Below are 56,775 nucleotides of genomic sequence, written 5' to 3'. Positions count from 1 at the left end.
CCGCGCGTGAGGTGGAACTGTTATTTACCCAGATCGACCGCCTGCGCGCGCGCGGGGTGGCCATCGTCTACATCTCGCACCGCTTGGAAGAACTGCAGCGCGTGGCCCAGCGGATCGTCGTACTGCGCGACGGCAGGCAGGTGTGTGACGAGCCCATCCAGCGCTACAGCAGCGCCGAACTGGTCAACCTCATGGTGGGCCGCGAACTGGGCGAACACATCGACCTGGGCCGGCGGCAGCTTGGCGCACCCTTGCTCAAGGTCGAGCGGCTTACCCGCAGCGACAAGGTGCGCGAGGTATCTTTCGAGGTCAGGGCGGGGGAGATATTCGGCATCTCCGGCCTGATCGGCGCGGGCCGCACCGAGTTGTTGCGCCTGATCTACGGCGCCGACCGTGCTGACAGCGGCAGCATCGCATTGGGCCAGCCACCGCAGCCGGTGACCATCGATTCGCCCAAGGCGGCCGTGCGCGCAGGCATAGCCTTGATCACCGAAGACCGCAAAGGCGAGGGCCTGCTGCTGAGCCAGTCGATCAGCGCCAACATTGCCTTGGGCAACCTTGGCGCCGTGTCACGGGCCGGCGTGCTCGACGGCGAGGCGGAAAGGGCTTTGGCCGAGCGCCAGATCCAGGCCATGCGTATTCGCAGCGCCGGTGCGCACCAGGTGGTGGGCGAGCTGTCGGGTGGCAACCAGCAGAAGGTCGTGATCGGCCGTTGGCTGGAGCGCAACTGCCAGGTGCTGCTGTTCGACGAGCCCACCCGGGGCATCGATGTCGGTGCCAAGTTCGACATTTACGGCCTGCTGGCCGAGCTGGCACGCCAAGGCAAGGCCCTGGTGGTGGTGTCCAGCGACCTGCGCGAGTTGATGTTGATCTGCGACCGCATCGCCGTGCTGTCTGCCGGCCGCCTGATCGACACCTTCGACCGTGAGCACTGGACGCAGGATCAACTGTTGGCGGCAGCCTTTGCCGGTTATCAGAAACGTGACGCTCTGCTGCATGAGGCAGCCCCCAGGATGGACGTATGAAAACCACACCGCTCGACAGCCAAGGCGCCGCCGTGCGCCGCAACGGTTCCTATTATGGCCTGGGTACCTACCTGGGCCTGGCCGGCGCCTTGCTGGCGATGATCGTGCTGTTCTCGTTCCTCAGCAGCCACTTCTGGTCGTACAACACTTTCAGCACATTGGCCAACCAGATCCCGGACCTGATGGTACTGGCGGTCGGCATGACCTTCGTGCTGATCATCGGCGGTATCGACCTGTCGGTGGGGTCGGTGCTGGCCCTGGCCGCGTCTACGGTGAGCGTGGCGATGCTCGGTTGGGGCTGGGGCGTGCTACCCGCCGCGCTGCTGGGCATGGCCGTGGCTGCGCTGGCCGGTAGCATCACTGGCAGCGTGACCGTGGCCTGGCGCATCCCGTCGTTCATCGTCTCGCTCGGCGTGCTGGAAATGGCCCGTGGCCTGGCCTACCAGTTCACCGACTCGCGCACCGCCTATATCGGCGATGCCTATGCCTGGTTCTCCGACCCGGTCGCGTTTGGCATCTCGCCAGCGTTCATCATCGGCTTGCTGGTGATCGTGCTGGCCCACCTGGTACTGACCCGCACGGTGTTCGGCCGCTACCTGATCGGCATCGGCACCAATGAAGAGGCCGTGCGCCTGGCAGGTATCGACCCACGGCCCTACAAAGTGCTGGTGTTCGCGCTGATGGGCCTGCTGGCCGGGCTGGCTGCGCTGTTCCAGATTTCCCGGTTGGAAGCGGCCGACCCGAATGCCGGCTCTGGCCTGGAACTGCAGGTCATTGCCGCCGTGGTGATCGGCGGCACCAGCCTGATGGGCGGGCGTGGCTCGGTCATCAGCACCTTCTTCGGCGTGCTGATCATTTCCGTGCTGGCCGCGGGGCTGGCGCAGATCGGTGCCAGCGAACCGACCAAGCGCATCATCACCGGGGCGGTGATCGTCATTGCCGTGGTGCTCGACACTTACCGTAGCCGGCGTGCAGGCCGGCGGAACTGACAACATGGCAACCATCAAAGATGTCGCGGCATTGGCGGGTATTTCCTACACCACGGTGTCCCATGTATTGAACAAGACCCGACCGGTCAGCGAGCAGGTGCGGCAGAAAGTGGAGGCCGCGATTGTCGAACTCGACTACGTGCCCAGTGCCGTGGCGCGTTCGTTGAAGGCTCGTAGCACGGCGACCATCGGCCTGCTGGTGCCCAGCAGCGTGAACCCTTACTTTGCCGAGCTGGCGCGGGGCATCGAGGATGCCTGTGAGCGTAACGGCTATTGCGTGATTCTGTGCAACTCCGATGACAACCCGCAAAAGCAGCGCAGTTACCTGCGCGTGTTGCTGGAAAAGCGTATTGACGGGCTGGTGGTGGCGTCGGTGGGCGAGGACAGCGACCTGCTGCAGAGCCTGGCCGGCGTACGTACGCCCATGGTGATCGTCGACCGCGAGCTGGAAGGGGTGGACGCTGACCTGGTGCGCATTGACCATGAGCACGGCGCTTACTTGGCGACCCAGCACCTGCTGGCCCTGGGGCACCGCGACATCGCCTATATCGGCGGCCCCGCCGATACCGGGGTAACCCAGCTGCGCCTGCGCGGCTTTCATCGGGCCATGGCCGAGGCGCAGGCGCCGGTGCACAGTGACCGTGTGCTGCACTGCGACTTCACCAGCCCGGGCGGCCATGCCGCCGCTGCGCAAGTGTTGCAGGGGCGGCGACCTACGGCCATTTTTGCGGGCAACGACATGATCGGTTTCGGCGTGCTGCGCGCTGCCGCCGAACGCAATATCAACGTGCCCGGCGAATTGTCGGTGATCGGCTTCGACGACATCGAGCTCAGCCGCTACGTGTACCCGCCGTTGACCACCGTGGGCCAGTCGATCCGCGAACTAGGCGAGAGCGCTGCCTCGCTGTTGCTGGCGCGCATCGGCACACCCCGGCAAGGCGTGGCGGAGCAGCGCATCGTCGCCCCGCGCATTGTCTTGCGCGAATCCACCGGGCCGCGCCCGGACCTGTTCAACGATTACCGCTAACGCTAAGGAACTGTCATGAATGCCAAGGTTGTGGTGGTCGGCAGCCTCAACATGGACCTGGTGGTCCGCGCCCAGCGCTTGCCTCGCGCCGGCGAAACCCTGCCCGGTGAGCGTTTTTTCACGGTGCCGGGCGGCAAGGGGGCCAACCAGGCCGTAGCGGCTGCGCGCCTGGGCGCCAGCGTGGCGATGATTGGCAATGTCGGCGATGACGATTATGGCCGCCAGTTGCACCAGGCATTGTCCGCAGAAGGCATTGACTGCCAGGGCGTCAGTACCTGCCCGGGCGTGTCCAGCGGTGTAGCCCTGATCACCGTGGATGCCGCCAGCCAGAATTGCATTGTCGTCATCCCCGGCGGCAATGGCCTGCTGACGCCGCAGTCGGTGCAGCACTTCGAGGCGTTGTTGCAGGCTGCGCAGGTGGTCATCTGCCAGTTGGAGGTGCCGGTCGAGACAGTGGCCTGGACGCTGAAGCGGGCGCACGATCTGGGCAAGCAGGTGATCCTCAACCCGGCGCCTGCCACCGGCCCGCTGCCTGCGCAATGGTTTGCGTTCATCGATTACCTTACCCCCAATGAAAGCGAGGCCGAAGCGCTGACCGGCATTGCGGTGACCGACCAGGCGAGCGCGCAGCTTGCCGCAGAGCGCTTGCTGCAGGCGGGGGCGGGCAAGGTGATCGTCACGCTGGGCGCGCAAGGGGCGTTGCTGGTAACGCCCGAGGGGCACCAGCATTACCCCGCACCGGTGGTGCAGCCGCTGGACACCACTGCTGCTGGCGACACCTTCATTGGCGGCTTCGCTGCGGGCCTGGTGCGTGGTTTGGAGGAGGGCGAGGCCATCGCCTTCGGCCAGCGTGCTGCGGCGCTGTCGGTGACACGCGCTGGCGCGCAGCCATCAATCCCTTACCTGGCGGAGCTGGTGCCATGAAGAAAACCCCGCTGCTGAACGTTGCCCTTTCGCGCACCATCGCCGGCATGGGCCATGGCGATATCCTGGTGATCGGCGATGCCGGCCTGCCGGTGCCGCCAGGCGTGGAAATGATCGACCTGGCGATCACCCCTGGCTTGCCGGACTTCGCCAGTGTGTTGCGGGCCGTGCTGAGCGAGCTTCAGGTGGAGCGGCATGTGCTGGCCGAGGAAATGCAGAAAGTGGTGCCGCCAGCGCTGGTCGAGCTCGAGCGCCTGAAGGGCAAGCTGGGCAAGCGCGAATGGCTTAGCCATGAAGCATTCAAGGTGCTGTCGCGCAGTGCCCGGGCGGTGGTGCGTACCGGTGAGTGCCAGCCCTACAGCAATATCGCGCTGGTTTCCGGCGTCACGTTCTGAGCCGTTGACCAGCCGCCGGTGCCACCCGGCGCGTCGGCCGTTATTCACCAAAGGCAACAGGAGTGCCATTCCATGCTCAAGCCCTGGCTTCAAGGACTCGCTTTCATGCTCACTGCCACCAGCTTGCAGGCTGCCCCCATCGACCTGATCATCGACACCGACCCCGGTGCTGACGACGTGGTCGCCTTGTTCCTGGCCCTGGCCTCGCCAGAAGAACTCAATGTTCGCGCCATCACCACCGTGGCCGGCAATGTGCGCCTGGATAAAACCTCCCGCAACGCGCGCCTGGCGCGCGAATGGGCTGGCCGCGAAGACATCCCGGTTTACGCGGGGGCCGGCCGCCCGCTGGTGCGCGCCCCTGTCTATGCCGCAGAAGTGCACGGCGAAGAAGGCCTGGCCGGCGTTCAAGTGCATGAGCCGAAGGCCCCGCTGGCCGCCGGCAACGCCGTGCAGTACCTGGTAGACACCTTGGCGGCCGCCAAGCCGCACAGCATCACCGTGGCCATGCTCGGCCCACAGACCAACCTGGCCCTGGCGCTGATCCAGCGCCCGGAGATTGCCAAGGGCATCAAGGAGGTGGTGGTCATGGGCGGCGCCCACTTCAACGGCGGCAACATCACCCCGGCGGCAGAATTCAACCTCTACGCCGACCCCCATGCAGCCCAGGTGGTTCTGGCCAGCGGGGTGCAATTGACCTATCTACCGCTGGACGTCACCCACAAGCTGCTGACCAGCGACGCCCGGCTGCAGCAGTTGGCCGCGGTGAATACACAAGCCAGCAAGCGGGTGGTGGACATTCTCAACGTGTACATCAAGCACGACATGGCGTTGTACGGCATGCCCGGCGGTCCGGTGCATGACGCCAGCGTCATTGCCTACTTGCTCAAGCCCGAACTGTTCAGCGGCCGGCGCATTCACCTGAGCATCGACAGCCGCGAAGGCCCGACCTTTGGTCAGACCGTCGCTGACTGGTACGGCGTGCTCAAGCAGCCGGCCAATGTGCTGTGGGTGGAGCAGGGTGACGCCCAAGGCCTGTTCGACCTGCTTAGCGCCCGGTTGGCGCGGCTGCAATAGCTGCGTGCGGGGCGTAGCGCTCCAGCACCTGCTCGATGAAGCTGCGTGCTGCTTCGGGGCCGCGGTCGCGCACCAGCAGGTCGATGCCGATCAACAGCAACTCCTCTGGTGTGCCAGGGCTGTACGCACTCTGGCCCTCGGCCCACTTGACCTTGATATCGGCATCGATGGTGTGGCTGCTCATGAAAAGCTCTCGCTAGGGGCCCGGAACGAAGGGGTGAACACCTGACCCTGGTGTTCGATGGAGGCGGGATGCACTCCACTTCTTGCAGCAAATCATGGCTTTGCGCCAGTGACCGTGCGCGCTAAGCATATGGCAAACGCAGCGGGTTGTGCAAAATCCGGTCACGATTGCTTTTCCCCCTCGCTGATCGAGTTCAGGCAGACTTGGCCGGTTTTGCAACAAATGATGAGCGGAACTGTCGGATCAGACATTCCCATACCGATTTAGGAGGCTTCATGTTCCGTACCCGTGCTTACCTGGCAACCCTGGCGATGGCTGCTGTCCTGGCTGGTTGCAGCACTGGTGGCGATGCTGGTGGTAATGCCGGTGGGGCTGCACCGGCTGCGCCGGCCGGCAACGACGGCCGCTGCGATGCCAGCGGCGCAGACTTTGCCATGGGCAAGCAGGCCAGTGCCGAGTTGCTGGAGCAGGCGCGCAAGGCCAGTGGTTCGCAAATAGCGCGTATTCTCAAGCCGCACGACGTGGTAACCCTGGAGTACCGGTCCGAGCGCCTGAACCTTAACGTCAATGAGCAGGGTGTGGTCAACCGCGTCAACTGCGGTTGATTCAGCTACCCCCGGCCCCTGGGGCGCGCCCAAAAAAAACCCGCCACAAGGGCGGGTTTTTTTACAGCTATCCGAATTACTCCGGACGAACCTGTGCAGCCTGCATGCCTTTCTGGCCGCGCTCGGCGACGAAGGAAACAGTCTGGCCTTCTTTCAGGCTCTTGAAGCCGTCAGATTCGATGGCTTTGAAGTGAACGAACAGGTCGTCGCCGCCGCCTGCTGGGGTGATGAAGCCGTAGCCTTTCTCATCATTGAACCATTTGACGGTGCCTTGTTGGCGATTGGACATGGGTGAATCTCCAGAACATTTAGTTTTTTCGGTGGTGCAATGCGGCCGAGGCTACGGAGCACGGGACGTATCATAGTCCATTTCTGCGCATCTAGCGCCTTTTACCTTCGCCGGATATTGATCCAGCTCAAAGATTTACCAGCCGACTTTGGCTTTAAGGTTTCAGCCCTTTGGTGCGCAGGCCTGTTTCACAACCGTTTGCGCTTTCTGCATCAGCTTGGCGTCCACGCCATCCTTGCTGTCCAGGTCAGCAATTTCGGCATCGGTGAAGTTCTTCTTGATGGCTTGGGCGCCACAGTCGCAGTGTTTCTTCGCAGTTGCAGCATCAACGCCCTGGCCGCTGGCCACCTGCGTGCACTGGGCCATGTAGCCGGCCTCTTTCCCCGGTGGGAAGTTGCCAGCGTTCGCGGCTACCGGCAGCAGCAGGGCAGCAGTGGCCGCCAGGGCCAGAAGAGACGGAACTCGCATAACCAGTTACTCCTTGGGTTAAGGTCTCATCAAGAGTAGGTTGCTTCCCAAAGTCTGATAGGGCTTTTTCCGGGTTAGTTCACCCCGACCCTGTAATTTCCAAATATTTCTGCCTGCGGTGCAACCCGCGTGCTAGCATGCTCGGCTTGTGTTCGCGCCTTTGCCTGGCGCAGCCATTTTTCTTTCCAGTCACTCTGGTTCGTCCCTCGCAAGCCGAAAGGCTTCTGCCACTGTGAGGCAGGCTTCCTTTGCAGGAAGGCAGGTCGGATCTTGTACTGGCTCATCCCAACCCACGTGACCTTTGGTAGGGGTCACCACTAGGAGAGGAGGCGCCATGCCCGTTATTACTCTTCCCGATGGCAGTCAGCGTTCGTTTGATCACGCCGTATCCGTAGCCGATGTCGCCGCATCCATTGGTGCAGGCCTCGCCAAGGCCACCGTGGCCGGTAAGGTCGACGGCAAGCTGGTCGACGCCTGCGACCTGATCAGCCACGACGCCACCCTGCAGATCATCACCCCTAAAGATGCAGAGGGACTGGAGATCATCCGCCACTCGTGCGCCCACCTGGTTGGCCACGCGGTGAAGCAGCTGTACCCGACCGCCAAGATGGTGATCGGCCCGGTGATCGACGAAGGCTTCTATTACGACATCGCCTACGAGCGCCCCTTCACCCCTGAAGACCTGGCCGCCATCGAAAAGCGCATGATGGAGCTGATCGACAAAGACTACGACGTGGTCAAGAAGGTCACCCCGCGCGCCGAAGTCATCGATGTTTTCACCGCCCGTGGTGAAGACTACAAGCTGCGCCTGGTCGAAGACATGCCGGACGAACAGGCCATGGGCCTGTACTACCACGAAGAATACGTCGACATGTGCCGTGGCCCGCACGTGCCCAACACCCGCTTCCTCAAGGCTTTCAAGCTGACCAAGCTGTCCGGCGCCTACTGGCGTGGCGATGCCAAGAACGAGCAGTTGCAGCGCGTGTACGGCACCGCCTGGGCGGACAAGAAGCAGCTGGCAGCCTACATCCAGCGCATCGAAGAAGCCGAAAAACGCGACCACCGCAAGATCGGCAAGCAGCTCGACCTGTTCCACCTGCAGGAAGAAGCCCCGGGCATGGTGTTCTGGCACGCCAACGGCTGGACCGTCTACCAGGTGCTCGAGCAGTACATGCGTGGCGTGCAGCGCGAAAACGGCTACCAGGAAATCAAGACCCCGCAGGTTGTCGACCGTATTCTGTGGGAGCGTTCCGGCCACTGGTCCAACTACGCCGAGAACATGTTCACCACCTCGTCGGAAAGCCGCGACTACGCGGTAAAACCGATGAACTGCCCGTGCCACGTGCAGGTGTTCAACCAGGGCCTGAAAAGCTACCGCGACCTGCCGCTGCGCCTGGCCGAGTTCGGTGCCTGCCACCGTAACGAGCCATCCGGCGCCCTGCACGGCATCATGCGCGTACGTGGCTTCGTACAGGACGACGCACACATCTTCTGCACCGAAGAGCAGGTGAAGAAAGAAGCAGCCGACTTCATCAAGCTGACCCTGGACGTGTACAAGGACTTCGGCTTCAGCGACATTGCCATGAAGCTGTCCACCCGCCCGGCCAAGCGTGTCGGTTCCGAAGAGCTGTGGGACCGTGCCGAAGGTGCACTGGCCGACGCCCTCAACGAATCCGGCCTGGAGTGGGAATACCAGCCAGGCGAAGGTGCCTTCTACGGTCCGAAGATCGAGTTCACCCTGCGTGACTGCCTTGGCCGTAACTGGCAGTGCGGTACCCTGCAGTACGATCCGAACCTGCCAGAGCGCCTGGATGCCAGCTATATCGCCGAAGACAACAGCCGCGTGCGCCCGGTAATGCTGCACCGTGCCATCCTCGGCTCGTTCGAGCGCTTCATCGGCATGCTGATCGAGCACTACGCTGGCGTGTTCCCGGCCTGGCTCGCACCGACCCAGGCGGTGATCATGAACATCACCGACAAACAGGCCGATTTCGCCCTTCAGGTGGAGAAATCTCTGAACGGTAGCGGTTTCCGTGCCAAGTCGGACTTGAGAAATGAGAAGATCGGCTTTAAAATCCGCGAGCATACTTTGCTCAAGGTCCCGTACCTTTTGGTTATAGGGGACCGCGAAGTCGAAACGCAAACCGTCGCTGTGCGCACTCGCGAAGGTGCTGACCTGGGCTCCATGCCCGTCGCCCAGTTCGTTGAGCTGCTGAATCAAGCGGTTTCCCGGCGTGGTCGCCAAGAATCGGAGTAATGACTATTAAGCGTGAAATGAGAAACGATAAGCGTGCTGTACCGAAGGCCCCGATCAACGAGAATATCTCGGCCCGCGAGGTTCGGTTAATTGGCGCAGACGGCGAGCAAGTTGGCATCGTCTCGATTGATGAAGCGCTGCGTATCGCTGATGAAGCGAAGCTGGACCTGGTAGAAATCTCTGCAGACGCAGTACCACCTGTCTGCAAGGTGATGGACTACGGCAAGCACCTCTTCGAGAAGAAGAAGCAGGCTAACGAAGCCAAGAAAAACCAGAAACAGATCCAGATCAAAGAAATCAAGTTTCGTCCAGGGACGGAGGATGGGGATTACCAGGTAAAACTACGCAACCTGGTACGTTTCCTTACCGATGGGGACAAGGCCAAGATCTCTCTGAGATTCCGCGGCCGTGAGATGGCCCACCAGGAGCTGGGCATGGAGCTGTTGAAGCGGGTCGAAGCCGACCTCGCCGAATACGGCACCGTTGAGCAGCATCCTAAGATGGAAGGACGCCAGCTTATGATGGTCATCGCCCCCAAGAAAAAGAAATAATCTCCCGGGCACGGCAGGCCTGATGATTATGTGTAATTTTATCGAATGCGGAGTTCCAACATGCCAAAAATGAAAACCAAGAGCGGTGCTGCGAAGCGCTTCCTGAAGACTGCTTCGGGCTTCAAGCACAAGCACGCTTTCAAGAGCCACATCCTGACCAAAATGTCGACCAAGCGTAAGCGTCAACTGCGCGGTGCCAGCTTGCTGCACCCGTCCGACGTGGCGAAAGTCGAGCGCATGCTGCGCGTACGTTAATTCTGGTTAAGATAGAGGAAGTTACTCATGGCTCGTGTTAAGCGCGGCGTTATCGCTCGTAAGCGTCACAAAAAAATTCTGAAGCTGGCTAAAGGTTACTACGGTGCACGTTCGCGCGTATTCCGTGTAGCCAAGCAAGCGGTCATCAAGGCTGGCCAATACGCCTACCGCGACCGTCGCCAGAAGAAGCGTCAGTTCCGCGCACTGTGGATCGCTCGTATCAACGCCGGTGCCCGCACCAACGGTCTGTCCTACAGCCGTCTGATTGCTGGCCTGAAAAAGGCTTCGATCGAAATCGACCGTAAGGTTCTGGCCGATCTGGCAGTGAACGAAAAAGCGGCGTTTGCTGCGATTGTCGAGAAAGCTAAAGCCGTTCTGGCTTAAGTACCCGCGACAATCACCCGGCGGCGCTCGCGGCGCCGGGCATTGAACGTCATCGATAGGGGAAGAGCCTTCAAAGCTCTTCCCCTATTTTCGTATCTGGAGTCTGTACATGGAAAACCTGGATGCGCTGGTCTCCCAAGCCCTAGAGGCCGTGGAGCGCGCTGAAGACATCACTACCCTGGAACAGATCCGGGTTAACTATCTCGGCAAGAAAGGCGAGCTGACCCAGGTGATGAAGACCCTGGGCAACCTGCCAGCCGAAGAGCGGCCGAAAGTCGGCGCGCTGATCAACGACGCCAAAGAGCGCGTTACCGTTGTACTCAATGCCCGCAAGGCTGCCTTTGAAGAAGCCGAGCTCAGCGCTCGCCTGGCTGCCGAATGCATTGACGTCACCCTGCCAGGCCGTGGCCAGGCCACCGGTGGCCTGCACCCGATCACCCGTACCCTCGAGCGCATCGAGCAGTTCTTCACCCACATTGGCTACGGCATTGCCGAAGGCCCTGAGGTGGAAGACGACTACCACAACTTCGAAGCGCTCAACATCCCCGGCCACCACCCGGCGCGGGCGATGCACGACACCTTCTACTTCAATGCCAACATGCTGCTGCGTACCCACACCTCGCCGGTGCAGGTGCGGACCATGGAGTCCACCCAGCCGCCCATCCGCATTGTCTGCCCGGGCCGCGTTTACCGCTGCGACTCGGATATCACCCACTCGCCGATGTTCCACCAGGTCGAAGGCCTGCTGATCGACCGCGATATCAACTTCGCCGACCTCAAGGGCACCATCGAAGAGTTCCTGCGCGTGTTCTTCGAGAAAGAACTGGCGGTGCGTTTCCGCCCATCGTTCTTCCCCTTCACCGAGCCGTCCGCCGAAGTCGATATCCAGTGCGTGATGTGCTCCGGCAACGGCTGCCGGGTGTGCAAGCAAACCGGCTGGCTGGAAGTGATGGGTTGCGGCATGGTGCACCCGAACGTGCTGCGCATGTCTGGCATCGACCCGGAAGAGTTCCAGGGCTTCGCCTTTGGCATGGGGGCCGAGCGCCTGGCCATGCTGCGCTATGGCGTCAACGATTTGCGTCTGTTCTTCGACAACGACCTGCGGTTCCTGGCGCAATTCCGCTAGGCCCAATCGACGCAACTTTCAGGAGAACAGCATGAAATTCAGTGAACAGTGGCTGCGCGGTTGGGTAAACCCGCAAGTCTCTCGTGACGAACTGGTTGCCCGCCTGTCCATGGCCGGCCTTGAAGTCGACAGCGTTACCCCCGCTGCCGGCCAGTTCAGCGGCATCGTGGTAGGCGAGATCCTGGCCACCGAACAACACCCGGACGCCGACAAGCTGCGCGTGTGCCAGGTAACCAACGGCCAGGAAACCTTCCAGGTCGTGTGCGGCGCCCCTAACGCCCGCCCAGGCATCAAGGTGCCATTCGCCATGATCGGCGCCGAGCTGTCTGGCGACTTCAAGATCAAGAAGGCCAAGCTGCGTGGCGTCGAGTCCTTCGGCATGCTGTGCTCGGCTGCCGAGCTGGAAATCAGCGAAGAAAACGACGGCCTGCTGGAACTGGCAGCCGATGCCCCGGTAGGCGAGAACATTCGTACCTACCTGAGCCTGGACGACGCCAGCATCGAAATCGGCCTTACGCCGAACCGCGGTGACTGCCTGTCCATCGCCGGCCTGGCGCGTGACGTCAGCGCCCTGTACGACACCCCGGTGACCCGCCCGGTAGTGCCGGCCGTACCACCGGCCCACGACGAAGTGCGCCCGGTTGAAGTCAGCGCCCCGGCTGCATGCCCGCGCTACCTGGGCCGCGTTATCCGTAACGTCGACCTGAGCAAGCCAACCCCGTTGTGGATGGTCGAGCGCCTGCGCCGCAGCGACGTGCGCAGCATCGACGCCGCCGTAGACGTCACCAACTACGTGATGCTCGAACTCGGCCAGCCGATGCACGCCTTCGACCTGGCAGAAATCAACGGCGGTATTCGCGTACGCATGGCCGAAGAGGGCGAAAAGCTCGTTCTGCTCGACGGCCAGGAAGTGGCCCTGCGCGCCGACACCCTGGTGATCGCCGACCACACCCGTGCCTTGGCCATCGCCGGCGTCATGGGGGGGGAGCACAGCGGTGTAAACACCGAAACAACCCGCGACCTGTTCCTGGAAAGTGCCTTCTTCGAGCCGATTTCGGTTGCCGGTAAAGCCCGTTCCTACGGCCTGCACACCGATGCCTCGCACCGCTACGAGCGCGGCGTCGACTCGCACCTGGCCCGCGAAGCCATGGAACGCGCCACCCAGCTGCTGCTGGACATTGTCGGCGGCGAAGCCGGCCCGGTCGTCGAAGCCGTCAGCGAGCAGCACCTGCCGCAGGTGGCCCCGGTTACCCTGCGCGCCGAACGCATCACCCAGATGCTTGGCATGGAAATGGACCCAGCCCAGGTCGAGCAACTGCTCAACGCCCTGGAACTGACCACCAGCAAGGCAGCCGAAGGGGAGTGGACCGTCACCGTGCCAAGCCACCGCTTCGACATCAGCCTGGAAGTGGACCTGATCGAAGAACTGGCCCGCCTGTACGGCTACAACAACCTGCCGGTCCGCTACCCGCAAGCGCGCCTGGCGCCACAGGGCAAGCCGGAAACCCGCGGTGACCTACCGACCCTGCGCCGCCTGCTGGTTGCCCGCGGTTACCAGGAAGCCATCACCTACAGCTTCATCGACCCGAAACTGTTCGAACTGTTCAGCCCGGGCGTAGAGCCGCTGCTGCTGGCCAACCCCATTTCCAGCGACATGGCCGCCATGCGTGCCTCGCTGTGGCCGGGCCTGGTCAAAGCCCTGCAGCACAACCTGAACCGCCAGCAAGACCGCGTGCGCCTGTTCGAAAGCGGCCTGCGTTTCGTCGGCCAGCTGGGTGACCTGCAACAGCAGCCCATGATCGCTGGCGTGGTCACCGGCAGCCGCCTGCCAGAAGGCTGGGCCAACGGCCGCGACGGCGTCGATTTCTTCGACGTTAAAGCCGACGTGGAAGCCTTGCTGGGTTATTCCGGTGCCCTGAGCGACTTCACCTTCAGCGCCGGCAAGCACCCAGCCCTGCACCCAGGCCAGACCGCCGCCATCGAGCGCGACGGCAAACTGGTCGGTTACCTCGGCGCCATCCACCCAGAGCTGGCCAAAGCCCTGGACCTGGACCGCCCGGTGTTCCTGTTCGAGCTGGTGCTGGGCGACGTGGTCGAAGGCCGCCTGCCGAAATTCAGCGAACTGTCCAAGTTCCCGGAAACCCGTCGTGACCTGGCCTTGATCGCCGGCCGTGACGTAGCAGCCAGCGCGGTGCTTGAATTAATTCGTGACAATGCAGGCGAATGGCTCACAGACCTCAGGCTGTTTGATGTCTACCAGGGTAAAGGTATTGATCCTGATAGAAAAAGCCTGGCCGTCGGCTTGACCTGGCAGCATCCATCGCGCACTCTTAACGACGATGAGGTGAACACTACCCTGCAAAACATCCTCACCTCGCTCGAACAAAGGTTGAACACCACGTTAAGGAAATAACGGCATGGGTGCTCTGACGAAAGCTGAGATGGCCGAAAGGCTGTACGAGGAGCTGGGGCTTAACAAGCGTGAGGCCAAGGAGCTGGTCGAGCTGTTTTTCGAAGAAATTCGGCACGCACTTGAAGAGAACGAGCAGGTCAAGCTGTCTGGTTTCGGCAACTTCGACCTTCGCGACAAACGCCAGCGGCCGGGCCGCAACCCCAAGACAGGGGAAGAAATTCCGATCACCGCACGGCGCGTCGTCACCTTTCGTCCAGGGCAGAAGTTGAAGGCCCGGGTTGAGGCCTATGCTGGAACCAAGCCATAACGACGAACTGCCCCCCATACCGGGCAAACGCTACTTCACCATTGGCGAAGTGAGCGAGTTGTGTGCCGTAAAGCCACACGTGCTGCGGTATTGGGAGCAGGAGTTTGACCAGCTCAACCCTGTGAAGCGGCGGGGGAACCGGCGGTATTATCAGCGGCAAGACGTGCTGATGATCCGGCAGATTCGCGCGCTGCTGTATGAGCAGGGGTTCACCATTGGCGGGGCGCGGTTGCGGCTCTCCAGTGATGAGGCTAAAGATGATTCGAGCCAGTACAAGCAGCTGATCCGGCAGATGATTGTCGAATTGGAGGATGTGCTGGTGGTGTTGAAGAAGTGAGCTGTGGCTTTTCGGGTGAGTGAAAAATTTTTTGAGAAAAAGCTTTCATTTATCAGAGGGTTAGGGTACATTCTTCAACGTTCTCGGCAGTATTGAGAACATGCTTCAAGCCCAGTCGGGGCGTAGCGCAGCCCGGTAGCGCACTTGCATGGGGTGCAAGGGGTCGAGTGTTCGAATCACTCCGTCCCGACCAAAAAACCCTAGAAAATCCAGTCACTTAACGGTGACTGGATTTTTTTATGCCTGATGGTTTTCAGCTGCCGTCCAGAATTCTGCGTTTTGGTCACCGTTGGGTCACCGTTAGCCCTAATCTGATTTTTTCACGTCAGCCTCGTCACCGCTTAGGCCATCTTGCGGCTCTGCTAAGCCGGTGCACCACTCAGCTAACTCTCCCAAAGCTCAATCCAGAATTTCTCTCGACAGGCCAAGCAATGTTGCTCCCCGTTGCCTGGCCTGATCGGGAGGAGCGGAGGTAGGCATGGCTGCATCTATTGATATAGCTAATAGCTATTAACTACCAACTCTTACTAACCATCACTACCCATCACCACTGACTACACCAGAGGGAAAGAAGACCAGTAAAAAGAAAAAAACCACTTACCTGATATGCACCATCAACCAATCAGGTACTGAACCATGACCAACCGCAAGCACAACACCCACCTCTCACAATCCGACATAGCCCTGCAGATCGAATCACTCGTCCAGGCTATCGAGCGCAGCGATACACCCGCATTCCGGATTACGCACAAACGGTCAGGCTATGAGCAGGTCGAGCAGACCAGACTCTCCCGGTACTTCACCAACGTCCAGCAGATGTACAACCTGTTCGATGACCGAGTGCCATACGACTACAGCGAACACCTGTTAGCGTTCCGGGAGGCCTGTGACGACATTGGCCTTCAGCGTTCACCCAATGGCCCTGTCTGCATGAGCGAGACGGGTACGTACTGGCTCAGCCATGAGCAGAGCATGAACGTACTCACAGAACGGATCCGTGAGCTGACACGAGAGCAGTGGTATCGGCGTAGGAAGTGGGACCGACAGGGGTTAGCCAAGCAGCAGGATAGGGACATTACCGAGTACACGGATGCGATGATGAGTCGATACTCGCGTACGACGATCATCAGGCTGAACCTGTACTACTGGTCTGAGGCTCAAGCCAGGCTGCGTATCGAGCAAGTGTTCGATCACTTGGATGCCCTGATTACCAAGCACCACCGCCATCCGATCTTCAAGCACCTTATCGGCTACATCTACGCCGTGGAGCAGGGGGATCGAAATGACAGTAGGGGTTACCACATCCATGCAGCCTACTTCTTCAATGGCAACATAGTGTGCCGGGATGTCTGTAAGGCGATTGAGATCAGTGAGCTATGGGAGGAGGTCACTCGCCGTCAGGGCTATGCCCATAGCTGCAATCACGACAAGGATCAGTACGGCGACAAGCTAGGCATTGGCCAGATCCAGAGGGACGATCAGTCGAGACGGCCCCATACGCACTACGCCATGAAATACCTAGTCAAGGACGATCAGCACCTGCGCTTGAAGCCTGCGGGAGCACGCTGCCTGCGTAAGGGGACTCTGAGCCGTGCTCGTCGCGGATAAGTGAATGGCAAGGCTACTTGGCCTTCGCAACCATCAGCTCAGACCAGCGAGTGGTGTATGCGGGGGAGAGCAATTCTCTTCGCATAGCCCACTCGACTGGCTTAGCGATGCGTCCAGGCTGCAGGGTACCTCGCCCCCAACGATTGTTGATCGCGTCCAGAGTGCTCATCAGTCTCTCGGTTTTCACGGGCTGCTCGGGGGCGAACAGATCCGGCGTGTACTCATTCTTGCGACACAGATCCAACAGCATCACCTGAGCCTTGGCATAGCTGAAACCCTCTCTGAAGACCTGCTGCAATCCAGCCTGGACGGCCTTGATGATCAGTCGGCTGTCGTCGGTTGGGTAGGGCAGTTGGCAGAGGACGCCGTTGGCGTATTTAGCCTCGGTTGGGTTGAACATCCCGGTGCGCAGACTGACCCGCACCTGTCTGCAGAGCGACTCCTGCTTGCGGAGCTTTTCAGCAGCGCGCGTCGCATAGCTGGTGACGGCCTCTTGGATAGGCGCTAACTCTCGCAGGCGCTTGCCGAATGAGCGGCTACTACAGATCTCTTGCTTGGGTTCGATTTCGTTCTCGATCTCCAGGCACGCTACACCGCGCAGTTCGCGCACAGTTTTCTCGACCACGACATTGAATCGCTTGCGTAGTGTCCAGGCATCCATCTGTGCCAAGTCCCAAGCTGTCTTGATTTGCATGCCTTCCAAGTGAGCACGCATTCGGGGACCAACGCCCCAGACTTCCTCGACAGGCATGGCCTTGAGCAGCTTGTCGCGCCGAACCGGATCGCGGATGTCAACGACGCCACCAGTTTGCTTCTGCCAGCGCTTCGCGGCGTTATTGGCGAGCTTGGCCAGTGTCTTGGTGGTGGCGATACCAATTCCAACGGGTATGCCGGTCTTCTGCCTGATCTCTGCTTGTACCTGACGGCCTATCGACTCCAGCGGTTCGGGTAGACCGGTCATATCGGCAAAGGCCTCGTCGATGTAAAGGAAAGAAGAACAGCCATGGACATGACTTCAGCTCAGACATTCCGCTACTCAATCTCTGATGTCGGATGTCCATAGAAAGAACCTCTTTTCCAGGAAATTGGGGCTTGAAGTCCATACCTGCGCAATTGCACCCATTTGACCAGTCAATTGCATTGGTACTGACCACCGCGTGCATCCGACTTGGCCAGTGGGCAGCAGAGACGCAACAGGCAGAAACCGGCCAGAAGCAGTCAGTCAATCATGCGTTACAGTGATTTTTTGCAGCTCTTTATAGAGCCGTTAGCTGCTGCCACCAATAATCCATAGGCCTGCCAGTCGTCAGACAGTCTTATTCTCGATCAGACGATTGCCCCGTCGATGACCAGTAGCTCACCGGTGATGGAGCCAGAGTCCGGTCTTCGGATGCAGGACTCCTGGCTTTGCTCACTCAGCGCCGATCCCGGCCATCGGTTCAGTTTGGCCCCAGCCACCGCCCAGAGACCTGAACAGGTCAACCAGCGCAATCTGCCGTTCCGTGCTGATTTGAATTAGTGTGGTCTGGTTGCTAAAGGTGCTGCGCTGGGCGTCAAGATAACGCAGGTAGTCGTCCACGCCGCCCTCGTAACGCGCCTTAGCCAGGGCCATCGCAGCCTCGCTGGAACCGGCCAGAGCCTGGCGGGCAGCCTCCTCGCGGCGCAGGGTGTCGGTGGCGGCCAGGGCATCGGCCACTTCGCGGAAGGCGGTCTGGATGGTGCCTTCGTAGTCGGCCACCGCCGCGTCCTGGCGCACTTCGGCGAGGTCCAGGTTGGCGCGGTTGCGGCCACCGGCGAAGATCGGCAGCGACAGCGTCGGGGCAAAGCTCCAGGCCCGCGAGCCGCCATCGAACAATCCGGACAACTCGGCACTGGAGCTGCCCACCGAACCGGTCAGGCTGATCCGGGGAAAGAACGCGGCGCGAGCTGCACCGATATCGGCATTGCGCGCCTTGAGGCGGTGCTCGCTGGCGAGAATGTCCGGGCGCCGTTCGATCAGTTCCGAGCTGGTGCCGGGGGCGATGTCCTGCAGCACCATCAGGTCGTCGCGGGGCGTCGCGGGCAGCAGGCGAGCGGCATCTGGCGTGCCGAGCAACAGGACCAGGGCGTTGTCCGCCTGGCGTAACTGGCGTTCGGTGCTCTCGCGCTCGGCCCTAGCCTGTTCGGCAAGGCCGACCGCTTCCTGGTAATCCAGGGCGGTGGCGGCCCCCGCTGCACGGCGCTGGCTGACCAGCTCCAGCGAGGCCATGCGGCTGTCCAGGGTTTGTTCGACCAGGGCCATGCGGCGTAGCGCACCATCGCGGGTCAGGTAGGCCTGGATGACCTCGGCAACCAGGCTGATCTGCGTGGCACGGGTCGCCTCCTCGGTCGCCAGGTAGGTCTCCAGCGCGGCCTCGGAGAGGTTGCGCACGCGGCCGAACAGGTCGACTTCGTACTCCGCGAGGCCGAGGCCGACCTGATAGTTGCTGGTCACTTCCGAGCGCCCGGTCTGCGACAGATCGGCAGGCAGGCGCTGGCGGTTGCCGCTGGCATTGGCGTTGATCGAAGGCAGGCGATCAGCACGCTGGATGCGGTACTGGGCACGCGCAGCTTCGATATCCAGCAGCGCCTGGCGCAGGCTGCGGTTGTTGCTCAGCGCCGTATCCACCGCGCGGCGCAAGTCGGCATCGACGATGAAGGTCTGCCAGTCCAGCGCCTGGGCACGGGCGCCCTCCGCGTCGGCGGCTTGCCAGTGCGACGCGACCGGTGCCTGCGGGCGCTCGTAGGTCGGGGCCAGCGAACACCCCGCCAGGGCGGCGATGGCCAGGGGCAGCAGAGCGCGACGGAGCATGAAGTGAGAGGTCATCGCATTACTCCGCTTTATGCAGGGGATGGTTGTCGGTTTGCTGAGGTTTGGTGCGCAGCAGCGACAGCACCCAGACGAAGAAGATCGGCACGAAGATCACCCCGAGCATGGTCGCGCTGAGCATCCCGCCCAGCACCCCGGTGCCCAGTGCGCGCTGGCTCGCAGCGCCGGCGCCAGTGGCGATGGCCAGCGGCACCACGCCGAGCATGAACGCCATGGAGGTCATGATGATCGGGCGGAAACGCAGGCGCGCGGCTTCGACAGCGGCATCGCGCAGCGAGTAGCCGTCTTCCCACAGGTCCTTGGCGAACTCGACGATGAGAATGGCGTTCTTCGCCGCCAGGCCGATCACGGTGATCAGGCCGACCTTGAAGTACACGTCGTTGGGCAGGCCGATGGCAGTCACCGCCAGTACCGCGCCGAGTGCGCCGACCGGCACGATCAGCATCACCGTCAGCGGGATCGCCCAGCTCTCGTAGAGCGCCACCAGCAGCAGGAACACCACGGTGATGGCCAGCGCGAACAGCATCGTCGCCTGGCCGCTGGCGACCCGCTCCTGATACGAAAGCCCGGTCCACTCGTAGCCGATACCTTCGGGCAGCTCGGCAGCGATGCGCTCCAGTTCGAGCATCGCCTCGCCAGTGCTCACGCCGGGCGCGGCGTCACCGGCAATGCGGATCGACGGGTAACCGTTGTAACGCGCGACCTGCACCGGGCCTTCCTCCCAGCTCGTGGTGACGAAAGCACTCAGCGGTACCAGGCTGCCGCTGTCGTTGGGCACATGCAGGCGCAGGACGCTTTCCGGCGTCATGCGCTCGGCCTGTTCGGCCTGTACCACCACGCGCTGCTGGCGGCCGGCGTTGGCGAAGTCGTTGATCACCGACGAGCCGAACGCAGTGGACAGCGCGCTGCTGATCGCTTCGAAGCTGACACCCAGCGTGCGGGCCTGCTCACGGTCGATCACCAGGCGCAGCTGCGGCGCCTCGGCCAGACCTTCCATCATGGCGTAGAGGAACTTCGGATTGCCGTTGACCTTGCCCAGCACTTCATCGCGCGCTGCCAACAGGGCATCGCGGCCAAGGCCGGCGCGGTCCTGCAGGCGCAGGGCGAAACCACCCGAGTTGCCCAGGCCTTCGACCGGCGGTGGCGGCACCGCCATGATCGCGCCGTCATCGAGGTTGGCGAAGTGCTGGTTGACCGCAGCCGACTCGGCTTCCGGCGACTGCGAAGAATCTCGCTCGGACCAGTCCTTGAGCAGCGGGAAGGCAATGGCCGCGTTCTCACCCATGCCGGAGAAGCTGAAGCCGAGGACCAGAAAGGACGTCTGCACGGCCTCGCGGGCCATCAGAAACTCTTCCAGCTCCTCACCCGTGGCCGAGGTGCGCTCACGGGTAGCGCCTGGCGGCAACTGGATGTCGACGATCATGTAGCCCTGGTCTTCCACCGGCACGAAGGATTCCGGCAGGCGCAGGTAGAAGAAACCCATCAGCACCACCACGCCCAGGTAGATGAACATCACCCGCCCGGCGCGCGGCACCAGCTTGCCGTTGAGTTTGGTGTAGCGGCCGGTCAGGGCGGTGAACTTGCGGTTGAACCAGCCGAAGAAACCGGTCTTCTCGTGATGGCCCTCGGGGATCGGTTTGAGCAGCGTGGCACACAGCGCCGGGGTGAAGGTCAGCGCAAGAAAGCCCGAGAACAGGATCGACACCGCCAGCGACAGCGAGAACTGCTGGTAGATCACCCCCACCGAGCCGGCCATGAAGGCCAGCGGCAGGAACACCGCCGACAGCACCAGGGTGATACCGATGATCGCCCCGGACACCTGCCCCATCGCCTTGATGGTCGCCGGCACCGGCGCCAGGCCTTCCTCGGCCATGATCCGCTCGACGTTCTCCACCACCACGATGGCGTCGTCCACCAAGATGCCGATGGCCAGCACCATGCCGAACATGGTCATCATGTTCACCGAGAAGCCCAGCAGGTACATGAAGGTCAGGGTACCAAGCAGACACACCGGCACGACGATGGACGGGATCAGGGTGTAGCGCACGTTCTGCAGGAACAGGAACATCACCAGGAACACCAGCACCATGGCCTCGATGAGGGTCATGATGACCTTGTCGATGGCCACGTCGACGAAGCGCGAGGTGTCGTACGGCACGGAGAACTCGACGTTGTCCGGGAAGTTGGCCGACAGCTCGGTCAGACGCTGCTTGACCGCCTCGGCGGTCTGGATCGCGTTGGCACCGGGCGACAGCTGCACGGCGGCGGCAACGGCGGGCTTGCCGTCCTGGCGCGAGCCGAAGTTGTAGTCCTGGCTGCCGACCTCGATGCGTGCCACGTCGCCCAGGGTCAGGCGCGAGCCGTCCTGGTTGGCACGCAGCACGATGGCGGCGAATTCCTGCGGGTTGTCCAGGGTGCCCTTGACCGCCAGGGTCGCCGTCAGCTCCTGCTCGCTGGAACCCGGCGTGCTGCCGAAGGCACCGGCCGGCACCTGCACGTTCTGCGCGCGGATCGCGTTGTTCACGTCATCGATGGACAGGCCGTAGCCGACCAGCTTCTGCGGATCGATCCACACGCGCATGGCCGCCTCGGAGGCGAAGAACTGCAGCTTGCCGACGCCGTTCACGCGACGGATTTCGTTGTTGATGTTGCGCGCGGCGTAATCGGCCAGCGCCGTGACGTTGGCGTCCTTGTCGCCATCGGTGTAGCTCAGCGCATAGATCAGCAGGAAGCCGGCGGTGGCCTGCTCGGTCTGGATGCCGAGGGTCAGCACGGCCTGCGGCATACGTGCCTCGGCCTTCTTCAGACGGTTCTGCACGTCAACCTGGGCCAGTTCGGGGTCGGTCCCTGGCTGGAAGGTGACGGTGATCTCGGCGATGCCGTTGGCGTTGCTGGTGGACTCGAAGTACAGCAGGTTCTTGGCGCCGTTGAGTTCTTCCTCGATGACGCTGGTCACCGAGTCGGTGAGCACCTGCGCCGAAGCGCCGGGATAGGTGGCGGTCACGGTGATCTGCGGCGGCGCCACGTTGGGGTACTGCGCCACCGGCAGGAACGGGATGGCCAGCAGGCCACCCAGCGAGATGAACAGGGCGACTACCCAGGCGAAATTGGGGCGCCGGATGAAAAACAGGGACATGAGAGGTTCTCCGGCTTACTGCGCCTGGGACTGTGGAGCGGCTTCGGCGGCATCTTGCTCGCGGGGGATGACCTTGGCGCCCGGACGGATAGCCGCCAGCGAGCTGGTGATCACCTTGTCGCCGACCTGCAGGCCCTCGCTGATCTGCCAGCGCGAGCCCTGCATGGCACCGGTGGTGACCTGGCGCGCCTCGACGGTATCGCCCTGCCCCAGCAGCATCACGCTGGCCTGACCGTCAGCCGAACGCTGCACGGCACGTTGCGGCACCAGGATGGCGTTCTGGTTGAGCCCCTGCGGCGTGCGCACACGCACGTACATACCCGGCAGCAACACGCCCTCGGGGTTGTCGAACTGCCCTCGCAGGGCGATTTGCCCGGTGCTGCGATCCACCGAGATATCAGTGAACAGCAGCGTGCCCTTGCTCTCGATATCGGTACCATCGACGCGCAGCGACAACGGCTGGTCGCTAGCGCCGGCAACCTTGCCCTCGGCGATGGCCGCGCGCAGGCGCAGGGCGTCGGCAGCCGGCTGGGTGAAGTCGGCGTACACCGGATCAAGTTGCTGGATACGCGCTAGCAGAGTCGCCTCACCCTGGCCTACCAGCGCCCCTTCGGTGACCTGGGCTCGGCCGATGCGTCCGGCAATGGGTGCGCGAACCTCGGCATAGCCCAGGTCCAGGCGGGCGGTTTCGACATTGGCCTGGGCCGATCGCTTGTCGGCCTGGGCACTCTGCAGAGCGGCCTTGGCGTTGTCGAAATCCTGCTGGCTGACGGCGTTGATCTTCACCAGCGGCTCGTATCGGCGAACCATCGCCTGGGCCTGGAACAACTGCGCCTCGGCGCGGGCCAGTTCACCCTGCGCCCGCGACAGGGCCGCTTTGAACGGCGCAGGGTCGATCTGGAACAGCACGTCGCCGGCCTTCACGTCGGCCCCTTCCTCAAAGGTGCGCTTGAGCACGATCCCCGCCACCCGCGCGCGCACCTCGGCGACACGCACCGGCTCGATGCGTCCTGGTAGCTCGGCAACCACGGTGAAGGGCTCGGTCTGCACGCTGAGCACATCGACTTCACGCGCCGGCGCCTCCTCCCCTTGCTCTTCGGGCTTGTCGCAGCCAACCAGGGTCACGGCGACCAAACAGGAGATCACGGAAAAAGTGATCCACTCGCGAAATTTGTTCATATCTCACCCAAGCACGAAGCCAGTACGTAGTCGAAGCCGCGCATGATCCACACCAAAATCAAATGAGTCAATATTGACTCATTTGATTTTGGTGTGAACAAAGCTAGTATCCTCTTTGAGAAAAATGAGTGTTCTAGGCAAAATACCCGCATCTGCCTGCGATAGATAAAGAGTGACCGATGGATTTAACTGCTGCCGATGAGAAATTGCTGAAGGCCCTGGCGATCGCCATCGTTGACCACCCGCGAGCCACGTTCAAAGAAATAGCCCAGGCAGCGGGAGTCAGCAAGGCGACGCTAAACAGGTTTTGCGGCACCCGCGACAACCTGATCGAGATGCTTCTGGATCATGGTTCGGTGGTTATTTATCGGGTCATTGCCGATACCGATCTTGAGTCGGCGCCCTTGGACGCATTGCATCGCCTGATCGAAGGCCATTTGACTCACAGGGAGTTGTTGGTTTTCCTCTCATTTCAGTGGCGCCCGGACACGTTTGATTTAGATGCAGGCGGCTGCCGATGGCTGCCTTACTCAGAAACGCTGGACGAGTTCTTTCTACGCGGGCAAAAACTGGGCGTATTCCGTATCGATATCGGTGCCCCGGCGCTTACCGAAATCTTCTCCTCCTTGATCTTCGGCCTGGTAGACGCCGAGCGCCGCGGCCGTATCGCACGCGCAGGTATGGCGGCGTTGATCGAGCAATTCTTCCTGAACGGGGCTTGCAACTACCAAACTTAACGGAAAGCAACGCTCAGTTTTTTTCCAACGGGTTGGCGGTGTCCGTTTTTGGCCGTTCTCTGACGGTCGTGACAGTGACACGCCCTGGTCAAGTTGAACGCAATCCGTGGTCAACGCCAACCCAAATTGGTGGTCAAGAGGAGTGCAATTTCGCACATACCTGAGGACTGCTCACCACATCGCTTGCGTCGGTAGTAGCTTCCGCACTTTCCCCGTCTCTCACCGCTAAACAGCGCTTTCCGGTAGCGGACTTTAGAGCGGCTTGATACTGGCCAGCATGCAGAAATTCTGCCCGTGTAGCGTCACGACCGGACAAGCCACTAGGGTGGCGGTCAGGAAGGCAGGCAAACGGAACACGGCGAAGCACCTCGAAGGCGCTGGCCACTTGCCATCCAACTGGGCGCGGCCTTTAATCGGCGGATCTGGAAAGGAGACGGATATGCCATTGTTGGACGAGATTATTGGGTGGGCCGGCGGACTCAGACCCTGGCAGCAGGAAGCACTGCGCCGGATATTTGCCCGGGCCGAACTAACCCAAGATGACATCGAGACCATTCTGCGAATGGTTCGCGAGCAAGAACGGGAAGACGCAACCACGGGGGGAGCACGGCCATTCACGCTGGACGACGTACCAGGCGCCGGAAGTGGCGCAACCGTGCGGTTGGTGGGTGTCTCGGGGCTAGACCAGGTAAACGGCTTCCCGTCCGGTCGTGCCTTTGACCTCGCACCGGAGGGCATGACCATTTTCTTTGGTCATAACGGCGCCGGCAAATCCGGCTACGCCCGCGTCTTCAAGAATGCCTGCAACGCTCGGCATCGGGTGGAGGTCCTGCCCGACGCTTTTGGGGCGGCAACCCCAGCTAGACTGCCATCAGCAGATTTCGCCATTTTGGTGGATGGCACTCCGGAAACCGCACGTTGGGTCCAGAACGGGCCGGCCCATTTGCATTTGAGTTCGGTCTCGGTCTACGACGCGGCCTGTGCCAATGACTACATCGACGCGGAAGGGACCCCTGCATTTCAGCCCTACGGACTCACTCATCTGACGCGCCTGGTCCTACTTCAGCGTGATTTACAGGCACGGATTGGGACCGAACGCAATGCCTTGGCTCTGGATACCCGGCAATTCGAACCGCTGAAGGGTGACACCGAAGTCGGCCGCTACATCGCCAAATTAGCTGGGGACTCGGACCGCGCCGTGCTTGCTCGATTAGGGACGGTCGGTGACGATGAACTCCGGCGACTGGAGTTTCTGAAGCGGACATTACTGGAAAGCGATCCTGTGCCGCAGGCGCTGGCCTTGGAACGTTTGGCGACACGCTTGGACCAGGCGCAGCGTCGAGCCGAGGAAGTCCAGCGCTGGGTGAATGATCGTGCCATAGCACGGGCAAAGGAACTGATTACAACGGAAAAAACCGCGCATCTCGCCATGCAACTGGCGCAAGCGCGTCTTCAGGATCGAGACACACTGAACGCCATGGAGTTGCCGGTAACGTCCTCACCCACCGCCACGCTGCTGGAAGGCACAGGAGCTGAACTCTGGCAAACGATGTACCGAGCCGCTGAGGCTTTCTCTCAGCAGACGGCATACCCTGAACATCCCTGGGGTCGTTTGCGGGAGAGGGCGAAATCCTACGCTAAGGCTTTGGCCAACGATATTCTCCGGTAAGATTGATGTGTTCCCAGGGGATAGGAGAAGTCGCTTGATATCTAGTATGACGTCTGTCGCACCTGCTTGATCGCGGCCGCGATAGCTAGATCGCGTTGCTCCTCTTCTCCATCCGCGTTCCAAGCTGCGGAAAGGCACCCATAAGCGTACGCCTGGTCGAGCAGGCGACGCGGATCGACGTCCAGCGCACGAGAGAATGCGTCCGCCATCTGTGCAATGCGTCTAGGATCGAGACAAAGGTCGTCTCTGTCAGCCGGATCGTAGAACATATTGGCGGCGCCAAAGCCCACTTCACCGACCAGACCGACGGGATCTATCACCAGCCAGCCGCGACTGGAGAACATGATGTTTTCATGATGCAGATCGCCATGTAGCCCACGCAGTTCCGAGGCATTGCTCATCATTTGATCGGCTATAATCGCCGCGTGGACGTAGTCAGTTTGACAACCTGCGTTTTGATCATCGCGCGCCCGCTGAAACAAAGCTGCAAAGCGATCCCGGATCGGGAGAAGGGCAGAAGGCAGGGGTTCCTCAGATGCGGCATACAGCTTCGCCATTAGTTCCGCTGCAATTTCGGTCGCCTGGTAGTCGCCGTGCTCGGCAACGATGTGAGAGAGCATTCGCTCCCCGGCATATTCGAGCAACATCAGATTGTTCTCACGACCGAGCAACCGGACTGCTCCCCTCCCATTGCGCCATACCAGATAGTCGGCCCCGCGCAGTTCATCAGCAATGTCTTCTATAGGTTTCAATCCCTTGACGATTGCAGGAGTCCCGTCTGGCAATGAAACTTTCCAAACGAGGCTGGAAAAGGTGTCCGCAATGAGAACAGGTTGCGAAACGTGCCAATGAGCAGGAAAAACAGGCGGCATGAACATCAACCCCAAGTCAGAGGGTCCAATCGCAGATAGAAGGCAAGGCGTTCGCGGTCGGGGGCTTCGATCCCCAATACATTGAATAGGACAGCGAAGGCGCGCTCTGCTTCATCTGGCGCTGCCCAGTTCTCTTCGGCGTTAGCAATCATGAGTGCCAAATCGGCATAGCGATCTGCTGTTCCGAGCCGCCCAAGGTCGATCAGACCCGTGCATTGAAGAGTTTTAGGGTCCACCATGAAGTTCGGCATGCAGGGATCACCATGGCAAACAACCATATCGGTGCGCTCTTGGTCGAGCCGCACCGGTAGCTCTCGTTCGACACGAGCCAAAAGATCGAGCTGCGGCGTACTCTTGTCCTCGTCCGGTAAGAAGTCGGGATTGACGGCATTGCGGGACACCACATCAACGGCGCGTCCGAACATTCGCGACAGCCTGCGCTCAAACGGACATTGATCAACCGATAGGCTGTGAACAGCGCCAAGTTGCTGCCCCATTGACGGCCACGCTTTGAGCAAATCCGCTCCAGACAGATCAGCCGCCGGTACTCCCGGAATTGCCGTTATCACCAAGCATGCACCCTCCTGTTCCTCCTGCCAGTTGATCACCTCGGGGCAAGCCACACCTCGACCTTTGAGCCAAATGAGGCGGTCACGCTCTCCAGCGAGCTCACCGCGGCGGGAAGCAGGTGCGATTTTCGCGAAGGCATGCCCGTCACCACGTCGAAAAACAAAATCACCAGATTCTCCGCCTCTGACAGGCAACCAGTCAGAATGCGATTCACCAAAAAAAATATTAGTTCGATTCAATGGAGGTTCCTTCAGTTTTCTGATGAAGCGCGGAGGTGGCTCAACCTGCGAAAAGAAACGAGTTGCTACGTAAGTCCGAGAACATGCTTTCCATGGTCTCTGAGCTCGCCTTTGGGACCGACATATCGGTAGAGAGTGACGCGCTCGATGCCGAGTTCCTTGCAGAGATCGGAAACTGAAGTATCGCGCTGGGCCATGGCGGCTTGCGCGAGACGCACCTGAGCTTTGGTGAGCGCGAATTTTCGTCCGCCCTTGCGACCGCGCGCTCTCGCGGAGGCGAGACCCGCCATGGTGCGCTCTCGGATCAGATCCCGCTCGAACTCGGCCAAGGTGGCGAAGATTCCGAACACCATGCGACCGGACGCAGTCGTGGTGTCGATCTGAGCGCCCTTTCCAGTCAGAACCCGCAGGCCGATCTTGCGGTCTGACAGCTCCTTCACCGTGTTGACCAGATGGGCAAGCGATCGTCCGAGGCGATCGAGCTTCCAGACCACCAGCACATCGCCGTCACGCAATGACTTGAGGCAGGCAGTCAAGCCAGGGCGATCATCACGACCGCCGGAAGCAAGATCATCATAGATATTGTCCCGTTCGACACCTGCGGCGCGCAAGGCGTCGTGCTGCAGGTCGAGAGACTGCGAGCCATCGGCTTTGGAGACGCGGGCATATCCGATCAGCATGTATCACAAACGTTGGTTTGAGGCGGCGCTTCGGCCACGATTGCATTGACCTCTGGAAATGTATCTCAACCAGCTTCATAAACAAAGCGTCTTGAACGCTATCAGATTTTGAAAAAGGAACATGTATGCCGCGTCGCGTCACTCTAACCGATCGGCAGAAAGACGCGCTGTTGCGCTTGCCGACTTCACAGACGGATTTGCTCAAGCACTATACGCTGAGTGATGAAGACCTTGGGCATATCAGGCTGCGTCGGCGCGCTCACAACAGGTTCGGCTTCGCCCTGCAATTGTGTGTCCTGCGCTATCCCGGCCGGGTGCTGGCTCCAGGCGAACTGATCCCTGCAGAGGTCATCGAATTTATCGGAGCGCAGCTTGGCCTGGGTGCCGACGATCTCGTAGACTATGCTGCCCGCGAGGAAACACGGCACGAGCATCTTGCCGAGTTACGGGGGCTCTACGGCTTCCGCACCTTCTCCGGACGTGGTGCGAGCGAGCTGAAGGAATGGTTGTTCCGAGAAGCCGAGATGGCGGTGTCGAACGAGGATATCGCCCGTCGCTTCGTAGCCGAGTGCCGACGCACCCGCACTGTCCTTCCCGCGACATCCACGATCGAGCGGCTTTGTGCCGCGGCTCTCGTCGATGCCGAGCGACGCATCGAGACGAGGATCGCCAGTCGGCTGCCTATGTCGATCCGAGAACAGTTGCTGGCATTGCTCGAGGAGACGGCTGATGATCGGGTGACCCGTTTTGTGTGGCTGCGCCAGTTCGAGCCTGGCTCGAACTCTTCGTCGGCCAACCGGCTGCTCGACCGGCTCGAATATCTGCAACGCATCGATCTCCCCGAGGATCTGCTTGCCGGCGTTCCTGCCCATCGGGTGACTCGTCTGCGCAGGCAGGGTGAACGGTATTATGCCGACGGCATGCGCGATCTCCCGGAGGACAGGCGGCTTGCGATCTTGGCTGTTTGCGTCTCGGAATGGCAGGCGATGTTGGCCGACGCAGTGGTCGAAACCCACGACCGGATCGTCGGCCGTCTCTACCGTGCTTCGGAGCGTATTTGCCATGCAAAGGTCGCAGACGAAGCGGGGGTGGTGCGTGACACCCTGAAATCCTTCGCCGAGATCGGGGGCGCCCTGGTCGATGCACAGGATGATGGCCAGCCGCTGGGCGATGTCATCGCGAGTGGGTCAGGGTGGGACGGCTTAAAAACCCTTGTTGCAATGGCAACCAGGCTGACCGCCACCATGGCCGACGATCCGCTCAATCATGTGCTCGACGGTTATCACCGCTTCCGCCGATACGCTCCACGCATGTTGCGCCTGCTCGATCTGCGAGCTGCGCCCGTTGCACTGCCGCTTCTGGAAGCGGTGACGGCCCTTCGTACCGGTTTGAACGATGCCGCGATGACCAGCTTCTTGCGGCCCAGCTCGAAATGGCATCGCCACCTTCGGGCCCAGAGGGCTGGCGACGCTCGCCTATGGGAGATCGCGGTGCTGTTCCATCTGCGCGATGCGTTCCGCTCCGGAGATGTCTGGCTTACTAGGTCCCGGCGCTATGGCGATCTGAAACACGCACTCGTTCCGGCACAATCCATCGCGGAAGGCGGTCGTCTCGCTGTGCCATTGCGGCCGGAGGAATGGCTGGCAGACCGGCAAGCTCGCCTCGACATGCGGTTGCGCGAGCTTGGCCGTGCCGCTCGCGCAGGCACGATCCCGGGCGGGTCGATTGAAAACGGCGTTCTGCATATCGAGAAACTCGAAGCCGCCGCGCCGACAGGCGCCGAAGATCTGGTGCTCGATCTCTACAAGCAGATCCCGCCCACGCGCATCACCGATCTCCTGCTGGAGGTGGATGCGGCGACCGGCTTCACCGAAGCGTTCACCCATCTGCGCACAGGAGCACCCTGCGCTGACCGGATCGGGCTAATGAACGTTATCTTGGCGGAAGGGATCAACCTCGGCTTGCGCAAAATGGCGGATGCGACAAACACCCACACCTTCTGGGAATTGATCCGCATTGGACGGTGGCATGTCGAGGGCGAAGCCTATGACCGGGCGCTGGCCATGGTGGTCGAGGCACAGGCAGCGTTACCCATGGCCCGGTTCTGGGGCATGGGCACGTCGGCTTCGAGCGACGGACAGTTCTTCGTCGCTACAGAGCAAGGTGAGGCCATGAACCTGGTCAACGCGAAATATGGCAATACCCCGGGCCTGAAAGCCTATAGCCACGTCTCCGACCAATATGCGCCGTTCGCAACCCAGGTGATTCCTGCAACGGCAAGCGAAGCGCCTTACATCCTCGATGGCCTGCTGATGAACGATGCTGGACGCCATATCCGCGAGCAGTTCACCGACACGGGCGGCTTCACCGATCACGTCTTTGCCGCATGTGCCATTCTCGGCTACCGGTTCGCTCCGCGCATCCGCGACCTGCCATCCAAACGGCTCTACGCGTTCAATCCGTCGGCCGCCCCGGCGCACCTGCGAGCGTTGATCGGCGGAAAGGTCAACCAAGCCATGATCGAGCGCAATTGGCCCGACATCCTGCGCATCGCCGCCACCATTGCTGCCGGGACCGTCGCGCCAAGCCAGATTCTGCGGAAACTCGCCTCCTATCCGCGGCAGAACGAGCTCGCGACAGCCCTGCGGGAAGTCGGTCGCGTCGAGCGCACCCTGTTCATGATCGACTGGATTCTGGATGCCGAACTCCAACGGCGTGCCCAGATCGGGCTCAACAAAGGCGAAGCTCATCATGCGCTGAAGCGGGCAATCAGCTTCCACCGCCGCGGTGAAATCCGCGACCGTTCCGCCGAAGGCCAGCATTACCGCATCGCCGGCATGAATCTGCTCGCCGCCATCATCATCTTCTGGAACACCATGAAGCTCGGCGAGGTCGTTGCAAACCAGAAACGCGATGGAAAGCTGCTATCGCCCGATCTCTTGGCCCATGTTTCGCCGCTCGGATGGGAACACATCAATCTCACCGGAGAATATCGCTGGCCAAAGCCTTAGCGTAGGATTCCGCCCCCTCCCGCAAACGACCCCAGCAAGGACAGCCTGATCGCAAACTAAGTACCAATGAAGAGCACTTAGCTTTTCTGCAAGGGGCGACCAGAGAATATCTGGAAGAGCACACCATGGGTGTTGACCGAGGCGTGGCGATCCCCGTTTGTGCTGGCGAACAAACCTATGATTTCACCCATAGCCAGAAAAAGAACATGAGCAAAGCAGACCGCTATATCAAGCGATTGCAGCGCAAACTGGCAAGGCAGCAAAAAGGCTCTAACCGCAGAGCCAAGACCAAGCATCGAATTGCGGTTCATCATGCTAAAAAGGCTAACATACGAAATGATTTTGCGCATAAGACCAGTCGGTTATTGGTTGATAGCAGCGCCAAAATCATTGTGTTTGAGGCGTTACGAACCGCAAGGATGACGAGAAGGCCGAAAGCAAAACAGGATGAACAAGGTCGATTCATATCAAATAAAGCCAAGCAGAAAGCAGGACTGAATAAGTCTATTCTTAATGTGGGCTGGCATGTGATCGAGACTTACACCTACTACAAGGCTTATTCATCCAGCAAAGCGGTATTTAAAATACCCGCACCAACAACCAGTCAGGAGTGCGCAAAATGCGGTCACACTCATCCCGACAATCGCAAAACACAAGCCCTGTTTGTTTGCGGTAATTGTGGAAATACTGACAATGCAGATCACAATGCATCACTGGTTATCAAGAAGCGGGCAATTAACTTAATTTTGGACACTGGAACGGTGTTATCTGGCGATGGGGTTCTGCGAACTCAGTCGGATAGTGGACGTGGAGGCAATCGTAAGACTGGCCGAGCCAAAAGCTCAACCAGCAGTGCTCAACGAAGCGTCAAAAAAGAAAAGCTGGCCGCTTAGGTTAGTTTGGAAGCTCGACCGCTTTAGCAGCGAGTAGTTCACCAGGTGCGGCTCAGTCCGGCGTCCAGTCCTGCGGGTCGAACAAATCTGGTTCTTGCATTGGCGGCTGGCTCATGAGGTCGTGGTATTCGCTGGGGCGCATGTCGTGCTCACCCTCAAGGAACGGCAGTTCCTTGGGACGACTTACCAGCACAAGCCCGCTGCTGGTCTGGTCGATGGCCCATCCCATACCGCCTTGCAGTCCGCGTGTGCGGTCTGAGATTTCGTCTAAAGCATCGCGTAGTTGACCCCGCCTGACTGATCGAACCTTCGTTGATGCTTCTTCCCACGCCGCCTTGCCCCATACGTGGGGCGCTAGCGTGTCGATGTGCGCCCCGTTGCCATTGCCAAGCGAACGGCCAAGCCGGATGTTTGAGCACAGCCAACAGTGCAGCAGCTTGGCGGCTTCACTCTCCAGCTCGTTGCGCTCGAAAAGCGAAACCTTGACGTGTTGCTCTCGAAAAACCGCCCCGGTCAGGCGCGGATTGACGGCAACAAAGATTTCCCCAGTCTTGTGATTGAACCGACTCGAAAGGAGATTGCAGCGGTAATCCCAGCCGGTAGCGTGATTGATTTCCCGTATCTGCGCGTTACCCATTCGGTTCAGGCTTTCCTTGATTCTGGCAAGTGCCGCCCCGCTTTCTGGGTCGTCATATCCAGCATCAATCAGCAGGCTGCGCAAACTGGTTTTCTTGGTTTTCAGCGGCCTTCCATCATCGTTGTCAAAGTCCAAAGCAAGGCGCAATTGCTGGCCTATTTCGCCGGGTGGTTTTGCCTCGATCATCAAGCCGTCAATGCCAAGCTGGGCGCTTACTGCAAGCAAGATTGATTGGTCATCAGCTCCAAGCTGCTCGAACCCTTGAAAGCTGATTTCACTATCGCCGAAGCGGCGCGGCGGCACATACAGTCGCCCGCGCTTCTTCCCCTTCGTGGGGACGAAAAGCCCGTCAAACACATGAGCGGGATCGAATTTGGCATAGGCCGGTTTAATACGCTGCTGAGTCATAGCCCTTGCCCCCCTTGTTGCCGCTCTCACGCTTGATCTCCTGTAGCTCTACCGGCAGCAACACCCCGCCGGTGTGTCGCTGATACCAGCGGTCTAGCGGGGTCGCGTCGTAGTTGGGGAGCCCGCAGAATTCGGAAAAAATCGTACGCTAACAGTGCAAGCGTCCCGACCACGCCCGACTGTAGCTTGTTGACCGGTTAATCTGTCTCGCGGCTAAAGCGATAGAACAGGTTCGGCTCGCTGACCACGTACAAATACCCTTCATCGTCGATGGTTACGCCTTCGGCCTGGGGTATGCCCTTCAGCAAACCAGCAAACCCTCTCGCCAGGGAGCGGAAACTCACCACTTTGCCCTCGTCGGTCATTTCAATCAGCAGTTTCGACTCGTCACTGAGCAGAATCAGATGGCCACTCTGTTGGTCGAAGACGACCGAAGATAAGTCAGTCGCAAACACCTTGTCCTTTACCAAGCTGGACAGGTCGCGGACGTGCAGGGAAAAACCTCCTGCCAGGCTGGCACGAAGGCCGCCCACTTCCAGCAATTGGCGGGGGTCACGCTCCTTGGTCACAAACAGGCGGTCGCCTTTCAGGTCGTAGGCGAGCCCTTCAAGGCCTTTGTTGTCCTCCTTGCCAAGCGCCAGGGTCAGAGCTGGATACTGGTCTCGGCTCAATGGTCGATCAGGAGAAAGTTTACCGTCTTCAGCGATGGGGACATCCACGACAACCAGGCTCTGCCGGCGCTCTTCGGCGATTACCAGCTGGCCGTTGCCGGCATAGGACACCGCCTCCACATCGTGGAAGCCATCCAGGCTGTAACGTCTTTCCACATCACCGTCACGACTGAGGGCCAATAGTTCGTTTGGGCCGTTGGTGACCGCCCACAGCAGGTTTAGGTCAGGGTCGAAGGTCAGGCCCGAAAGATTGTTGTCCACACCTGGAACCGGCTTAGCATCCAGCTCAACCCGATAGTCAGGCAGCCACACAGAGCGCTCCTGCCAATCATCGGTGTGCCAGTGGGTCTTGATCCAGAAGTACAAACGATCATCAAGGTGATGGGTGCGGACTTGGAATACGGCGAGCAGGGCAAGGCACAACAGCACCCACATCCAAGCACTTGCTTTCCGTGTTCGGCCCAGCCAGTGTTTAGCCATCGAATACATCAGAGACCTCGTTAATTGGGAGATGCAGCGCGCCGCGCGGTGGTTTCAACCCGACTCGACGCGGCTGGCACAGGTGATGCACAGTGGCGTGGCCGGATCGAATTCCAAGCGGCCTGAGGCGATCAACTCGCCGCATTGGTTACACCAGCCATACTCACCCTCGTGCCAACGCTTGAGGGCCAGCTGGAGGCGGACGCGTTCATGCTGCGCCCGACTGCGGATGGCATCGTTCATTGCTTGCTGCTGGAGTGCATCCATCCTCGACAAACGCCCTACCTTGCCTTGATCCAGCTCTACCGATTGCGAGCGAGACTCAGCGTCTTCCAGCAATCGATCCAGCTCGGCAGCCCGCTGTTCCAGCAGGGTCTTGAAATGGGCAAGATCGAGGGCGTCGTCCATGGCCATTAGCGCAGCAGTAACAGCGGACTGGTGGTGGTGCGGAGCATGCTGGTCGTGGTGCTTCCGACCAGGAACTGCCGGATACGGGAATGGCCATAGGCCCCCATCACCAGCAGATCAATGCCATGCTCTTTCTGATAGGCGTGCAGGGTAGGCTCTATCTCACCGCTCAGGGTCTCGGCACGAACAGTGAACCCGGCGTTGAGCAGCACTTTTTGCGCCCAGTCCAGCTGCGCCGACGACTCGTCGTTCACGGGCCCGACCATGACCAGGTGGATCGGTAGTCCCTTCAGCAGGGGGCTGGCTGCCAGCATCTCCACACCCTTGCGGGTAGTAGCACTGCCATCGAAGGCCAGCATTGCGCTCTGGGGCTTCTGAAAGCTGGTCGGGGTGACCAGGATCGGCCGGTGCATGACACGAATCACGCTTTCCAGCTGGCTTCCGACATGCTGACTCAGGCCTCCACTAGACTCGCCCTGGCGACCGATGACCAGTAGGCGCGTTTCGCTTTCCAGCTCTTGCAGGCTCTCCAGCAGATCGCCATGACGTTGCTTGGACTCCGGTGCGGCCACACCATCCTTCATGGCCCGCTCTTTCGCGGCCGCTAACATGATCCGCCCCTGCTCCAGGGCCAACTTGCCGCGCTGTTCATCCAGGGAAGCAAGCTCATCGAGTAGGTGCTCGCGGCTGCCAAGGCCGATATTGCCACTCAGATCCGGTGCAACCGGGTACTGGCGCTGATCCAGCACATGCAGGAAGGTCAACGGGGCTTCCAGGCTCAGACTGGCCCAGGCCGCATAGTCGCACACGGCTGGGGCCGAGGCGGAACCGTCGATACAGGCGATTATGTGGTTCATTGTTGTTCTCCTTCTCAGTGGCCCATGAGTTGATCAATGGCGTCGGGTTTATCGTGAACGCCGAAGCGATCCACGATAGTGGCGCTTGCTTCGTTGAGGCCCAGCACTTCGACTTCGGTGCCTTCGCGGCGGAACTTGATGACCACTTTGTCCAAAGCGGCAACGGCGGTGATATCCCAGAAGTGGGCGCGATTCAGGTCGATGGTTACCTTGTTCAGGGCTTCTTTGAAGTCGAAGGCCGCGACGAACTTGTCTGCTGAGCTGAAGAACACCTGGCCGGTGACGTTATAGCTACGATGCTCGCCGGCTTCGTCCAGCGAAGAGCTGATCGCCATGTAATGGCCAACCTTGTTGGCGAAGAACATCGCGGCCAGCAGCACGCCGGCCAGCACGCCGAAGGCCAGGTTATGGGTGGCGACCACGACCACCACGGTGACGACCATGACAATGTTGGTCGACAGCGGATGCTTCTTCAGGTTGCGCAGCGAATCCCAACTGAAGGTGCCGATGGACACCATGATCATCACTGCCACCAGCGCCGCCATCGGGATCTGCTTCAACCAGTCGCCGAGGAACACCACCATCAGCAGCAGGAATACGCCTGCGGCAAGGGACGACAGGCGCGAACGACCACCGGATTTCACGTTGATGATCGACTGACCAATCGTCGCGCAGCCGGCCATACCGCCGAGCAGACCCGAAGCAATGTTGGCCACGCCCTGGCCCTTGCACTCGCGGTTCTTGTCGCTGGGGGTGTCGGTCAGGTCGTCAACAATGGTCGCGGTCATCATCGACTCCAGCAGACCGACCACGGCCAGTGCTGCCGAGTAAGGGAAGATGATGGCCAACGTCTCGAACGTCAGCGGCACGTCAGGCCAGAGGAAGATTGGCAGCGTATCGGGCAGTTGGCCCATATCGCCGACCGTGCGGATATCTAGCCCAACCGACATGGCGACGGCGGTCAGCACGATGATGCACACCAGCGGCGATGGGATGAGCTTGCCGATCTTGGGGACGTAGGGGAACAGATAGATGATGCCGAGGCCTGCGGCTGTCATGGCGTAGACGTGCCAGGTGACGTTGGTTAACTCGGGTAGCTGAGCCATGAAGATCAGGATCGCCAGGGCATTGACGAAGCCGGTCACCACCGAGCGCGAGACGAAGCGCATCAGTGAGCCGAGCTTCAGGTACCCAGCAGCGATCTGTAAAACACCACATAGCAGCGTGGCGGCCAGCAGGTATTCGAGACCATGATTCTTGACCAGGGTCACCATCAGCAGTGCCATGGCCCCGGTTGCGGCCGAGATCATTCCGGGTCGGCCACCGACAAAGGCGATCACCACGGCGATACAGAAAGAGGCGTACAGGCCGACCTTGGGGTCAACCCCGGCAATGATCGAGAAAGCGATGGCTTCAGGGATGAGGGCCAGTGCGACCACAATACCGGCGAGGATGTCGCCACGGATGTTGGATAACCAGGTTTGTTTTAACGAGTGGAGCATCAGAATTCCCAAGGCAATGGATCACGCAGCGCAGCATGGCGCAGGCCATGTGCAACTGGTCGATATGAGGTCAAATTGTCGGATGTAGGGGGGCTGTGGCGGGTGTTGAAACCGAAAGCACAGCAGAGCGCGACCGCTGGCAGAGCAAGCAGTCACAGATGATGCGGGGGGCGAAGCGCTATGGCGGCGTAGGCAGCCAGATCATGTTTTGCAGGGTAAGCATGAGGTCTTATCGAGTGTCTTTGGTAACTCAATGGCCGCGACAGTCTACAGGAAGAGGGTAATTACTGCGAGTCAACCCTGAGTAGGGCGTCCTGCTTGGATGTCAGCCTGAGCTATACCCTAACCGGATGTCAGGAAAGTGTCATTTTCAGAAGACGACTGCACCAGTTGATTGGGCGTAATGGCTGTTGTGCAGCCAGCTCCTGACAGTTCAATATCAGAAGTGATCTGCACCAATCTCGACTATGCTCAATACTCGTGTGCACCAAAGCGAGGTGAGCATGGCGACGGACACCCCACGGATTCCAGAACAAGGCGTGGCCACTCTGCCTGATGAGGCTTGGGAGCGTGCGCGCCGTCGTGCGGAGATCATCAGTCCGTTGGCGCAGTCGGAGACGGTCGGGCACGAAGCGGCCGATATGGCGGCTCAGGCGCTGGGCTTGTCTCGGCGCCAGGTATACGTTCTGATCCGGCGTGCCCGGCAAGGCAGCGGCCTCGTGACGGATCTGGTGCCCGGCCAGTCCGGTGGAGGTAAAGGTAAGGGGCGCTTGCCGGAACCGGTCGAGCGCGTCATCCACGAGCTACTGCAAAAGCGGTTCCTGACCAAGCAGAAGCGCAGCCTAGCGGCCTTTCACCGCGAAGTCACTCAGGTGTGCAAGGCTCAAAAACTGCGAGTGCCGGCGCGCAATACCGTGGCCTTACGGATCGCTAGCCTTGACCCGCGCAAGGTCATCCGCCGGCGGGAAGGCCAGGATGCCGCTCGTGACCTACAAGGTGTGGGCGGCGAGCCTCCTGCCGTGACCGCGCCGCTGGAGCAGGTGCAGATAGACCATACGGTCATCGACCTGATCGTGGTCGATGACCGCGACCGGCAACCTATTGGCCGCCCGTACCTGACCCTCGCCATCGACGTGTTCACCCGCTGCGTGCTCGGCATGGTCGTCACGCTGGAAGCGCCGTCTGCCGTTTCGGTTGGCCTGTGCCTCGTGCATGTCGCCTGCGACAAGCGCCCTTGGCTGGAAGGACTGAACGTGGAAATGGATTGGCAGATGAGCGGCAAGCCCTTGCTGCTCTACCTAGACAACGCGGCCGAGTTCAAGAGCGAGGCCCTGCGCCGGGGTTGCGAGCAGCATGGCATCCGGCTGGACTATCGCCCGCTGGGACAGCCGCACTATGGCGGCATCGTGGAACGGATCATCGGCACGGCGATGCAGATGATTCACGACGAACTGCCGGGAACGACCTTCTCCAACCCTGACCAGCGCGGCGACTACGATTCCGAAAACAAGGCCGCCCTGACGCTGCGCGAGCTAGAGCGCTGGCTCACATTGGCGGTCGGCACCTACCACGGTTCGGTGCACAACGGCCTGCTCCAACCGCCGGCCGCGCGCTGGGCCGAGGCCGTGGCGCGTGTCGGCGTACCGGCCGTCGTCACACGCGCTACTTCGTTCCTGGTCGATTTTCTGCCGATCCTCCGGCGCACGCTGACCCGCACCGGCTTTGTCATCGACCACATCCACTACTACGCCGATGCGCTCAAGCCGTGGATTGCGCGGCGTGAACGCTGGCCGTCCTTTCTGATCCGGCGCGATCCGCGCGACATCAGCCGTATCTGGGTCCTGGAACCGGAGGGACAGCATTACCTGGAAATTCCCTACCGTACCTTGTCGCATCCGGCTGTCACCCTCTGGGAACAACGGCAGGCGCTGGCGAAACTGCGGCAGCAAGGGCGCGAACAGGTGGATGAGTCGGCGCTGTTCCGCATGATCGGCCAGATGCGTGAGATTGTGACCAGCGCGCAGAAGGCCACACGCAAGGCGCGGCGTGACGCGGATCGCCGCCAGCACCTCAAGACATCAGCTCGGCCGGACAAGCCCGTTCCGCCGGATACGGATATTGCCGACCCGCAGGCAGACAACTTGCCACCCGCCAAACCGTTCGACCAGATTGAGGAGTGGTAGCCGTGGACGAATATCCCATCATCGACCTGTCCCACCTGCTGCCGGCGGCCCAGGGCTTGGCCCGTCTTCCGGCGGACGAGCGCATCCAGCGCCTTCGCGCCGACCGCTGGATCGGCTATCCGCGCGCAGTCGAGGCGCTGAACCGGCTGGAAGCCCTTTATGCGTGGCCAAACAAGCAACGCATGCCCAACCTGCTGCTGGTTGGCCCGACCAACAATGGCAAGTCGATGATCGTCGAGAAGTTCCGCCGCACCCACCCGGCCAGCTCCGACGCCGACCAGGAGCACATCCCGGTGTTGGTCGTGCAGATGCCGTCCGAGCCGTCCGTGATCCGCTTCTACGTCGCGCTGCTCGCCGCGATGGGCGCGCCGCTGCGCCCACGCCCACGGTTGCCGGAAATGGAGCAACTGGCTCTGGCACTGCTGCGCAAGGTCGGCGTGCGCATGCTGGTGATCGACGAGCTGCACAACGTGCTGGCCGGCAACAGCGTCAACCGCCGGGAATTCCTCAACCTGCTGCGCTTCCTCGGCAACGAACTGCGCATCCCGTTGGTTGGGGTAGGCACGCGCGACGCCTACCTAGCCATCCGCTCCGATGACCAGTTGGAAAATCGCTTCGAGCCGATGATGCTGCCGGTATGGGAGGCCAACGACGATTGCTGCTCACTGCTGGCCAGCTTCGCCGCTTCGCTCCCGCTGCGCCGGCCTTCCCCAATTGCCACGCTGGACATGGCTCGCTACCTGCTCACACGCAGCGAGGGCACCATAGGGGAACTGGCGCACTTGCTGATGGCGGCGGCCATCGTCGCCGTGGAGAGCGGCGAGGAAGCGATCAACCATCGCACACTCAGCATGGCCAGATATCGACAACCTCTCGCGCAACCAAGACATCGCGGTCGGACTGCAAGTGATCTTGAAGCCACGGGCCCGTCCCACCCCGACATGGACCTCGATGCCCGAACGGACGTTAGATTTCGAGTTCTAGGCGTTCTGCGATGAAGGTTGGATCCCAGCCGGGATTGAAAGTGTCGACGTGGGTGAATCCGAGCCGCTCGTATAGGCCACGCAGGTTCGGGTGGCAGTCGAGCCGCAGCTTGGCGCACCCCTGCGTTCGCGCGGCATGGCGGCAAGCCTCGATCAGCGCGGAGCTGACACCCCGGCCCGCATGTGTCCGTCGCACCGCGAGCTTGTGCAGATATGCGGCCTCCCCCTTGAGGGCGTCGGGCCAGAACTCGGGATCCTCGGCCGACAAGGTGCAACAGCCGACGATGCCGTCGCTGCAACTCGCGACTAGGAGCTCGGATCTCAGGACGAAGGTCTCCGCGAATGTCCGGTCGATCCGCGCGACGTCCCAGGCGGGCGTTCCCTTGGCGGACATCCACGCCGCAGCGTCGTGCATCAGCCGCACAACCTCGTCGATATCACCCGAGCAGGCGACCCGAACGTTCGGAGGCTCCTCGCTGTCCATTCGCTCCCCTGGCGCGGTATGAACCGCCGCCTCATAGTGCAGTTTGATCCTGACGAGCCCAGCATGTCTGCGCCCACCTTCGCGGAACCTGACCAGGGTCCGCTAGCGGGCGGCCGGAAGGTGAATGCTAGGCATGATCTAACCCTCGGTCTCTGGCGTCGCGACTGCGAAATTTCGCGAGGGTTTCCGAGAAGGTGATTGCGCTTCGCAGATCTCCAGGCGCGTGGGTGCGGACGTAGTCAGCGCCATTGCCGATCGCGTGAAGTTCCGCCGCAAGGCTCGCTGGACCCAGATCCTTTACAGGAAGGCCAACGGTGGCGCCCAAGAAGGATTTCCGCGACACCGAGACCAATAGCGGAAGCCCCAACGCCGACTTCAGCTTTTGAAGGTTCGACAGCACGTGCAGCGATGTTTCCGGTGCGGGGCTCAAGAAAAATCCCATCCCCGGATCGAGGATGAGCCGGTCGGCAGCGACCCCGCTCCGTCGCAAGGCGGAAACCCGCGCCTCGAAGAACCGCACAATCTCGTCGAGCGCGTCTTCGGGTCGAAGGTGACCGGTGCGGGTGGCGATGCCATCCCGCTGCGCTGAGTGCATAACCACCAGCCTGCAGTCCGCCTCAGCAATATCGGGATAGAGCGCAGGGTCAGGAAATCCTTGGATATCGTTCAGGTAGCCCACGCCGCGCTTGAGCGCATAGCGCTGGGTTTCCGGTTGGAAGCTGTCGATTGAAACACGGTGCATCTGATCGGACAGGGCGTCTAAGAGCGGCGCAATACGTCTGATCTCATCGGCCGGCGATACAGGCCTCGCGTCCGGATGGCTGGCGGCCGGTCCGACATCCACGACGTCTGATCCGACTCGCAGCATTTCGATCGCCGCGGTGACAGCGCCGGCGGGGTCTAGCCGCCGGCTCTCATCGAAGAAGGAGTCCTCGGTGAGATTCAGAATGCCGAACACCGTCACCATGGCGTCGGCCTCCGCAGCGACTTCCACGATGGGGATCGGGCGAGCAAAAAGGCAGCAATTATGAGCCCCATACCTACAAAGCCCCACGCATCAAGCTTTTGCCCATGAAGCAACCAGGCAATGGCTGTAATTATGACGACGCCGAGTCCCGACCAGACTGCATAAGCAACACCGACAGGGATGGATTTCAGAACCAGAGAAAGAAAATAAAATGCGATGCCATAACCGATTATGACAACGGCGGAAGGGGCAAGCTTAGTAAAGCCCTCGCTAGATTTTAATGCGGATGTTGCGATTACTTCGCCAACTATTGCGATAACAAGAAAAAGCCAGCCTTTCATGATATATCTCCCAATTTGTGTAGGGCTTATTATGCACGCTTAAAAATAATAAAAGCAGACTTGACCTGATAGTTTGGCTGTGAGCAATTATGTGCTTAGTGCATCTAACGCCTGAGCTCAGCCGACCGAAACCGCGTAGCGGTTTTGGGTCGGCTGCAGCGATTTGTTGGGCGATAGCTTGCCACATTCTCTCAACGATTGGGATTTGACGTACTTTCCGCACTTTGTAGCGCGACCACATCATGCTCCCCCTGGCCGCGAGAGCCCTCCGCTCGGGAAACACAAGACAGACCGAGCACGACTGTTGCAAGGGTCAAACAGTACACGACAACCGGCCAAGCCGTGTTGCGCGGCAACAGCGAAATGATCAACGTTCCGATGCTTCCTAGCAGTACACCGCCCAAGCAGAAGTAGACTGCCGTGACCGTTCCAGCAACATGGTCGAATCCTCGAAGAGCGCCATTGGGCGCCACAGATACCGCTGTGGCGACACCAATACCCACTAGCCACATTGGAGAAATAAAGCCTAACACGGACTGCGAAGCCCATATTTCGGTGATGGCAAGCAATACTGCTCCAGCTATCAGGCATCCCATTCCCATTCGCAAGACGCTTGGGCTGCCCCACTTGGGTATTACACGCCCCATAAAACGAGCTGTAAACACCATGGCAATTGCCACTGTGGCGAACAGCAGGCTGAAGCCAAGCTGAGACACACCTTGCCTGCCCATCATTAGTCCGGGCGCAATGGAGAAAAAGACGAAGAAGCTACCCATTCCAGCGGCGTAACACAACGTGTACAACCAGAAGTTCAGGCACTTAACGGGGAGTAGCAGCTGCGACCATTGCAAGCCCGCAACTCGTTGCACCCGGGTTTCAGGCCAGAATCGCCACGCTGCTGCAGATGCAGCGATCATGCCCAAACCTAGAAACGCAAAGATAGCCCGCCACCCAAGCCACATGTCGACGAGCGCTCCGAGCAATGGGCCTACCGCCGGGACCATGGCCAGCATGGATCCGAGTATGCCGTAAATGACATTACTTTCCTCGCGACCTGCGTAAATGTCACGTACTGTTGCAAACGTGGAAACAAGGCACGCCGAGGCACCACAAGCCTGAAGAATCCGAAGCCCCAGAAAGACTTCAGCCGATGACGTAAGAGCGAGGCCCATTGACGCCACAACGTAGGCGAGGCCACCTCCCAGTAGAACGGGGCGGCGCCCCAGTCGGTCCGATAGCGGTCCAAACAAGAGCTGACCGGCACCAATCATGACCAAGTACGTTGTCAGCGTAAGCTGAATTGTGCTCGCTGTCGTACCAAGCGCGTTTGGCATAAACGGCACTGCCGGCAAGTACATGTCCATGCCGAGTGATGCCAATAAATCGAACGGTGATAACAACAACACCGTGGCGGCAAGGGAGTACCGCCAACTAAAATTTTTTGAGCGCACGAAACCATCTCCTTGAACAAAGGATTTGGCGGCGCTCCCGTAGAGCAAAAGGATTCTTGAGAACGCCGCAACAACCGAAAAATGAAGGTTGCTGCGGCTTACTTGTCTGCGTTCTTGGAAATGCTCATCTGCCGACTATCTCATGATTGAATTTGAATCGTAACAACTTTCAAGCAACTCTGCGAGGAGCCTTATTGTGCGCCCAACACCTGAATTAAGCCGCGCCGCGAAGCGGCGTCGGCTTGAATGAGTTGTTAGGCAACACCGCGCTTTCTCTCGAAGGCTTGTCGTGTTTGAACCATGTAAACCGCCGGCCCGTCAGGCGTGGTGATGATCTTCTCCCGCACGAATCCTGCCTTCTCATAGCAGCGTATGGCTCGATGGTTGTTCGGAGTCGGGTCGGTCTGAATCTTCGTCACGGTGGGGTCCGAGAACAGTAGTTCAACGAGAGCGCGGACAAGCCTTGTTCCTAGGCCTTTGTTCAACTGTGTCGGGTCAGCCAGAGACTGGTCTATTCCTCGCACTCCTGGATCAGTTTCATCTTCCCACCAGCCATCACCGCTTCCGAGCGCGACGTACGACTGAGCATAGCCGATCGGTTCCTCGCCCAGCATTGCGATGTACGGTGTTACGGACTCTTCCGCCATCGCTCTGGGCAGGTAGTGTTCCAGCACTTCATCAAGAGTCGGTCGCTCTTCGTCACCACCCCACCACTCAACGATGTGCGGCCGGTTGAGCCAATCATGGAGCATCGGCAGGTCGCGCTCGGTCATGAGGCGAAGAGTTATGGGGGGGGTGCTCGCGGACATGAAATGGTCGCTCTGTGCTGCCTAACTTTGTTTTAGGGCGACTGCCCTGCTGCGTAACATCGTTGCTGCTCCATAACATCAAACATCGACCCACGGCGTAACGCGCTTGCTGCTTGGATGCCCGAGGCATAGACTGTACAAAAAAACAGTCATAACAAGCCATGAAAACCGCCACTGCGCCGTTACCACCGCTGCGTTCGGTCAAGGTTCTGGACCAGTTGCGTGAGCGCATACGCTACTTGCATTACAGCTTACGAACCGAACAGGCTTATGTCCACTGGGTTCGTGCCTTCATCCGTTTCCACGGTGTGCGTCACCCGGCAACCTTGGGCAGCAGCGAAGTCGAGGCATTTCTGTCCTGGCTGGCGAACGAGCGCAAGGTTTCGGTCTCCACGCATCGTCAGGCATTGGCGGCCTTGCTGTTCTTCTACGGCAAGGTGCTGTGCACGGATCTGCCCTGGCTTCAGGAGATCGGAAGACCTCGGCCGTCGCGGCGCTTGCCGGTGGTGCTGACCCCGGATGAAGTGGTTCGCATCCTCGGTTTTCTGGAAGGCGAGCATCGTTTGTTCGCCCAGCTTCTGTATGGAACGGGCATGCGGATCAGTGAGGGTTTGCAACTGCGGGTCAAGGATCTGGATTTCGATCACGGCACGATCATCGTGCGGGAGGGCAAGGGCTCCAAGGATCGGGCCTTGATGTTACCCGAGAGCTTGGCACCCAGCCTGCGCGAGCAGCTGTCGCGTGCACGGGCATGGTGGCTGAAGGACCAGGCCGAGGGCCGCAGCGGCGTTGCGCTTCCCGACGCCCTTGAGCGGAAGTATCCGCGCGCCGGGCATTCCTGGCCGTGGTTCTGGGTTTTTGCGCAGCACACGCATTCGACCGATCCACGGAGCGGTGTCGTGCGTCGCCATCACATGTATGACCAGACCTTTCAGCGCGCCTTCAAACGTGCCGTAGAACAAGCAGGCATCACGAAGCCCGCCACACCGCACACCCTCCGCCACTCGTTCGCGACGGCCTTGCTCCGCAGCGGTTACGACATTCGAACCGTGCAGGATCTGCTCGGCCATTCCGACGTCTCTACGACGATGATTTACACGCATGTGCTGAAAGTTGGCGGTGCCGGAGTGCGCTCACCGCTTGATGCGCTGCCGCCCCTCACTAGTGAGAGGTAGGGCAGCGCAAGTCAATCCTGGCGGATTCACTACCCCTGCGCGAAGGCCATCGGTGCCGCATCGAACGGCCGGTTGCGGAAAGTCCTCCCTGCGTCCGCTGATGGCCGATAGTCGCCAGTAGTTAGCCGATTGTGGCAGGTCTATCAGAATCGTCGCTGCTGGTAATACCTGACAGAAGTACTGCCAGGTCTACCCGTGCAGAAGGTGCTCCCGCAGAGCTGTCATCTGACTCGTGGTTTGAGACTGTGATGCCCTTTCTCAGGGCGTCCCTGCTAGACGAGGGTTTGCTGGCTAATGGCTTGGAAAATTTCCTGGCTGTCCTAAGCGAGGCCAGCTCACGCCAATTGCAGTGCGCATTCATTCGCTGTGCAGAGCCTTGGGAGGTGCCGGAGGCGGCATTAAAGGCGCTGAAATTTCGCACCCTGTACGCCAACCTCTTTGGTGGCGAGCATCTCACGTTAGGTATGTATGCCGGGCTGCTTGATGCGGTTGAGAGGTGCAATCCCGGTCTTACGACTAGCTGGCTTGATATGAAAATTCACGACAGTGCCCAGCCAATCTTGCTGCTACTCGGTGAGCCAGAAGGTGAGGCAGGGGTATAAGGTCTTGAATCGCCACTATCTGAGTCGTTACACGAAACCTGAAACCAAGCCTCAGTGATACAACCACTCCTGCAACTCATCCAGGTTCACCACCACAATCTGCTGCGCCGTCGCTTTGGCATGCACCTTGGTTGGATCAATCTGATAGCGCTGCAGCACGTACTGCACCAGCGCGCCCCGCGTCTCGACTACCAGCTGTCCTTGGTGCATGCCGTAGTCGGTCTCGATGATGGCTTGCTGCTCGGGCTTGAGGCGTGAGTCCGGTGCGATGATCACCTGCACCGGAGTGTTCCAGCCGCTATCGGCATCCCGCCCGTGTGTAGAGCGGCCATCCATTAGGTCGGGAACGCCGCGAAAGCGACTCAGCACAAAGTCGCGGTAGTCGGCATTGCGCTCGCAATAGGCGCGCACATGCCAGCGCATGCCGGTGTAGATCAGCGTATGCGGCGCGATCAGGCGCGTTTCGCCATCCGGGGTATTAAAGGACACGTACTCACACTCCAGACGCAGCCCTTCGCGGCAGGCACGCAGCAGAGGGCGGAGCACCTCGGGTTGCACACTGCGATCTGGCACCCGCAGCACTTCAGTGTGTGCGTAGGCCAGGGCCAGGCCTTCAATGTGTGGCGCGCGGTCATGATTTTGGTTAAGCAGGTGCAGGTAGGCACTGGCACTGTCATCAATGAACAGCGGCTTGAAGTGGCGGCTCGGTACATACCCCTTCAAATGCTTGTCATATTCCAGGTTCTTCGGCGCGTACTCGGCAATGTACGAATTGATGTCCTTCGACGCCTGCTGGCGGCTGATGCCGAAGCTCTGCATCAGATGGCCCGTGGTTAACCGGCCCTCCCACCAGGCCACCGTCTCGATCAAACGGTAGCGCAGCGCCAGATCCCAGCGAACCGACGTGATTTCCTGCTTACGCTTCATAGCCTCTCCATCTGCTCGAAAACTTTACCTGTACAGGCAAACACCGTAGATACGTCGCTCAAAACTACATATCTTGATAGCCGGAGACAAGCAGGCCGATGTCATTTAGTCCGGGGCTGTAGCTAGTCCAGTACATAAGTTGGATGTGCGGTTCCTGATTGGAGGGGCGTGAAGATGAATCAACTGGATCGAATTCTCGGTTGCCTGCTGGCCGGTGCGGCTGGCGATGCTTTGGGCGCGGCGGTGGAGTTCATGGATTGGCCGAGCATCCGGCAGAAGTTCGGTGAGCGGGGTATTCGGGATTTTGCCCCTGCATTCGGCAAGCTGGGCGCCGTCACCGACGATACCCAGATGATGCTCTTTACCGCCGAAGGCCTGTTGCGGGCCTGGGTTCGGCACAATTCACGTGGTATCTGCCATCCGCCTTCGGTCATTCATCATGCGCTGCTGCGCTGGTACATCACCCAGGGCGGCAAACCAAAGGCTGAGGTCACGCAGGATGGCTGGCTAATCGGTGTGAAAGACCTATGGTCGAGCCGCGCGCCGGGCATGACCTGCATGAGTGCGCTGGCCGCCAGCCAGGCGTTTGGCGACAAGGCCAGCAATGACAGCAAGGGCTGTGGTGGCGTGATGCGTGTAGCACCGCATGCGTTCTTCCCGCAGGCCTTCGAGTTTGCGGTCGAAAACGCACACCTGACTCATGCCCATCCCAGTGGCTATCTGGCAGCGGGCCTGTTTGCCGACATTCTGCAGCGGATCTTCGAGCAAGGTTGCGACCTGAAAGACGCCATCCGCCAGAGCCTGGCCGAACATGGCCAGAAACCGGGCATGGCGGAAACCCGTGAGATGGTCGAGTACGCCCTGCGCCAGAGTGAGGCCGGTATCGCGCCTACGCCCGAAGGGATTGCCGTGATGGGTGGCGGTTGGGTGGCCGAAGAAGCACTCGGCATTGGTCTGTGGTGTGCCTTGATGGCTAGCAGCCTGGAGGAGGGTATCTGCTGGGCGGTCAATCACACCGGCGACAGCGACAGCACGGGTCTGATTGCCGGCAACCTGCTGGGTATCCAGTTGGGGCCTGATGCCATTCCTGAGCGCTGGCTGGAGTCGTTGGAGTTGCGCGAGGTGATCGAGCAACTGGCGCATGACATCGAGTGGGTACCGCGTACCTATTGCGGGGATTACAGCTCAAATGTGGCTGAGGATGAACGCATCTGGGCGCGCTATCCCGGGTTCTGATAGGGAGCAAGCATGAGTCGCAGAACGCAAAGTGATGCCCTGCAATGGCTGGCCGCTGGATTGGCGGTGTTCTTGCTGGTCAGTGCCCAGGCTCAGGACCGAGACCTGGATAACGACGGACTCTGGGATTACAACCGCGGCGGCATCGACCGGGATGTCGATAACGACGGCACGTGGGATTACGACAAGGGTGGCATCGATCGTGATCTGGACAACGACGGCACTTGGGATCATGGCGCCGGCGGGATTGATCGGGATGTCGACAATGATGGCAGTTGGGACCATGACGCCGGCGGGATTGATCGTGACCTCGACAACGACGGGCTCTGGGACGAGTCAGCTGACGGCATTGATAGGGACCTGGATAACGATGGAGTGTGGGATGAGTGAGTCGCTGATCATGGCTGTCTGTGCTGAATTGACGGTCGATGGGGAGGGGCTGGAGTTGCTTGCGCCGTGCTACATGACTCGTCAGGAAAGCGTGATTGCCAGCATGGGTGTGCTGGAGTGTTTGCGCGAGTGCTCCCCTGGTGCAGTCGAGGGCGCCGGGCTAGTGGCCCTGTCTTGGTACGAGGGCATTGAGCAGTTGATGGAGTCGGTCAATCTTCACCCCTTTGAAGATGCGGCCGGCTATATGCCCACCGGGCATCGGCTGAGCATTCCAGGCGTGCATAACCGCTTGGAAGAAGGCTGCGTAGTGGCTCGCCGAGAGCGCATCAGCCTGACGCGACACTGAGCGTTGGCACGAACTGACCGATCCGGCAAAAAGCCGGGGCTCCGGCTTTACCCCGGCCCGGTCAGTGGATAAGGTGACAGCCATCGCAAATGGCAGGTCGCGGTATCCCAGGGATGGCTCTGCATATGCGCATCGGCATTCGCCGTGTGGCGCTCAGCTTCCCTCCGGTTTCCGTTGTTTCGTTGCCACCCGTGTCTGAATTGGGCTGGCCCGCGCTGCGGCGGGCGGCTGTGGAGAGTTGTGAATGAATGAATTGCAGCAGGCCCTGCTGGCCGCCGTACCTGCCGATGGATCGAGCATTGGCAATCAGTCGCTATTGGAGCGCCTGAAAAGCCAGGTCCCGCAGCTGAGTGAAGAGGCCTTCTGGGCGGCGCGGGATGGGCTGATCGAACAGGGCGTGCTGCAAAAAGGCCGTGGTCGCGGTGGTTCGGTGCTGCGGGCGCAACCGGTTGCCAGCAGCCTGGCTGAGCAAGTGCTAAGCAAGGCGCGCGAGCGTTTAGATCCGGCTGTGCGTGAGGAGGAGCCGGGCGAATATGTTGTCCAGCCCTCAGCTGCCGTCAGCAAGGGCCGGGCGGCCAAGGTACAGCCCGCCACCGGCATCGAGGACATGAAGAAAACCCTCTGGGCCACCGCCGACAAACTGCGCGCCAATATGGACGCCGCCGAGTACAAACACATCGTGCTCGGGCTGATCTTCCTCAAGTACATCTCCGACAGCTTCGCCGGCCGCCGCGCCGAGCTGGAGCGAAGGCTCACCGACGAGAACGACGACTACTACCTAGGCGCTCACGCCCTTGACGGCAGTGACCCCGAAGCACTGAACGCCGAGCTGGAAGACCGCGACTACTACCGCGAGGTCAACGTGTTCTGGGTGCCGGAAGTGGCGCGCTGGGAGTCGATCCGTGCCGCCGCCAAGCAGGTGGATATCGGCAAGCGCATCGACGAGGCCCTGGCCGCCATCGAGGCGGAAAATTCCAAGCTGAAGAACATCCTCGACAAGCGATTTGCTCGCGTCCAGTTGCCGGATGGCAAGCTGGGTGAGCTGGTGGACCTGATCTCCACCATCGGTTTTGGCGAGGACATCGGCAAGGCGCGCGATCTGCTCGGCCAGGTTTACGAATATTTCCTCGGCCAGTTCGCCAGCGCCGAAGGGCGCAGGGGCGGGCAGTTCTATACGCCGGCCAGCATCGTGAAAACCCTGGTGGCGGTGCTCAACCCGCACCATGGCAAGGTCTACGACCCCTGCTGCGGTTCGGGCGGCATGTTTGTGCAGTCGGAGAAGTTCATCGAGGCCCATGGCGGCAAGCTGGGCGATGTGTCCATCTACGGCCAGGAAGCTAACCCCACCACCTGGCGCCTGGCGGCGATGAACCTGGCCATTCGCGGCATTGACTTCAACCTGGGCAAAGAGCCGGCGGATACCTTTGTCCGCAACCAGCACAGTGATCTGCGCGCCGACTTCGTACTCGCCAACCCGCCGTTCAATATCAGCGATTGGTGGCACGGCAGCCTGGAAGGCGACCCGCGCTGGGTGTATGGCACTCCGCCGCAAGGCAACGCCAACTACGCCTGGCTGCAACATATGCTCTACCACCTCAAGCCTAATGGCCGAGCCGGTATCGTGCTGGCCAACGGCTCGATGAGTTCCAGCCAGAACAGCGAAGGCGATATCCGCAAGGCCATGGTCGAGGCCGATGTGGTGGAAGTGATGGTCGCCTTGCCCGGCCAGCTGTTCTTCAACACGCAGATTCCCGCCTGCCTGTGGTTCCTCGCCAAGGACAAGCGCCATGCCCTGAGCACCGCCGGCTGTGATCGCAGCGGCCAGGTGCTGTTTATCGATGCGCGCAAGCTGGGCACCAGCGTTAGCCGTGTGCAGATCGAGCTGACCGACGCCGATATCGAGCGCATCGCGCAAACCGTAGCGGCTTGGCGTGGCGAGCCGCTAACCGAAGGCGGGCTGGTTGGCGACGACTGCAGGGATGCAGGAGGTAGGGCGACGCAGGATGCCAAAGCCGAGTACGCCGATATCCCCGGCTACTGCCGCAGCGTAACCCTCAATGAGATCGCCGAGCATGGCCATGTGCTGACGCCGGGTCGCTATGTGGGTGCCGAGGAAGTAGAGGACGACGATGAAGCCTTTGCCGAGAAGATGCAGCGGCTGACCCAACAGCTTGGCGAGCAGATGCAGAAGGGCGCGGAACTCGATCAGTTGATCCGGCAGAAGCTGGGGGGGCTGGGGTATGAGCTCTGAGTGGCGAACTGCAAGTTTGCTCGACCATTATGAGGTTCGATCCGGGTTATCTAAACCAGCAAAGGATTTTGGCTCGGGCTATCCGTTTCTGACGTTCAAGGATGTTTTTTACAATTACTTCACACCTGAGCACTTGGGTGATTTTGTTCAAGCCACAGAAAAAGAGAGAGAGGGCTGCTCCATCTTGAGGGGGGATGTTTTCCTGACCCGGACAAGCGAAACGATGCATGAACTCGGAATGAGTTGCGTAGCTCTGCGAAGCTATAAAGACGCAACCTTCAACGGGTTTTGTAAGCGTCTCCGTCCCAAGCCAAGCAGTGAGTTGTTGCCGGAGTATGTGGGGTATTACCTCCGCAGCCCTGTATTTAGGCAGGCAGTCTCGGCAATGTCGACAATGTCGACTAGAGCCAGTCTGAATAACGAGATGATTGGGCGGCTGGAGATTTCTTTTCCTCCCAGAGAAGTTCAAGTACGCATTTCTGAGATTTTAAAGTCATTCGACGACCGCATCACCCTGCTGCGCGAAACCAACGCCACCCTGGAAGCCATCGCCCAGGCGCTGTTCAAATCCTGGTTCGTCGATTTCGACCCCGTGCGCGCCAAGGCCGAAGGGCGAGCACGCCAGGATGGCGAGCGCAGCGGGCAACCAAGGATGCCGCAGGCATCCGACTTGCCCAGGCCTGGAGCGGAGGCAGGAGCCGAAGCGCAAGGCCAGCCGGAAGGCGCTATACAGGGAAGTATGAGTGCCGCTGAAGGCAGGATGCCGAAAGCGGCCATGGACGCCACCACCGCCGCCCTGTTCCCCGATAGTTTCGAAGAGTCCGAACTGGGCTTGGTGCCGAAGGGGTGGAAGGTTAAGCCAGTTGGCGATGCTGTGGATTGTTTGGGCGGGGGGACGCCTGATACCAAAGAACCAAGCTACTGGGAGCCAGCCGAGCATTGCTGGACAACACCTAAAGACCTGTCAGGCCTGCAATCCCCTGTATTGCTTCGGACAGAACGCCAGCTTTCGTCTTTAGGGTTAGCCAAGGTCAGCTCGGGATTGTTACCTGCGGGTACTTTGTTGCTGTCTTCCCGTGCTCCAATTGGCTATCTAGCCATCGCCCAGATGCCGGTTGCAGTTAATCAGGGCTATATCGCCATTCCTCCAGGCGGTGAACTTTCACCTGTGTATATGCTGTTCTGGTGTCGTCAAAACATGGAAGGAATAAAAGGTCGCGCCAATGGTTCGACCTTTATGGAAATCAGCAAAAAGGCTTTCCGTCCAATCCCTGCGTTGGTGCCAACAGCTGACGTGCTGGACGCGTTTGCAAATATCGCCGAGCCGCTGTTTGAGCGCTTAATCGAAAACGAACGCCAAGCCCAAACCCTCACCCAACTCCGCGACACCCTCTTACCCCGCCTGATCTCCGGCCAGCTGCGCCTGCCGGAAGCAGAAACCCTGCTGGAGAAAGCCCTGTGAGCGAGAACGTCGGTCAATTGTTCAAGGACTGGATGGTTGCCTCGGGCAAGTCCAAAAATACCGCCAGCAACTACCTCACTGGGGTGAATACCGTTTCCAATCATTGTGGTCGCGATGTGTTTGCCATCGACGATCTCGACGAACTGGAGCGCCTCTATCTGCTGTATGGCCCCAAGGGCGAGCATGCTGCCATTGGAGCCAGCAACAGCGGCAATGTGCAGAGCGGCCTCAAGCAATGGCTGGCCTATAACCGCTATCGCACATCAGAGCCGAGCATTGATCCGCAGGAAGGGCGCCAGCAATGGGATAAGTTTCTGGCGCGCTGGCCGGTGTCAAAGCTGCGCGAGTTGACGCTGGAGCAGTATTACGGCAGCGAGGGTGACGACACCTTCTACAGCTGGATGCGCGACCATACGAACAAGCTCGGGGATTTCAAAGAGGGCTTGATGAGTGCCGGGGTGCGTTTGCGCGGGGCCAATCCCAGGAACGACCCAGGCTCTGATATGCAGAGCGATGGCCAATACCTCTGGTACAGGATCCTCGGCGACAGTGCGCAACAAGCCTTGGATAACCTCAAGGCCGAACTGCTGACGGCTATAGATGCCGTGCAGCAGGGGGATCTTGGCCTGATGAGTGGGCTCAAAAACGCGCCGGGGTCATTGGTTTGGAAGGTGGCCTTCCTTTACCAGAATCGTTCACAGCCCTTGGTCTTGCCGTTCTTCAATCAGAAGCAGTTGAAGCGCATTTTGGGCGCGGGCGCTACTGGTGGTGTCCGTGAGTTACAGCAGCAACTGATGGCCAGACGGGGTGAAAAGGACGTGCTGGAGTTTGCCGCTGAGTTGGAGCGGGAAGCGCTAAAGGGCCAAAACAAGCAGTGCGAGCAGAGGTCTTCCAGTATGAAAAAGAGCGCCACTGCCCTGAACCAGATTCTGTTCGGCCCACCGGGCACCGGCAAAACCTACCACACCATCGACCAGGCGCTGGCCATTCTGGCGCCCGAGTTCCTGGCGCAGAGCAGTGGCAATGACCCGGAGACGCGCAAGCGTCTGAAGGCGGAGTTCGACCGTTTCGTGACCGCCGAGCGGGTGCGCTTTGTGACCTTCCACCAGACCTTCAGCTACGAGGACTTTGTCGAAGGGCTGCGGGCGGACTCCGACACAGAAACCGGGCAGGTCAGGTATTCCGTTGAGTCGGGTGTGTTCAAGCGCCTTTGTGATGATGCCCGCACGCGCCCAGCATCTGAGCTGGGGGTGCGGGCCAATCCTGCCATCTGGAAGATTTCCATTGCCGGCACTGGTGCATCGCCAACCAAGAACTATTGCCTGGCCAACGGTGAGGCGCGTATTGGCTGGGGTAAAACAGGCGATCTGCGTGGAGACTATGAGCAGAATGCGTACTACCAGTCGCTCGGCGGTGGCGATAAAGGCACGCTCAGTTACTTCGCCGAGCAGATGGTGGTGGGTGACATTCTGCTGTGCATCCACTCGGCCGAGCAGATCGGCTCGATTGGCGTGGTGACCGGCGACTACCGTTATGAGGCGCAGGTGCCGGCCGGAGTGCTCGGTGACTATCAGCATGTGCGCTCGGTGCGCTGGCTGTATCGGGATATCAATCTGTCCATTCTGCCGCTCAATGACGAGCGCCAATTCACGCTGAAAACCGTGTATGCGATGAGCCGCTTCACCTGGGCTGATCTGCTGTCATACCTGCAGCAGCAGGGCGTGAAACCGGTTGAGTCGGTGACGGTGGCGGGCGCAGACAGTGAGCCCTATGTGCTGATTATCGATGAGATTAACCGGGGCAATGTTTCCCGCATCTTCGGTGAGTTGATCACGCTGATCGAGGAGTCCAAGCGCGAGGGTGCCGATGAGGCGCTGAGCGTGAAGTTGCCCTATTCAAAGAAGCCGTTCAGCGTGCCGAAGAATGTTTACCTGATCGGCACCATGAACACTGCCGACCGTTCGTTGGCCGGTTTGGATATTGCTCTGCGCCGGCGCTTCGTGTTCCGCGAGATGCCGCCGCGGCCTGAGCTGCTGGATGATGTTGAGGTGGTCGGGCTGAACATTGGTCAGCTGCTGCGGGTGATGAACCAGCGCATCGAGGTGCTGCTGGATCGGGATCACTGCTTGGGCCATGCCTACTTTATGCCGTTGAAAAAGGATGGCTCCCAGGCTCGGCTGGAGCTGATCTTCCGCAACCAGATTCTGCCTTTGCTGCAGGAGTATTTCTTCGAGGACTGGCAGCGCATCGCCTGGGTTCTGAATGACCAGCGCAAGGCGCCAAACGATCAGTTCATTCAGGAGCGAACCAGCTTCGCTGAAGCACTGTTTGGCCGGGACGTGGGGCAAGGCTTGGCGGCTAGCTACTGGACGCTTAATGATGAGGCGTTCGAGCGAATGGAGGCCTATATCGGCATTCTCGATGCCTCACGGGTGACTGCTGAGCGGGTGGTAACGCGCGAAGCGGTGCAGGGTGAGTTCACCTTGCGAGAACTGGCCAGCGGCTCCGTTGAGGTGTGGCGTGCGGATACCTTGCTGCAGCCGGCCAAGCCCATTTTGCGCCAGTTGGCTGAACAGCTTGGCGTTAGCCAGCAGAACAGCAGCGGCAACCCTCTGAATACTAGAAGCCTGGGGCGCCACCTGATCGATCAGCTAAGCCAGGGCAGGGCGTGAAAGCAACCGTCACCATCCGCGAGTACGCTCGCCTGACTACGGCCGAGGTTGAGCCCACGTTGGATGTGGCTCAGCTATCGCAGAGCGCGTTCGACTGGCTATGTGAGCTGAGCGCCAGCTTCAGCCGTAACGGCGCCACGCTGCTGCAGGTGGACGGGCGGCATGCGTTGAAGTGGGACTCTTACGTAGGGGTGGTGGAGACGCCCTGTGGCACGCGCCTGGAGATTCTGCCCAAGCACCATGAGCAGGACGATTGCCTGCTCAAAAGTCGCCAGTTGCTGCGTAAGCTGATCCAGCAGGCTCTGCAGCTCAAGCCCCGTGAGGCCTCGGTGGCCAGCTTGGAGCTGTTCGATGCGCCTCTCAGCGAGTGGGTAATGGGGCAGTTCTTGACTGAGCTGGATTTGCTGGTGAAGCGTGGCGTGCGCTTCGACTATCAGCGTATCGAGGAAGAGCAGCGATTTCTGCGCGGCCAGCTCAATGTGGTGGCGCAGATGCGCCAGCCGCCGGGACGGCAGCATCACTTCCAGATTCGCCACGATGTGTTCTTACCTGATCGTGCGGAAAACCGCTTGCTCAAGCTGGCGTTGGAGCTGGTGGCAAAAAGCACGCAGGATGCCGGCAACTGGCGCCTGGCCAATGAGCTGCGCTCAATGCTGGCCGAGGTGCCCGCCAGTCGTCAGGTGAGCCAGGATCTGCGCGCCTGGAGCCGCGACCGGCTGATGGCGCATTATCAGGCGATCAAGCCCTGGTGCGAGCTGATCCTCAATCAGCAGATGCCGATAGCCGTGAGTGGCGAGTGGCGAGGGATGAGCCTGCTGTTCCCAATGGAAAAGCTATTTGAGTGCTATGTGGAGGGCTGGTTGCGGCAACGCTTGCTGCACGGTGCGAATCTGACCTCACAAGCCAGCCAGCACCACCTGTGCGCGCATGACAGCGGAAAGATGTTCTGCCTGAAACCGGACTTGCTGATCGACACGCCAGAGCAGCGTTGGATTCTTGATACCAAGTGGAAGCGCATCGATGCCGGTAAACCTGAGAAGAACTACGACCTGAGTCAGAGCGATTTCTATCAGCTGTTTGCCTATGGGCATAAATACCGAAGAGGCGACGAGGTGCCGAGGCTGGTACTGATTTATCCGTATTGGTCTGGTCTTCAGAAAGCGCTGCCGATGTTTGATTACGGCAAGGGCATGCAGTTATGGGTGTTGCCCTTCGAGTTAGATAGCGACCATTTGCGGGACGCTGAGTCCGTTGGAGTACCTGTGCGACAGGAAAGTGGGGTCGTTGCGGAGCGCAGTCAGTTAATGGCTGTTTGAATCACCTGAATTAAGAAAAAGGCCCGCAGAGGCCGCTGGAAAACAAGCAAGGCTAGGGCTATGGACTATTCGAAGTGGTTGGACCTTTGGGATAAGGCAACACCCGAGCAGCTGATTGCTCCCGTGTTCGTATTTAGTCTGGTGACGGTGCTGTGCCTTTGGTAC

52 protein-coding genes, 1 tRNA gene and 2 pseudogenes (2 of these 55 only partly in view) are annotated in these 56,775 nt (G+C 60.2%); 33 read left to right on the top strand and 22 right to left on the bottom strand.

Features of this window, described 5'->3' with window-relative positions:
* From FPB55_RS15635 to FPB55_RS15610, 6 genes are all read left to right on the top strand, one after another.
* A protein-coding gene (locus FPB55_RS15635) for a sugar ABC transporter ATP-binding protein (RefSeq protein ID WP_009685893.1) crosses the window boundary here: on the top strand, positions 1-1,025 show its 3' portion. The gene continues 529 nt to the left of window position 1, outside the view; 1,025 of the gene's 1,554 nt are visible here — the last part of the coding sequence; its start codon lies off the left edge, out of view; the stop codon is at positions 1,023-1,025.
* Positions 1,022-2,014 (top strand): ABC transporter permease, encoded by a 993-nt coding sequence (locus tag FPB55_RS15630; protein WP_047149979.1) that lies wholly within the window; start codon positions 1,022-1,024, stop codon positions 2,012-2,014. Before FPB55_RS15635 ends, FPB55_RS15630 begins: the two co-directional genes overlap by 4 nt.
* Positions 2,015-2,018: 4 nt before the next feature.
* Complete coding sequence (locus FPB55_RS15625) at positions 2,019-3,041, top strand: LacI family DNA-binding transcriptional regulator (protein ID WP_047149978.1); 1,023 nt, start codon at positions 2,019-2,021, stop codon at positions 3,039-3,041.
* 15 nt (positions 3,042-3,056) lie between these two features.
* A complete protein-coding gene (gene rbsK / locus FPB55_RS15620) occupies positions 3,057-3,965 on the top strand; it encodes a ribokinase (protein ID WP_009685888.1) in 909 nt (302 codons plus the stop codon).
* On the top strand, positions 3,962-4,360 hold the full coding sequence (rbsD, locus tag FPB55_RS15615) for a D-ribose pyranase (RefSeq protein ID WP_009685887.1): 399 nt from the start codon (positions 3,962-3,964) through the stop codon (positions 4,358-4,360). Before rbsK ends, rbsD begins: the two co-directional genes overlap by 4 nt.
* 72 nt (positions 4,361-4,432) lie before the next feature.
* Complete coding sequence (locus tag FPB55_RS15610) at positions 4,433-5,434, top strand: nucleoside hydrolase (RefSeq protein WP_033691009.1); 1,002 nt, start codon at positions 4,433-4,435, stop codon at positions 5,432-5,434.
* Here the strand turns inward: FPB55_RS15610 and FPB55_RS15605 are convergent.
* Positions 5,406-5,618 (bottom strand): hypothetical protein, encoded by a 213-nt coding sequence (locus FPB55_RS15605; protein ID WP_009685885.1) that lies wholly within the window; start codon positions 5,616-5,618, stop codon positions 5,406-5,408. The genes FPB55_RS15610 and FPB55_RS15605 overlap by 29 nt on opposite strands.
* Positions 5,619-5,893: 275 nt before the next feature.
* Between FPB55_RS15605 and FPB55_RS15600 the strand changes: the two genes are divergently transcribed.
* A complete protein-coding gene (locus FPB55_RS15600) occupies positions 5,894-6,223 on the top strand; it encodes an I78 family peptidase inhibitor (protein WP_009685884.1) in 330 nt (109 codons plus the stop codon).
* A 76-nt stretch (positions 6,224-6,299) separates the two neighbouring features.
* Here FPB55_RS15600 and FPB55_RS15595 read toward each other — a convergent pair whose 3' ends face one another.
* Together FPB55_RS15595 and FPB55_RS15590 are read right to left on the bottom strand one after the other, a co-directional pair.
* Positions 6,300-6,512 carry a cold-shock protein gene (locus tag FPB55_RS15595; protein WP_003250656.1) on the bottom strand — a complete coding sequence of 71 codons (213 nt, stop codon included), beginning with the start codon at positions 6,510-6,512 and terminating at the stop codon, positions 6,300-6,302.
* A gap of 162 nt (positions 6,513-6,674) precedes the next feature.
* Positions 6,675-6,980, bottom strand: coding sequence for a hypothetical protein (locus FPB55_RS15590; protein WP_009685883.1), 306 nt, complete (start codon positions 6,978-6,980; stop codon positions 6,675-6,677).
* A 334-nt stretch (positions 6,981-7,314) separates the two neighbouring features.
* Between FPB55_RS15590 and thrS the strand changes: the two genes are divergently transcribed.
* The 10 genes from thrS (at position 7,315) to FPB55_RS15540 (ending at position 16,218) form a co-directional block, all read left to right on the top strand.
* Complete coding sequence (gene thrS / locus FPB55_RS15585) at positions 7,315-9,237, top strand: threonine--tRNA ligase (protein WP_009685881.1); 1,923 nt, start codon at positions 7,315-7,317, stop codon at positions 9,235-9,237.
* On the top strand, positions 9,237-9,788 hold the full coding sequence (infC, locus tag FPB55_RS15580) for a translation initiation factor IF-3 (protein ID WP_012052879.1): 552 nt from the start codon (positions 9,237-9,239) through the stop codon (positions 9,786-9,788). The genes thrS and infC overlap by 1 nt, the downstream gene beginning before the upstream one ends.
* Before the next feature lie 60 nt (positions 9,789-9,848).
* The gene (rpmI, locus tag FPB55_RS15575; RefSeq protein WP_003250667.1) at positions 9,849-10,043 is read left to right on the top strand and encodes a 50S ribosomal protein L35; all 195 of its coding nucleotides are present in this window, start codon (positions 9,849-9,851) and stop codon (positions 10,041-10,043) included.
* A 27-nt stretch (positions 10,044-10,070) separates the two neighbouring features.
* On the top strand, positions 10,071-10,427 hold the full coding sequence (gene rplT, locus FPB55_RS15570; protein ID WP_003250671.1) for a 50S ribosomal protein L20: 357 nt from the start codon (positions 10,071-10,073) through the stop codon (positions 10,425-10,427).
* 109 nt (positions 10,428-10,536) lie between these two features.
* Positions 10,537-11,553, top strand: coding sequence for a phenylalanine--tRNA ligase subunit alpha (gene pheS / locus FPB55_RS15565; RefSeq protein ID WP_009685880.1), 1,017 nt, complete (start codon positions 10,537-10,539; stop codon positions 11,551-11,553).
* A 31-nt stretch (positions 11,554-11,584) separates the two neighbouring features.
* On the top strand, positions 11,585-13,966 hold the full coding sequence (gene pheT / locus FPB55_RS15560) for a phenylalanine--tRNA ligase subunit beta (protein WP_047149977.1): 2,382 nt from the start codon (positions 11,585-11,587) through the stop codon (positions 13,964-13,966).
* Positions 13,967-13,970: 4 nt separating this feature from the next.
* Positions 13,971-14,273 carry an integration host factor subunit alpha gene (ihfA, locus tag FPB55_RS15555; protein WP_003250679.1) on the top strand — a complete coding sequence of 101 codons (303 nt, stop codon included), beginning with the start codon at positions 13,971-13,973 and terminating at the stop codon, positions 14,271-14,273.
* Entirely contained in the window at positions 14,254-14,610 is a 357-nt protein-coding gene (locus FPB55_RS15550) for a MerR family transcriptional regulator (protein WP_009685877.1), read from the top strand. The genes ihfA and FPB55_RS15550 overlap by 20 nt, the downstream gene beginning before the upstream one ends.
* A 116-nt stretch (positions 14,611-14,726) precedes the next feature.
* Positions 14,727-14,803 (top strand) — tRNA-Pro (locus FPB55_RS15545).
* A gap of 443 nt (positions 14,804-15,246) precedes the next feature.
* On the top strand, positions 15,247-16,218 hold the full coding sequence (locus FPB55_RS15540; protein WP_144188620.1) for an inovirus-type Gp2 protein: 972 nt from the start codon (positions 15,247-15,249) through the stop codon (positions 16,216-16,218).
* Positions 16,219-16,231: 13 nt separating this feature from the next.
* Here FPB55_RS15540 and FPB55_RS15535 read toward each other — a convergent pair.
* From FPB55_RS15535 to tmexC, 4 genes and pseudogenes are all read right to left on the bottom strand, one after another.
* Positions 16,232-17,200, bottom strand: a pseudogene (locus FPB55_RS15535) (DUF4113 domain-containing protein); the annotation flags it as partial.
* A 429-nt stretch (positions 17,201-17,629) separates the two neighbouring features.
* Complete coding sequence (locus FPB55_RS15530) at positions 17,630-19,063, bottom strand: multidrug efflux transporter outer membrane subunit TOprJ1 (protein ID WP_003152694.1); 1,434 nt, start codon at positions 19,061-19,063, stop codon at positions 17,630-17,632.
* Positions 19,064-19,067: 4 nt separating this feature from the next.
* The gene (locus FPB55_RS15525) at positions 19,068-22,202 is read right to left on the bottom strand and encodes a multidrug efflux RND transporter permease subunit TMexD2 (RefSeq protein ID WP_027591160.1); all 3,135 of its coding nucleotides are present in this window, start codon (positions 22,200-22,202) and stop codon (positions 19,068-19,070) included.
* Positions 22,203-22,217: 15 nt separating this feature from the next.
* A complete protein-coding gene (tmexC, locus tag FPB55_RS15520; RefSeq protein ID WP_037009368.1) occupies positions 22,218-23,381 on the bottom strand; it encodes a multidrug efflux RND transporter periplasmic adaptor subunit TMexC in 1,164 nt (387 codons plus the stop codon).
* Positions 23,382-23,560: 179 nt separating this feature from the next.
* Between tmexC and FPB55_RS15515 the strand changes: the two genes are divergently transcribed.
* Together FPB55_RS15515 and FPB55_RS15510 are read left to right on the top strand one after the other, a co-directional pair.
* Complete coding sequence (locus FPB55_RS15515) at positions 23,561-24,118, top strand: TetR/AcrR family transcriptional regulator (protein ID WP_125853905.1); 558 nt, start codon at positions 23,561-23,563, stop codon at positions 24,116-24,118.
* Positions 24,119-24,557: 439 nt separating this feature from the next.
* On the top strand, positions 24,558-25,787 hold the full coding sequence (locus FPB55_RS15510) for a hypothetical protein (RefSeq protein WP_238706594.1): 1,230 nt from the start codon (positions 24,558-24,560) through the stop codon (positions 25,785-25,787).
* A gap of 41 nt (positions 25,788-25,828) precedes the next feature.
* On the opposite strand, the gene FPB55_RS15500 is transcribed toward FPB55_RS15510, so the two are convergent.
* The 3 genes from FPB55_RS15500 to FPB55_RS15490 all read right to left on the bottom strand — a co-directional run bounded on the left by FPB55_RS15500 (position 25,829) and on the right by FPB55_RS15490 (position 28,148).
* Positions 25,829-26,665 (bottom strand): aminoglycoside O-phosphotransferase APH(6)-Id, encoded by an 837-nt coding sequence (locus tag FPB55_RS15500; RefSeq protein ID WP_000480968.1) that lies wholly within the window; start codon positions 26,663-26,665, stop codon positions 25,829-25,831.
* Entirely contained in the window at positions 26,665-27,468 is an 804-nt protein-coding gene (gene aph(3'')-Ib, locus FPB55_RS15495) for an aminoglycoside O-phosphotransferase APH(3'')-Ib (protein WP_001082319.1), read from the bottom strand. Before aph(3'')-Ib ends, FPB55_RS15500 begins: the two co-directional genes overlap by 1 nt.
* A 65-nt stretch (positions 27,469-27,533) precedes the next feature.
* On the bottom strand, positions 27,534-28,148 hold the full coding sequence (locus FPB55_RS15490; RefSeq protein ID WP_000904906.1) for a recombinase family protein: 615 nt from the start codon (positions 28,146-28,148) through the stop codon (positions 27,534-27,536).
* A gap of 125 nt (positions 28,149-28,273) precedes the next feature.
* Here FPB55_RS15490 and FPB55_RS15485 point away from each other — a divergent pair, with 125 nt between their 5' ends.
* Positions 28,274-31,159, top strand: coding sequence for a Tn3 family transposase (locus tag FPB55_RS15485; protein WP_001138082.1), 2,886 nt, complete (start codon positions 28,274-28,276; stop codon positions 31,157-31,159).
* Positions 31,160-31,284: 125 nt separating this feature from the next.
* On the top strand, positions 31,285-32,052 hold the full coding sequence (locus FPB55_RS15480; RefSeq protein ID WP_238706593.1) for a transposase: 768 nt from the start codon (positions 31,285-31,287) through the stop codon (positions 32,050-32,052).
* Between the two features lie 52 nt (positions 32,053-32,104).
* Here FPB55_RS15480 and repC read toward each other — a convergent pair whose 3' ends face one another.
* The 6 genes and pseudogenes from repC to FPB55_RS15450 all read right to left on the bottom strand — a co-directional run bounded on the left by repC (position 32,105) and on the right by FPB55_RS15450 (position 37,015).
* Positions 32,105-33,097 carry a replication protein C, IncQ-type gene (gene repC, locus FPB55_RS15475; protein ID WP_009873351.1) on the bottom strand — a complete coding sequence of 331 codons (993 nt, stop codon included), beginning with the start codon at positions 33,095-33,097 and terminating at the stop codon, positions 32,105-32,107.
* Positions 33,078-33,212 (bottom strand): annotated as a pseudogene (locus FPB55_RS26925) (replication protein A); the annotation flags it as partial. The pseudogene FPB55_RS26925 and the gene repC, both read right to left, overlap by 20 nt.
* An 82-nt stretch (positions 33,213-33,294) precedes the next feature.
* Positions 33,295-34,257 (bottom strand): SdiA-regulated domain-containing protein, encoded by a 963-nt coding sequence (locus FPB55_RS15465; RefSeq protein WP_119673425.1) that lies wholly within the window; start codon positions 34,255-34,257, stop codon positions 33,295-33,297.
* Between the two features lie 45 nt (positions 34,258-34,302).
* A complete protein-coding gene (locus tag FPB55_RS15460; RefSeq protein WP_119673426.1) occupies positions 34,303-34,662 on the bottom strand; it encodes a TraR/DksA family transcriptional regulator in 360 nt (119 codons plus the stop codon).
* Positions 34,662-35,513, bottom strand: coding sequence for a universal stress protein (locus tag FPB55_RS15455; protein WP_119673427.1), 852 nt, complete (start codon positions 35,511-35,513; stop codon positions 34,662-34,664). The genes FPB55_RS15460 and FPB55_RS15455 overlap by 1 nt, the downstream gene beginning before the upstream one ends.
* A gap of 14 nt (positions 35,514-35,527) precedes the next feature.
* The gene (locus FPB55_RS15450) at positions 35,528-37,015 is read right to left on the bottom strand and encodes a SulP family inorganic anion transporter (RefSeq protein ID WP_144189649.1); all 1,488 of its coding nucleotides are present in this window, start codon (positions 37,013-37,015) and stop codon (positions 35,528-35,530) included.
* Positions 37,016-37,518: 503 nt separating this feature from the next.
* Here FPB55_RS15450 and FPB55_RS15440 point away from each other — a divergent pair.
* Complete coding sequence (locus FPB55_RS15440) at positions 37,519-39,198, top strand: Mu transposase C-terminal domain-containing protein (RefSeq protein ID WP_000179844.1); 1,680 nt, start codon at positions 37,519-37,521, stop codon at positions 39,196-39,198.
* 2 nt (positions 39,199-39,200) lie between these two features.
* Positions 39,201-40,196: a TniB family NTP-binding protein gene (locus tag FPB55_RS15435; RefSeq protein ID WP_144188616.1), complete on the top strand. Its 996-nt coding sequence runs from the start codon at positions 39,201-39,203 to the stop codon at positions 40,194-40,196.
* On the opposite strand, the gene FPB55_RS15430 is transcribed toward FPB55_RS15435, so the two are convergent.
* The 5 genes from FPB55_RS15430 to FPB55_RS15400 all read right to left on the bottom strand — a co-directional run bounded on the left by FPB55_RS15430 (position 40,165) and on the right by FPB55_RS15400 (position 44,233).
* Complete coding sequence (locus tag FPB55_RS15430; protein WP_000376623.1) at positions 40,165-40,665, bottom strand: GNAT family N-acetyltransferase; 501 nt, start codon at positions 40,663-40,665, stop codon at positions 40,165-40,167. The genes FPB55_RS15435 and FPB55_RS15430 overlap by 32 nt on opposite strands.
* A gap of 127 nt (positions 40,666-40,792) precedes the next feature.
* On the bottom strand, positions 40,793-41,632 hold the full coding sequence (sul1, locus tag FPB55_RS15420) for a sulfonamide-resistant dihydropteroate synthase Sul1 (protein ID WP_000259031.1): 840 nt from the start codon (positions 41,630-41,632) through the stop codon (positions 40,793-40,795).
* Positions 41,626-41,973, bottom strand: a complete 348-nt coding sequence (locus tag FPB55_RS15415; RefSeq protein ID WP_000679427.1) for a quaternary ammonium compound efflux SMR transporter QacE delta 1 — start codon at positions 41,971-41,973, stop codon at positions 41,626-41,628. The genes sul1 and FPB55_RS15415 overlap by 7 nt, the downstream gene beginning before the upstream one ends.
* A 191-nt stretch (positions 41,974-42,164) precedes the next feature.
* The gene (locus FPB55_RS15405) at positions 42,165-43,424 is read right to left on the bottom strand and encodes a chloramphenicol efflux MFS transporter CmlA1 (RefSeq protein ID WP_001256776.1); all 1,260 of its coding nucleotides are present in this window, start codon (positions 43,422-43,424) and stop codon (positions 42,165-42,167) included.
* A 254-nt stretch (positions 43,425-43,678) separates the two neighbouring features.
* Positions 43,679-44,233, bottom strand: coding sequence for an aminoglycoside N-acetyltransferase AAC(6')-IIa (locus FPB55_RS15400; protein WP_023622803.1), 555 nt, complete (start codon positions 44,231-44,233; stop codon positions 43,679-43,681).
* 161 nt (positions 44,234-44,394) lie between these two features.
* Between FPB55_RS15400 and intI1 the strand changes: the two genes are divergently transcribed.
* Positions 44,395-45,408 (top strand): class 1 integron integrase IntI1, encoded by a 1,014-nt coding sequence (gene intI1 / locus FPB55_RS15395; protein ID WP_000845048.1) that lies wholly within the window; start codon positions 44,395-44,397, stop codon positions 45,406-45,408.
* Between the two features lie 299 nt (positions 45,409-45,707).
* Positions 45,708-46,010, top strand: a complete 303-nt coding sequence (locus FPB55_RS15390; protein WP_144188614.1) for a hypothetical protein — start codon at positions 45,708-45,710, stop codon at positions 46,008-46,010.
* Between the two features lie 51 nt (positions 46,011-46,061).
* Here FPB55_RS15390 and FPB55_RS15385 read toward each other — a convergent pair whose 3' ends face one another.
* Positions 46,062-46,937: a WYL domain-containing protein gene (locus tag FPB55_RS15385; protein ID WP_144188612.1), complete on the bottom strand. Its 876-nt coding sequence runs from the start codon at positions 46,935-46,937 to the stop codon at positions 46,062-46,064.
* Between the two features lie 174 nt (positions 46,938-47,111).
* Here FPB55_RS15385 and FPB55_RS15380 point away from each other — a divergent pair, with 174 nt between their 5' ends.
* From FPB55_RS15380 to zorA1, 8 genes are all read left to right on the top strand, one after another.
* Complete coding sequence (locus FPB55_RS15380) at positions 47,112-48,173, top strand: ADP-ribosylglycohydrolase family protein (RefSeq protein ID WP_144188610.1); 1,062 nt, start codon at positions 47,112-47,114, stop codon at positions 48,171-48,173.
* A 12-nt stretch (positions 48,174-48,185) separates the two neighbouring features.
* Positions 48,186-48,563: a hypothetical protein gene (locus FPB55_RS15375; RefSeq protein WP_238706592.1), complete on the top strand. Its 378-nt coding sequence runs from the start codon at positions 48,186-48,188 to the stop codon at positions 48,561-48,563.
* Positions 48,556-48,909, top strand: a complete 354-nt coding sequence (locus FPB55_RS15370) for a hypothetical protein (RefSeq protein ID WP_144188609.1) — start codon at positions 48,556-48,558, stop codon at positions 48,907-48,909. Before FPB55_RS15375 ends, FPB55_RS15370 begins: the two co-directional genes overlap by 8 nt.
* A gap of 244 nt (positions 48,910-49,153) precedes the next feature.
* Positions 49,154-51,160, top strand: a complete 2,007-nt coding sequence (locus FPB55_RS15365) for a class I SAM-dependent DNA methyltransferase (protein WP_144188608.1) — start codon at positions 49,154-49,156, stop codon at positions 51,158-51,160.
* Positions 51,150-52,622: a restriction endonuclease subunit S gene (locus FPB55_RS15360; RefSeq protein WP_144188606.1), complete on the top strand. Its 1,473-nt coding sequence runs from the start codon at positions 51,150-51,152 to the stop codon at positions 52,620-52,622. Before FPB55_RS15365 ends, FPB55_RS15360 begins: the two co-directional genes overlap by 11 nt.
* Positions 52,623-53,518: 896 nt before the next feature.
* Positions 53,519-55,294 carry an AAA family ATPase gene (locus FPB55_RS15355; protein WP_178097538.1) on the top strand — a complete coding sequence of 592 codons (1,776 nt, stop codon included), beginning with the start codon at positions 53,519-53,521 and terminating at the stop codon, positions 55,292-55,294.
* Positions 55,291-56,610 carry an McrC family protein gene (locus FPB55_RS15350; RefSeq protein ID WP_144188604.1) on the top strand — a complete coding sequence of 440 codons (1,320 nt, stop codon included), beginning with the start codon at positions 55,291-55,293 and terminating at the stop codon, positions 56,608-56,610. The genes FPB55_RS15355 and FPB55_RS15350 overlap by 4 nt, the downstream gene beginning before the upstream one ends.
* Before the next feature lie 60 nt (positions 56,611-56,670).
* Positions 56,671-56,775: the start of a type I Zorya anti-phage system protein ZorA1 gene (gene zorA1 / locus FPB55_RS15345; RefSeq protein ID WP_144188602.1), read on the top strand. It continues 2,091 nt past the right edge of the window; only the first 105 of its 2,196 coding nucleotides appear in the window; its start codon is at positions 56,671-56,673; its stop codon lies beyond the right edge, outside the window.

This window comes from Pseudomonas sp. BJP69, from assembly GCF_007633355.1.
GTDB lineage: Bacteria > Pseudomonadota > Gammaproteobacteria > Pseudomonadales > Pseudomonadaceae > Aquipseudomonas > Aquipseudomonas juntendi.
This window is presented reverse-complemented; position numbering and strand designations above follow the sequence as displayed.

Bases quoted from the DNA above. Each gene is read 5' to 3' on its own strand.
- FPB55_RS15480 (WP_238706593.1), top strand. From the start codon at position 31,285: ATGGGTGTTGACCGAGGCGTGGCGATCCCCGTTTGTGCTGGCGAACAA.
- rbsD (WP_009685887.1), top strand. From the start codon at position 3,962: ATGAAGAAAACCCCGCTGCTGAACGTTGCCCTTTCGCGCACCATCGCC.
- tmexC (WP_037009368.1), bottom strand. From the start codon at position 23,381: ATGAACAAATTTCGCGAGTGGATCACTTTTTCCGTGATCTCCTGTTTG.
- FPB55_RS15625 (WP_047149978.1), top strand. From the start codon at position 2,019: ATGGCAACCATCAAAGATGTCGCGGCATTGGCGGGTATTTCCTACACC.
- FPB55_RS15500 (WP_000480968.1), bottom strand. From the start codon at position 26,665: ATGTTCATGCCGCCTGTTTTTCCTGCTCATTGGCACGTTTCGCAACCT.
- FPB55_RS15530 (WP_003152694.1), bottom strand. From the start codon at position 19,063: ATGACCTCTCACTTCATGCTCCGTCGCGCTCTGCTGCCCCTGGCCATC.
- FPB55_RS15515 (WP_125853905.1), top strand. From the start codon at position 23,561: ATGGATTTAACTGCTGCCGATGAGAAATTGCTGAAGGCCCTGGCGATC.
- FPB55_RS15360 (WP_144188606.1), top strand. From the start codon at position 51,150: ATGAGCTCTGAGTGGCGAACTGCAAGTTTGCTCGACCATTATGAGGTT.
- FPB55_RS15450 (WP_144189649.1), bottom strand. From the start codon at position 37,015: ATGCTCCACTCGTTAAAACAAACCTGGTTATCCAACATCCGTGGCGAC.
- FPB55_RS15540 (WP_144188620.1), top strand. From the start codon at position 15,247: ATGACCAACCGCAAGCACAACACCCACCTCTCACAATCCGACATAGCC.
- FPB55_RS15605 (WP_009685885.1), bottom strand. From the start codon at position 5,618: ATGAGCAGCCACACCATCGATGCCGATATCAAGGTCAAGTGGGCCGAG.
- FPB55_RS15490 (WP_000904906.1), bottom strand. From the start codon at position 28,148: ATGCTGATCGGATATGCCCGCGTCTCCAAAGCCGATGGCTCGCAGTCT.
- FPB55_RS15400 (WP_023622803.1), bottom strand. From the start codon at position 44,233: ATGTCCGCGAGCACCCCCCCCATAACTCTTCGCCTCATGACCGAGCGC.
- FPB55_RS15600 (WP_009685884.1), top strand. From the start codon at position 5,894: ATGTTCCGTACCCGTGCTTACCTGGCAACCCTGGCGATGGCTGCTGTC.
- thrS (WP_009685881.1), top strand. From the start codon at position 7,315: ATGCCCGTTATTACTCTTCCCGATGGCAGTCAGCGTTCGTTTGATCAC.
- FPB55_RS15375 (WP_238706592.1), top strand. From the start codon at position 48,186: ATGAGTCGCAGAACGCAAAGTGATGCCCTGCAATGGCTGGCCGCTGGA.
- FPB55_RS15590 (WP_009685883.1), bottom strand. From the start codon at position 6,980: ATGCGAGTTCCGTCTCTTCTGGCCCTGGCGGCCACTGCTGCCCTGCTG.
- FPB55_RS15630 (WP_047149979.1), top strand. From the start codon at position 1,022: ATGAAAACCACACCGCTCGACAGCCAAGGCGCCGCCGTGCGCCGCAAC.
- rplT (WP_003250671.1), top strand. From the start codon at position 10,071: ATGGCTCGTGTTAAGCGCGGCGTTATCGCTCGTAAGCGTCACAAAAAA.
- FPB55_RS15430 (WP_000376623.1), bottom strand. From the start codon at position 40,665: ATGGACAGCGAGGAGCCTCCGAACGTTCGGGTCGCCTGCTCGGGTGAT.
- pheT (WP_047149977.1), top strand. From the start codon at position 11,585: ATGAAATTCAGTGAACAGTGGCTGCGCGGTTGGGTAAACCCGCAAGTC.
- FPB55_RS15380 (WP_144188610.1), top strand. From the start codon at position 47,112: ATGAATCAACTGGATCGAATTCTCGGTTGCCTGCTGGCCGGTGCGGCT.
- FPB55_RS15525 (WP_027591160.1), bottom strand. From the start codon at position 22,202: ATGTCCCTGTTTTTCATCCGGCGCCCCAATTTCGCCTGGGTAGTCGCC.
- FPB55_RS15370 (WP_144188609.1), top strand. From the start codon at position 48,556: ATGAGTGAGTCGCTGATCATGGCTGTCTGTGCTGAATTGACGGTCGAT.
- rpmI (WP_003250667.1), top strand. From the start codon at position 9,849: ATGCCAAAAATGAAAACCAAGAGCGGTGCTGCGAAGCGCTTCCTGAAG.
- infC (WP_012052879.1), top strand. From the start codon at position 9,237: ATGACTATTAAGCGTGAAATGAGAAACGATAAGCGTGCTGTACCGAAG.
- pheS (WP_009685880.1), top strand. From the start codon at position 10,537: ATGGAAAACCTGGATGCGCTGGTCTCCCAAGCCCTAGAGGCCGTGGAG.
- FPB55_RS15365 (WP_144188608.1), top strand. From the start codon at position 49,154: ATGAATGAATTGCAGCAGGCCCTGCTGGCCGCCGTACCTGCCGATGGA.
- FPB55_RS15550 (WP_009685877.1), top strand. From the start codon at position 14,254: ATGCTGGAACCAAGCCATAACGACGAACTGCCCCCCATACCGGGCAAA.
- FPB55_RS15595 (WP_003250656.1), bottom strand. From the start codon at position 6,512: ATGTCCAATCGCCAACAAGGCACCGTCAAATGGTTCAATGATGAGAAA.
- repC (WP_009873351.1), bottom strand. From the start codon at position 33,097: ATGACTCAGCAGCGTATTAAACCGGCCTATGCCAAATTCGATCCCGCT.
- FPB55_RS15460 (WP_119673426.1), bottom strand. From the start codon at position 34,662: ATGGCCATGGACGACGCCCTCGATCTTGCCCATTTCAAGACCCTGCTG.
- rbsK (WP_009685888.1), top strand. From the start codon at position 3,057: ATGAATGCCAAGGTTGTGGTGGTCGGCAGCCTCAACATGGACCTGGTG.
- FPB55_RS15385 (WP_144188612.1), bottom strand. From the start codon at position 46,937: ATGAAGCGTAAGCAGGAAATCACGTCGGTTCGCTGGGATCTGGCGCTG.
- FPB55_RS15610 (WP_033691009.1), top strand. From the start codon at position 4,433: ATGCTCAAGCCCTGGCTTCAAGGACTCGCTTTCATGCTCACTGCCACC.
- FPB55_RS15440 (WP_000179844.1), top strand. From the start codon at position 37,519: ATGGCGACGGACACCCCACGGATTCCAGAACAAGGCGTGGCCACTCTG.
- FPB55_RS15455 (WP_119673427.1), bottom strand. From the start codon at position 35,513: ATGAACCACATAATCGCCTGTATCGACGGTTCCGCCTCGGCCCCAGCC.
- sul1 (WP_000259031.1), bottom strand. From the start codon at position 41,632: ATGGTGACGGTGTTCGGCATTCTGAATCTCACCGAGGACTCCTTCTTC.
- FPB55_RS15510 (WP_238706594.1), top strand. From the start codon at position 24,558: ATGCCATTGTTGGACGAGATTATTGGGTGGGCCGGCGGACTCAGACCC.
- FPB55_RS15415 (WP_000679427.1), bottom strand. From the start codon at position 41,973: ATGAAAGGCTGGCTTTTTCTTGTTATCGCAATAGTTGGCGAAGTAATC.
- FPB55_RS15355 (WP_178097538.1), top strand. From the start codon at position 53,519: ATGAAAAAGAGCGCCACTGCCCTGAACCAGATTCTGTTCGGCCCACCG.
- FPB55_RS15465 (WP_119673425.1), bottom strand. From the start codon at position 34,257: ATGTATTCGATGGCTAAACACTGGCTGGGCCGAACACGGAAAGCAAGT.
- intI1 (WP_000845048.1), top strand. From the start codon at position 44,395: ATGAAAACCGCCACTGCGCCGTTACCACCGCTGCGTTCGGTCAAGGTT.
- ihfA (WP_003250679.1), top strand. From the start codon at position 13,971: ATGGGTGCTCTGACGAAAGCTGAGATGGCCGAAAGGCTGTACGAGGAG.
- FPB55_RS15485 (WP_001138082.1), top strand. From the start codon at position 28,274: ATGCCGCGTCGCGTCACTCTAACCGATCGGCAGAAAGACGCGCTGTTG.